Annotated in this window: 51 protein-coding genes, 1 pseudogene and 1 riboswitch (1 of these 53 cut by a window edge); of the genes and pseudogenes, 19 read left to right on the forward strand and 33 right to left on the reverse strand. The window is 62.5% G+C overall.

From position 1 onward, the window contains the following. A protein-coding gene (locus P3T20_RS26185) for an alpha/beta fold hydrolase (RefSeq protein WP_074264025.1) crosses the window boundary here: on the reverse strand, window positions 1–416 show its beginning. Its footprint begins 439 nt before the window's first position; the window shows 416 of its 855 coding nt (coding positions 1–416); the start codon lies at window positions 414–416; its stop codon lies beyond the left edge, outside the window. Window positions 417–430: 14 nt separating this feature from the next. Next, window positions 431–1172, reverse strand: a pseudogene (locus P3T20_RS26190) (TetR family transcriptional regulator C-terminal domain-containing protein). Between the two features lie 331 nt (window positions 1173–1503). Here P3T20_RS26190 and P3T20_RS26195 point away from each other — a divergent pair. From P3T20_RS26195 to P3T20_RS26220, 6 genes are all read left to right on the forward strand, one after another. Continuing rightward, the gene (locus P3T20_RS26195) at window positions 1504–2784 is read left to right on the forward strand and encodes a Zn-dependent hydrolase (RefSeq protein WP_429288269.1); all 1281 of its coding nucleotides are present in this window, start codon (window positions 1504–1506) and stop codon (window positions 2782–2784) included. Between the two features lie 159 nt (window positions 2785–2943). Then, the gene (locus P3T20_RS26200; protein ID WP_429288270.1) at window positions 2944–4290 is read left to right on the forward strand and encodes an NAD(P)-dependent oxidoreductase; all 1347 of its coding nucleotides are present in this window, start codon (window positions 2944–2946) and stop codon (window positions 4288–4290) included. A gap of 80 nt (window positions 4291–4370) precedes the next feature. After that, window positions 4371–5690, forward strand: a complete 1320-nt coding sequence (gene preA / locus P3T20_RS26205) for an NAD-dependent dihydropyrimidine dehydrogenase subunit PreA (protein ID WP_074264029.1) — start codon at window positions 4371–4373, stop codon at window positions 5688–5690. Between the two features lie 135 nt (window positions 5691–5825). After that, complete coding sequence (locus P3T20_RS26210) at window positions 5826–7337, forward strand: NCS1 family nucleobase:cation symporter-1 (protein ID WP_074264030.1); 1512 nt, start codon at window positions 5826–5828, stop codon at window positions 7335–7337. A 99-nt stretch (window positions 7338–7436) separates the two neighbouring features. Then, the gene (gene hydA / locus P3T20_RS26215) at window positions 7437–8888 is read left to right on the forward strand and encodes a dihydropyrimidinase (RefSeq protein WP_429288271.1); all 1452 of its coding nucleotides are present in this window, start codon (window positions 7437–7439) and stop codon (window positions 8886–8888) included. Between the two features lie 216 nt (window positions 8889–9104). Further along, window positions 9105–10514 carry a dienelactone hydrolase family protein gene (locus P3T20_RS26220; protein WP_074264032.1) on the forward strand — a complete coding sequence of 470 codons (1410 nt, stop codon included), beginning with the start codon at window positions 9105–9107 and terminating at the stop codon, window positions 10512–10514. 38 nt (window positions 10515–10552) lie between these two features. On the opposite strand, the gene P3T20_RS26225 is transcribed toward P3T20_RS26220, so the two are convergent. The 16 genes from P3T20_RS26225 to urtA all read right to left on the reverse strand — a co-directional run bounded on the left by P3T20_RS26225 (window position 10553) and on the right by urtA (window position 25766). Continuing rightward, window positions 10553–11749, reverse strand: a complete 1197-nt coding sequence (locus P3T20_RS26225) for a mechanosensitive ion channel family protein (protein WP_429288272.1) — start codon at window positions 11747–11749, stop codon at window positions 10553–10555. 120 nt (window positions 11750–11869) lie between these two features. Further along, on the reverse strand, window positions 11870–13663 hold the full coding sequence (locus P3T20_RS26230) for a nitric oxide reductase activation protein NorD (protein ID WP_429288273.1): 1794 nt from the start codon (window positions 13661–13663) through the stop codon (window positions 11870–11872). Beyond that, complete coding sequence (locus P3T20_RS26235) at window positions 13660–14490, reverse strand: CbbQ/NirQ/NorQ/GpvN family protein (RefSeq protein ID WP_074264034.1); 831 nt, start codon at window positions 14488–14490, stop codon at window positions 13660–13662. Before P3T20_RS26235 ends, P3T20_RS26230 begins: the two co-directional genes overlap by 4 nt. Next, window positions 14487–14627, reverse strand: coding sequence for a hypothetical protein (locus tag P3T20_RS26240; protein WP_429288274.1), 141 nt, complete (start codon window positions 14625–14627; stop codon window positions 14487–14489). Before P3T20_RS26240 ends, P3T20_RS26235 begins: the two co-directional genes overlap by 4 nt. Before the next feature lie 10 nt (window positions 14628–14637). Further along, on the reverse strand, window positions 14638–15564 hold the full coding sequence (locus P3T20_RS26245; RefSeq protein ID WP_429288275.1) for an urease accessory protein UreD: 927 nt from the start codon (window positions 15562–15564) through the stop codon (window positions 14638–14640). After that, window positions 15554–16249, reverse strand: a complete 696-nt coding sequence (gene ureG, locus P3T20_RS26250; RefSeq protein ID WP_074264036.1) for an urease accessory protein UreG — start codon at window positions 16247–16249, stop codon at window positions 15554–15556. The genes P3T20_RS26245 and ureG overlap by 11 nt, the downstream gene beginning before the upstream one ends. A 30-nt stretch (window positions 16250–16279) precedes the next feature. Beyond that, window positions 16280–17983, reverse strand: coding sequence for an urease subunit alpha (gene ureC / locus P3T20_RS26255; RefSeq protein ID WP_302050857.1), 1704 nt, complete (start codon window positions 17981–17983; stop codon window positions 16280–16282). 9 nt (window positions 17984–17992) lie between these two features. Continuing rightward, complete coding sequence (gene ureB, locus P3T20_RS26260; RefSeq protein WP_074264038.1) at window positions 17993–18691, reverse strand: urease subunit beta; 699 nt, start codon at window positions 18689–18691, stop codon at window positions 17993–17995. 17 nt (window positions 18692–18708) lie between these two features. After that, window positions 18709–19428, reverse strand: coding sequence for an urease accessory protein UreF (locus P3T20_RS26265; RefSeq protein ID WP_074264039.1), 720 nt, complete (start codon window positions 19426–19428; stop codon window positions 18709–18711). Then, on the reverse strand, window positions 19421–19897 hold the full coding sequence (gene ureE / locus P3T20_RS26270) for an urease accessory protein UreE (protein WP_074264040.1): 477 nt from the start codon (window positions 19895–19897) through the stop codon (window positions 19421–19423). Before ureE ends, P3T20_RS26265 begins: the two co-directional genes overlap by 8 nt. Window positions 19898–19921: 24 nt before the next feature. Beyond that, the gene (locus P3T20_RS26275) at window positions 19922–20962 is read right to left on the reverse strand and encodes an aliphatic amidase (protein ID WP_074264041.1); all 1041 of its coding nucleotides are present in this window, start codon (window positions 20960–20962) and stop codon (window positions 19922–19924) included. Window positions 20963–21012: 50 nt separating this feature from the next. Next, on the reverse strand, window positions 21013–21702 hold the full coding sequence (gene urtE, locus P3T20_RS26280) for an urea ABC transporter ATP-binding subunit UrtE (protein WP_074264042.1): 690 nt from the start codon (window positions 21700–21702) through the stop codon (window positions 21013–21015). A 2-nt stretch (window positions 21703–21704) separates the two neighbouring features. Beyond that, window positions 21705–22442: an urea ABC transporter ATP-binding protein UrtD gene (urtD, locus tag P3T20_RS26285; protein WP_074264043.1), complete on the reverse strand. Its 738-nt coding sequence runs from the start codon at window positions 22440–22442 to the stop codon at window positions 21705–21707. Then, complete coding sequence (urtC, locus tag P3T20_RS26290; protein ID WP_074264044.1) at window positions 22439–23578, reverse strand: urea ABC transporter permease subunit UrtC; 1140 nt, start codon at window positions 23576–23578, stop codon at window positions 22439–22441. Before urtC ends, urtD begins: the two co-directional genes overlap by 4 nt. 1 nt (window position 23579) lies before the next feature. Beyond that, window positions 23580–24482 carry an urea ABC transporter permease subunit UrtB gene (gene urtB, locus P3T20_RS26295; RefSeq protein WP_429288276.1) on the reverse strand — a complete coding sequence of 301 codons (903 nt, stop codon included), beginning with the start codon at window positions 24480–24482 and terminating at the stop codon, window positions 23580–23582. Between the two features lie 90 nt (window positions 24483–24572). Continuing rightward, complete coding sequence (gene urtA / locus P3T20_RS26300) at window positions 24573–25766, reverse strand: urea ABC transporter substrate-binding protein (RefSeq protein WP_074264046.1); 1194 nt, start codon at window positions 25764–25766, stop codon at window positions 24573–24575. Between the two features lie 429 nt (window positions 25767–26195). Between urtA and P3T20_RS26305 the strand changes: the two genes are divergently transcribed. The 7 genes from P3T20_RS26305 to P3T20_RS26335 all read left to right on the forward strand — a co-directional run bounded on the left by P3T20_RS26305 (window position 26196) and on the right by P3T20_RS26335 (window position 33395). Then, the gene (locus P3T20_RS26305) at window positions 26196–27362 is read left to right on the forward strand and encodes a transporter substrate-binding domain-containing protein (RefSeq protein WP_429288277.1); all 1167 of its coding nucleotides are present in this window, start codon (window positions 26196–26198) and stop codon (window positions 27360–27362) included. Then, entirely contained in the window at window positions 27359–27967 is a 609-nt protein-coding gene (locus tag P3T20_RS26310; protein WP_074264048.1) for an ANTAR domain-containing response regulator, read from the forward strand. Before P3T20_RS26305 ends, P3T20_RS26310 begins: the two co-directional genes overlap by 4 nt. Window positions 27968–28142: 175 nt before the next feature. After that, the gene (locus P3T20_RS26315; protein WP_074264049.1) at window positions 28143–28922 is read left to right on the forward strand and encodes an amino acid ABC transporter substrate-binding protein; all 780 of its coding nucleotides are present in this window, start codon (window positions 28143–28145) and stop codon (window positions 28920–28922) included. A 20-nt stretch (window positions 28923–28942) separates the two neighbouring features. Continuing rightward, window positions 28943–29623 carry an ABC transporter permease subunit gene (locus tag P3T20_RS26320; protein WP_074264050.1) on the forward strand — a complete coding sequence of 227 codons (681 nt, stop codon included), beginning with the start codon at window positions 28943–28945 and terminating at the stop codon, window positions 29621–29623. After that, a complete protein-coding gene (locus P3T20_RS26325) occupies window positions 29620–30387 on the forward strand; it encodes an amino acid ABC transporter ATP-binding protein (RefSeq protein WP_074264051.1) in 768 nt (255 codons plus the stop codon). The genes P3T20_RS26320 and P3T20_RS26325 overlap by 4 nt, the downstream gene beginning before the upstream one ends. Window positions 30388–30693: 306 nt before the next feature. Next, window positions 30694–32067, forward strand: coding sequence for an MmgE/PrpD family protein (locus P3T20_RS26330; RefSeq protein ID WP_074264052.1), 1374 nt, complete (start codon window positions 30694–30696; stop codon window positions 32065–32067). Beyond that, a complete protein-coding gene (locus P3T20_RS26335; protein WP_074264053.1) occupies window positions 32064–33395 on the forward strand; it encodes an LLM class flavin-dependent oxidoreductase in 1332 nt (443 codons plus the stop codon). Before P3T20_RS26330 ends, P3T20_RS26335 begins: the two co-directional genes overlap by 4 nt. 89 nt (window positions 33396–33484) lie before the next feature. Here P3T20_RS26335 and P3T20_RS26340 read toward each other — a convergent pair whose 3' ends face one another. From P3T20_RS26340 to P3T20_RS26375, 8 genes are all read right to left on the reverse strand, one after another. Then, window positions 33485–34345 (reverse strand): amino acid ABC transporter ATP-binding protein, encoded by an 861-nt coding sequence (locus P3T20_RS26340; protein ID WP_074264054.1) that lies wholly within the window; start codon window positions 34343–34345, stop codon window positions 33485–33487. After that, a complete protein-coding gene (locus P3T20_RS26345) occupies window positions 34332–35138 on the reverse strand; it encodes an amino acid ABC transporter permease (RefSeq protein WP_074264055.1) in 807 nt (268 codons plus the stop codon). Before P3T20_RS26345 ends, P3T20_RS26340 begins: the two co-directional genes overlap by 14 nt. Continuing rightward, window positions 35128–35871, reverse strand: coding sequence for an amino acid ABC transporter permease (locus P3T20_RS26350; protein WP_074264056.1), 744 nt, complete (start codon window positions 35869–35871; stop codon window positions 35128–35130). Before P3T20_RS26350 ends, P3T20_RS26345 begins: the two co-directional genes overlap by 11 nt. Further along, complete coding sequence (locus tag P3T20_RS26355) at window positions 35868–36731, reverse strand: transporter substrate-binding domain-containing protein (RefSeq protein ID WP_074264057.1); 864 nt, start codon at window positions 36729–36731, stop codon at window positions 35868–35870. The genes P3T20_RS26350 and P3T20_RS26355 overlap by 4 nt, the downstream gene beginning before the upstream one ends. A gap of 92 nt (window positions 36732–36823) precedes the next feature. After that, the gene (locus P3T20_RS26360; RefSeq protein ID WP_074264058.1) at window positions 36824–37573 is read right to left on the reverse strand and encodes an ABC transporter ATP-binding protein; all 750 of its coding nucleotides are present in this window, start codon (window positions 37571–37573) and stop codon (window positions 36824–36826) included. Beyond that, complete coding sequence (locus P3T20_RS26365) at window positions 37570–38505, reverse strand: ABC transporter permease (RefSeq protein WP_083611379.1); 936 nt, start codon at window positions 38503–38505, stop codon at window positions 37570–37572. Before P3T20_RS26365 ends, P3T20_RS26360 begins: the two co-directional genes overlap by 4 nt. Window positions 38506–38513: 8 nt before the next feature. Further along, a complete protein-coding gene (locus P3T20_RS26370) occupies window positions 38514–39518 on the reverse strand; it encodes an aliphatic sulfonate ABC transporter substrate-binding protein (RefSeq protein WP_074264059.1) in 1005 nt (334 codons plus the stop codon). Window positions 39519–39786: 268 nt separating this feature from the next. Continuing rightward, a complete protein-coding gene (locus P3T20_RS26375; protein ID WP_429288278.1) occupies window positions 39787–40635 on the reverse strand; it encodes a class I SAM-dependent methyltransferase in 849 nt (282 codons plus the stop codon). A 158-nt stretch (window positions 40636–40793) separates the two neighbouring features. Between P3T20_RS26375 and P3T20_RS26380 the strand changes: the two genes are divergently transcribed. From P3T20_RS26380 to P3T20_RS26390, 3 genes are all read left to right on the forward strand, one after another. After that, window positions 40794–42134, forward strand: coding sequence for an LLM class flavin-dependent oxidoreductase (locus P3T20_RS26380; protein ID WP_074264061.1), 1341 nt, complete (start codon window positions 40794–40796; stop codon window positions 42132–42134). Between the two features lie 294 nt (window positions 42135–42428). Next, window positions 42429–42743: a hypothetical protein gene (locus P3T20_RS26385; RefSeq protein ID WP_074264062.1), complete on the forward strand. Its 315-nt coding sequence runs from the start codon at window positions 42429–42431 to the stop codon at window positions 42741–42743. A 104-nt stretch (window positions 42744–42847) separates the two neighbouring features. Next, complete coding sequence (locus P3T20_RS26390; protein ID WP_074264063.1) at window positions 42848–43465, forward strand: hypothetical protein; 618 nt, start codon at window positions 42848–42850, stop codon at window positions 43463–43465. Between the two features lie 96 nt (window positions 43466–43561). Here the strand turns inward: P3T20_RS26390 and P3T20_RS26395 are convergent, their stop codons facing one another. The 3 genes from P3T20_RS26395 to P3T20_RS26405 all read right to left on the reverse strand — a co-directional run bounded on the left by P3T20_RS26395 (window position 43562) and on the right by P3T20_RS26405 (window position 47423). Beyond that, window positions 43562–45469, reverse strand: a complete 1908-nt coding sequence (locus P3T20_RS26395; RefSeq protein WP_074264064.1) for a glycosyl transferase family 1 — start codon at window positions 45467–45469, stop codon at window positions 43562–43564. A 233-nt stretch (window positions 45470–45702) separates the two neighbouring features. Next, on the reverse strand, window positions 45703–46965 hold the full coding sequence (locus tag P3T20_RS26400) for a DUF3443 domain-containing protein (protein WP_074264065.1): 1263 nt from the start codon (window positions 46963–46965) through the stop codon (window positions 45703–45705). Window positions 46966–46976: 11 nt separating this feature from the next. After that, the gene (locus tag P3T20_RS26405; protein WP_074264066.1) at window positions 46977–47423 is read right to left on the reverse strand and encodes a DUF2844 domain-containing protein; all 447 of its coding nucleotides are present in this window, start codon (window positions 47421–47423) and stop codon (window positions 46977–46979) included. A gap of 470 nt (window positions 47424–47893) precedes the next feature. Here P3T20_RS26405 and bamC point away from each other — a divergent pair, with 470 nt between their 5' ends. Together bamC and P3T20_RS26415 are read left to right on the forward strand one after the other, a co-directional pair. Continuing rightward, window positions 47894–49135 (forward strand): outer membrane protein assembly factor BamC, encoded by a 1242-nt coding sequence (bamC, locus tag P3T20_RS26410; RefSeq protein WP_074264067.1) that lies wholly within the window; start codon window positions 47894–47896, stop codon window positions 49133–49135. 152 nt (window positions 49136–49287) lie between these two features. Next, a complete protein-coding gene (locus P3T20_RS26415) occupies window positions 49288–49437 on the forward strand; it encodes a hypothetical protein (RefSeq protein ID WP_167379382.1) in 150 nt (49 codons plus the stop codon). Window positions 49438–49845: 408 nt separating this feature from the next. Here P3T20_RS26415 and P3T20_RS26420 read toward each other — a convergent pair whose 3' ends face one another. The 4 genes from P3T20_RS26420 to thiC all read right to left on the reverse strand — a co-directional run bounded on the left by P3T20_RS26420 (window position 49846) and on the right by thiC (window position 55723). Then, entirely contained in the window at window positions 49846–50781 is a 936-nt protein-coding gene (locus P3T20_RS26420; protein ID WP_074265998.1) for a DMT family transporter, read from the reverse strand. A gap of 262 nt (window positions 50782–51043) precedes the next feature. Then, entirely contained in the window at window positions 51044–52645 is a 1602-nt protein-coding gene (locus P3T20_RS26425) for an L-lactate permease (RefSeq protein ID WP_074264068.1), read from the reverse strand. Window positions 52646–52981: 336 nt separating this feature from the next. Next, window positions 52982–53506: a hypothetical protein gene (locus tag P3T20_RS26430; protein WP_074265999.1), complete on the reverse strand. Its 525-nt coding sequence runs from the start codon at window positions 53504–53506 to the stop codon at window positions 52982–52984. Window positions 53507–53791: 285 nt separating this feature from the next. Further along, window positions 53792–55723 carry a phosphomethylpyrimidine synthase ThiC gene (gene thiC, locus P3T20_RS26435; RefSeq protein ID WP_074264069.1) on the reverse strand — a complete coding sequence of 644 codons (1932 nt, stop codon included), beginning with the start codon at window positions 55721–55723 and terminating at the stop codon, window positions 53792–53794. Between the two features lie 92 nt (window positions 55724–55815). After that, window positions 55816–55934: riboswitch (TPP riboswitch) on the reverse strand. A gap of 296 nt (window positions 55935–56230) precedes the next feature. On the opposite strand from thiC, the gene P3T20_RS26440 reads away from it, so the two are divergent. After that, window positions 56231–57076, forward strand: coding sequence for a DUF1223 domain-containing protein (locus P3T20_RS26440; protein WP_429288327.1), 846 nt, complete (start codon window positions 56231–56233; stop codon window positions 57074–57076). Window positions 57077–57121 lie beyond the last annotated feature (45 nt).

A 57121-nucleotide genomic window follows, 5' to 3' on the forward strand; every position in this document is an offset into this window, starting at 1 on the left:
GCGTATAGCAGCGCGATCGAAGCGCCGTCGCTATGGCCGATCACCCACATGCGTGCGCGTTCTTCGGGCCCGATACGCAATGCTTCCAGCAACGCCGGCAAAACGTCGCGTGCCTGAATGCTCAGATAATCGACCGGCCAGACGGTATCGCGTGGTCGCGGCGTCGAGTGGCCATAGCCGGGACGCGAATAGACGAGACCACGCATGCCGAGCTGGTCGCAGAGCTGTTGCGGCCAGCCGCGCCACATGGCAATCGAGCCGAGTCCTTCATGTAGAAACAACGCGATCGGCGCCGCGCGCAATTCGGCATTGATCCACTGGTATTCGATTCGCAGCGCCTCGCGTGCGGAGGTGGCCGGCAAGATGGCGAATTCGCTTGCGGTTGCTGTGCCGTCCGTTGCGGCCTGGATTTGCATGCGTGACAACGTCGTTACAGTTGAGTCCGGTTCGCAACAGGCGATACCGCACCGCATGCACGAATCACCAGTTGCACCACTTCCTCGGTGGAGGCTTCGAACGCCTTCTGCGTCAGCGCACGTTTGCCGCCGAGTGCCAGAATCTGCGCGTCGAAGTCGGCGTAGTGCTGAGTGGTCGCCCAGATCATGTACATGAGGGTTTGCGCGCTCACGGGTGCGAGCAGACCGCGTGCGATCCAGTCGTCGATCACTTTCACGCGGCTCTCGAGCCAGGGCTTCACACGTTGCGTGAGAATATCCTGCATATGCTCCGCACCGTGGATGATTTCGTTGGCCCACACTTTCGAGCCCAGTGGCCGCCGCCGCGACAACTCCATCTTCACCCGCACGTAGCCGCTGATCGCTTCGACTGGATCGTCGCTGCCCTCGAACGTATCCGCGGCACGATGCCAGTCTTCGAACAGATCTTCGAGCACCCTGCGATACAACGCCAGCTTCGTAGGGAAGTAGTAATGCAGGTTAGCTTTCGGTAAGCCCGCACGTTCTGCAATCATCGCCGTGCTGGCGCCTTCCAGTCCCCGCTCGGCGAATACCGCTTCCGCACAGGCCAGCAGATGGGCCTCGTTCGATTCGCGGATGTGCGCCTTGCGCCGCCGCAAAGGTGTGGGGGTGTCGTCGTTTCCCGCGATGTCGGCTGCCACTTCGTCGTGTCTCATTGTTGGCCTCGCGCGGCTCGTATGCCGCGTCGCGCTTCATTCTAGTCGTTCGCAAGATTTTGGACACGCTCATTCGCTGCGCGCCAATGCAGCATGCTGCATCGCAATGGCACGCTTTTCGCTCTATATGCCCACGTACGAAAAGCATTGATTTGGCGGCGTTAATCGTCTACAACCTGTCCAATCGGACAGGATTGGATGAGCGGGCGATACCCCAGGGTTAGCCCTTTGCCGGGTGCGGGTGAGAAGGCGATCCACGTGCACCGCAGCCGTGCGAAAACGCCCTAAAATCAGCCGTAAATGCACCAGTTTTATTTGGCGCGATGTGTGATCGCAGCAGAAAGGTCGGTTCATCGAAAGGAGCGAGACGAATGAACGCGGTATCCGAGGCGTTAAAGCATGCTGAACCCGATACGTCGATCAAGGTCGACGGCAAGCGTCTGTGGGACAGCCTGATGACGATGGCGAAAATCGGCGGGACACCTAAAGGCGGCGTCTGCCGCCTGGCGCTAACCGATCTCGACAAGCAGGGGCGTGACCTGATCGTAAGCTGGGCCAAAGAGGCGGGCTGCACGGTCACGGTGGATCAGATGGGCAATGTCTTCATGCGGCGTGCCGGGCGCAACCCGAACGCGCTGCCGGTCATGACCGGCTCGCATGCGGATTCGCAACCCACCGGCGGGCGTTTCGACGGCATCTATGGTGTGCTGGGCGGACTTGAAGTGATTCGCAGTCTGAACGATCACAGCATTGAAACCGAACATCCGATCGAAGTGGTGATCTGGACCAATGAGGAAGGCTCGCGCTTCGCTCCGGCGATGGTCGCTTCTGGTGTGTTTGCCGGCGTGTTTACGCTCGAATACGGCTTGTCGCGCAAGGACGTGGATGGCAAGACGATCGGCGAGGAACTCAAGCGCATCGGCTATGCAGGCGATGTGCCGTGCGGCGGCCGGCCCTTGCATGCGGCGTTCGAACTCCATATCGAACAAGGGCCGATTCTCGAAGCGGAACATAAGACGATCGGCGTCGTGACCGATGCGCAAGGGCAGCGCTGGTACGAAATCACGCTGACCGGCCAGGAAGCGCACGCGGGCCCGACGCCAATGCCGCGCCGTCGCGACGCGTTGCTCGGCGCAGCACGGGTAGTCGATCTCGTCAATCGCATCGGGCTCGACAACGCGCCGTTCGGTTGTGCGACCGTCGGCATGATGCAGGTGCACCCGAACTCGCGCAATGTGATTCCGGGCCGCGTGTTTTTCACCGTGGACTTTCGTCATCCTGACGATGCCGTGCTGGCGAAGATGGATGCCGCGCTACGCGAAGGCGTCGAAAAGATCGCGAGTGGCATTGGCGTCGAAACCGAGCTCGAGCAGATTTTCTATTACAAGCCCGTCGCTTTCGACGCGGCCTGCGTGAAGTCGGTGCGCGCCGCCGCGCAGCGCTTCGGCTATCCGCATCGCGACATGGTGTCCGGTGCGGGACACGACGCCTGTTATCTGTCGCAGGTCGCGCCGACCTCCATGGTGTTTGTGCCATGCGTCGACGGTATCAGTCACAACGAGATCGAGGACGCCACGCTCGAATGGATCGAAGCAGGCGCCAATGTGCTGCTGCACGCCATGCTGGAGCGTGCCTGCGAACCGGCTTCATGAGCTTGGAAGGATGAAGGGGGCGCCGCGCTGCGTATTTCAACCGGGCGTTGGCGCCTTTAGAAAGGCCTGACCGCATCACCCATAAAACAAGCCGTCCCGACTGCGCTCGCGTGCAGCCGGCGGGTACGGCTACGTCCTCACATTCAAGAAGGAACGTGTATGGCCATCAAGCAAACCGGCGACATTGCCCCGCATCGGCTGTCGCCCGAGCAGCTTTCATGCGAATTCGCCGATATCTCGCCCTTGCTCGATCCGGCCGCCGCAGCGGTGGCGGCGAGCCGCTGCCATTACTGCTACGACGCTCCATGCATTCAGGCGTGTCCGACGCAGATCGATATTCCCAGTTTTATCCGCAAGATCGGCAACGGCAATCTGAAAGGCGCGGCCCTCGATATTCTCTCGGCGAATCCGTTGGGCGGCATGTGCGCGCGGGTCTGTCCGACCGAGATCCTGTGCGAAGGGGCATGCGTGCGCAATCATCAGGACGAGAAACCGGTGGCGATCGGCGCGCTGCAACGTCACGCGACCGATTGGGCGATGGCGCGCGGCGAGGTGCTATTCAGGCGCGCGGCCGACACCGGGCGTCATGTGGCCGTCGTCGGCGCGGGTCCGGCGGGGCTGGCCTGTGCGCATCGGCTGGCGGTGGCGGGGCATCGCGTGACGATTTACGACGCGCATGAAAAGCCTGGTGGTCTTAACGAATACGGCATCGCTGCTTACAAGACGGTCGACGATTTCGCCCAGCGCGAAGTGGCCTGGCTGTGCTCGGTAGGCGGCATCGAAATCAAAAACGGTGTGACGCTTGGGCGCGACCTGAGTCTCGATGCGCTGCGCAAGCAACATGACGCGGTGTTTCTGGCGATCGGCCTGACCGGCGTGCGCGAGTTGGCGTTGGAAGGCGAAGCGCTCGGCGGTGTGCTTGACGCAGTCGATTTCATTGAGCAGGTGCGTCAGGCGAGCGATCTTGCAACGGTGCCGGTGGGCCGCCGCGTCGTCGTGATCGGCGGTGGCAATACGGCGGTGGATGCCGCGGTGCAAAGCCGCAAGCTGGGTGCCACGACGGTGACGATGGTGTACCGGCGCGGCGTGGAGACGATGAGCGCGACGTGGGCCGAACGCGAGTTTGCGCAGAGCCAGGGGGTGACGCTTACCACGCATGCGAAGCCGGTTCGTCTGATCGGCGGTGACGGCAACGTGACGGGTGTGGAGTTCGAGCGTAACTCGGCGGAGGGCAGCGAGCGCTTCGTTGTGGAGGCGGACATGGTGTTAAAGGCAATCGGTCAGACGCTGGTGGCGGTGGGCGTGGAGCGTGACCTGCTGACACTCGATGGCAGCCGGATCGCCGTCGACGCGAACGGGCAGACCTCATTGCCCGATGTGTGGGCTGGTGGCGATTGCGCCGCGACGGGCGGCGTCGATCTGACTGTGCAGGCGGTGCAGGACGGCAAGCTTGCCGCCGCCGCCATCGATGCGCACTTCGCCCGCACGGCGGTCAAGGCCGCCTAGCGATCCGCAAGCGAGCGCACTGCGCCTGGCAAAGCCACTCACCCGACCTCACGATAAAACAAAGTCCCAAGGAGCCGAACATGGCCGATCTGCGTTGTACGATTGCCGGCATCACTTCGCCGAACCCCTTCTGGCTCGCCTCCGCGCCGCCGACCGACAAAGCCTATAACGTCAACCGCGCCTTCGAAGCAGGCTGGGGCGGCGTGGTCTGGAAAACGCTCGGCCTCGATCCGCATGTGGTCAACGTCAGCTCGCGCTATGGCGCAGTGCAATGGAACGGCCAACGTATCGCAGGCCTGAACAATATTGAACTGATCACGGACCGTCCGCTCGACGTCAATTTGCGCGAGATCGCCCAGGTCAAGCGCGACTGGCCGGACCGCGCGCTGATCGTCTCGCTGATGGTGCCGTGCAACGAAAGCGACTGGAAATGGATCCTGCCGCTGGTCGAAGACACCGGCGCCGATGCCGTCGAACTGAATTTCGGCTGCCCGCACGGCATGAGCGAGCGCGGCATGGGCTCGGCAGTGGGGCAGGTGCCCGAATACGTGGAGATGGTCACGCGCTGGGTCAAGGAAGGCACGAAGCTGCCGTGCCTCGTCAAGCTGACGCCGAACATCAGCGACATCCGCATGGGTTCGCGCGCGGCCTACAAGGGCGGCGCGGACGGCGTCTCGCTGATCAATACGATCAACTCGATCGTGGGCGTGGATCTCGACGTGATGGCGCCGATGCCGATTGTCGACGGCAAGGGCACGCACGGCGGCTATTGCGGCCCGGCGGTCAAACCGATTGCGCTGAACATGGTGGCCGAAATCGCGCGCGATGCCGAAACCCCTGATCTGCCGATCTCCGGTATCGGCGGCATTTCGACATGGCGCGACGCGGCGGAATTTATCGTGCTGGGCGCAGGCAGCGTGCAGGTTTGCACGGCGGCAATGCACTACGGCTTCCGAATTGTCTCCGACCTCGCCGACGGCCTGTCGAACTGGATGGACGAAAAAGGTTACGCCACGCTCGACGACATTCGCGGCCGCGCGGTGCCCAACGTGACCGACTGGAAGTACCTGAATCTCAAGTACGACATCAAGGCGCGCATCGATCAGGACAAGTGCATCCAGTGCGGGCTGTGCCATATCGCCTGCGAAGACACCGCGCATCAGGCCATCATGCGCGAAAAGGATGGCATACGGCATTTTGAAGTGGTGGACTCCGAGTGTGTTGGGTGTAACTTATGCATGCACGTCTGCCCGGTTGACGAGTGCATCACGATGGAACGCGTCGACGCCGGTGAGTACGCCAACTGGACCACACATCCGAACAACCCGGCGAGCGCGAATGCGCCGGCGCAGCAGGCAGCACCGCAGGTCGGGCAGCAGGCCGCCGTGAAGGCAGCCTGACGTAGTAACGCATAACAAGGAAGAACCCGTAACAAACGAGGCGCTCGTACTGAACCTGGTTCCCATCCGGCCTGACGTCTCCTGAAGCATCGCGAGAAGAGGCGCAGGCCACAACGACGAAGTGGAGATACTTCAATGAAGCAGACAGCGCAAACCGTCGATCCGCAGCTAGCGGCCGGCGCGCAAGCCAGCAGCCTTTACAACGACGACCTGGCTCCAACCGGCGTCGCGCAGCGCACATGGAAGTGGTATCACTTCGCCGCGCTGTGGGTGGGGATGGTGATGAATATCGCTTCGTACATGCTCGCCGCCGGCTTGACGGAGCAGGGCATGTCGCCGTGGCAGGCGGTTGTTACCGTGCTGCTCGGCAACCTGATCGTGCTCGTGCCGATGCTGCTGATCGGGCATGCCGGGGCGAAACACGGCATTCCGTATGCGGTGCTGGTGCGTTCGTCGTTCGGCACGCAAGGGGCGAAATTGCCGGCCATGCTGCGTGCGATTGTCGCTTGCGGCTGGTACGGGATTCAAACGTGGCTTGGCGGCAGCGCGATCTATACGCTGCTCAATATCCTGACCGGCAATGCACTGCATGGCGATGCGCTGCCGTTCCTCGATATTTCGCTTGGGCAGCTGGCGTGTTTCCTTGTGTTCTGGGCCCTGCAGATCTACTTCATTGTGCATGGCACCGACTCGATCCGCTGGCTGGAAAGCTGGTCGGCGCCGATCAAGGTGGTGATGTGTATTGCGCTCGTGTGGTGGGCGACCTCGAAAGCCGGCGGAATCGGTTCGATGCTCTCGGCGCCGTCGCAGTTCGTAGCTGGCGGGAAGAAGGAAGGCCTGTTCTGGGCGACGTTCTGGCCGGGGCTTACCGCGATGGTGGGCTTCTGGGCCACGCTTGCGCTGAACATTCCTGACTTCACGCGCTTTGCCCGCTCGCAGCGCGATCAGATCATCGGCCAGTCGATCGGCTTGCCCGCGCCGATGGCGTTGCTCTCGGTCATTTCCGTGGTGGTGACCTCGGCTACCGTGGTGATCTACGGCAAAGCGATCTGGGATCCTATCGATCTCACGAGCCGCATGACCGGCATTGGCGTAGGCGTTGCGCTCGTGATCCTGACGCTCGATACGATGTGCTGCAACCTCGCGGCCAACCTGGTCGGGCCCGCGTATGATTTTTCGAGCCTGTGGCCCAAAGGTATTTCGTATCGCGTGGGCGGCATGATTACCGCGACCATCGCGATCGTGATGATGCCGTGGAAGATTCTGGCGACGACGCAGGGCTATATTTTCACGTGGCTGGTGGGCTATTCGGCCTTGCTCGGACCGGTGGCCGGCATCCTCATGGTGGATTACTTTCTGATTCGCGGTACAGAGCTCGATCAGCGCGAACTGTTCGACGAGAACGGCGAGTACAGTTACACCGGTGGCTGGAATATCGGCGCCGTGGTGGCGCTACTGGTGGGGGTCTTGCCGAATCTGCCGGGTTTTCTGCATACCGCGTTTCCGGCGACGTTCCCTAACGTGCCGGCGTTCTTCAATACGCTCTACACGTATGCGTGGTTCGTGGGTCTTGCACTCGCGTCCATCGTCTACACCGCGTGGATGAAATTCAGCAAAGGGCCGAGTGCGCGGGTTGCCAGCGCATGAGGCAGGCATGGAAGAGGCGCGGATGTTGATACCACCCGTGCCTTTCCGATGCAGCAGCAAGGGCAATGAATACGTAGCAGTCAATGAGGAGGCAGCAAGATGACGATCCTGATTCGCGGGGGCACGGTAATCGACGCGGACCGTAGCTGGCGGGCAGACGTGTTGTGCGCGGACCCGCAGGACGGCGGCACGATCCTGCAGGTTGGCCCGGAACTGGAGGCGCCTGCGGGTGCGTCGATTGTGGACGCGCATGGACAGTATGTGATGCCGGGGGGCGTCGACCCGCATACGCACATGGAATTGCCCTTCATGGGCACCACTGCAAGCGACGACTTCTATACGGGCACGGCAGCAGGTTTGTCGGGCGGCACCACGAGCATCATCGACTTCGTGATTCCGAGTCCGCGCCAGTCGCTGATGGAGGCGTTTCATGCGTGGCGCGGCTGGGCCGAGAAAGCCTCGGCCGATTACGGCTTTCACGTAGCGGTGACCTGGTGGGACGAATCCGTGCATCGCGACATGGGCACGCTCGTGCATGAGCATGGGGTGTCGAGTTTCAAGCACTTCATGGCCTACAAGAACGCCATCATGGCCGACGACGAAGTGCTGGTGAACAGCTTCGCGCGTTCGCTCGAACTTGGCGCACTGCCCACCGTCCATGCGGAAAACGGCGAACTGGTGTTCCAGTTGCAGCGTCAGTTGCTCGCGCGTGGTATCACCGGGCCGGAAGCGCATCCGCTTTCGCGGCCGCCTGAAGTGGAAGGCGAGGCCGCTAACCGGGCGATTCGTATTGCGCAGGTGCTGGGGGTGCCGGTGTATATCGTCCACGTGTCGTCGAAAGATGCGGCCGACGCAATTGCGCGGGCGCGCAGCGAAGGCCTGCGGGTATTCGGCGAAGTCTTGCCGGGGCATCTCGTGATCGACGAGGCCGTCTATCGCGATCCGGACTGGACGCGTGCCGCGGCGCACGTGATGAGCCCGCCGTTCCGTTCTGCCGAGCATCGCGAGGCGCTATGGAGCGGACTGCAAGCGGGGCAGTTGCACACTACCGCTACCGATCACTGCGTGTTCTGCGCCTCGCAAAAGGCCATGGGGCGCGAAGACTTCACGAAGATACCAAACGGCTGCGGCGGGGTGGAAGACCGCATGTCGGTGCTCTGGCATCACGGCGTGAATTCGGGGCGTCTCACGCCTAACGAGTTCGTGCGCATTACCTCGACCAATGCGGCGCAGATTTTCAACCTGTATCCGCGCAAGGGGGCGGTGCAAGTGGGCGCGGATGCAGATCTGGTGGTTTGGGATCCAACCGCCAGCAAGACGATTTCGGTCAAGACGCATCACCAGAAGGTCGATTTCAACGTGTTCGAAGGTATGACGGTGCAGGGCGTCGCGACACACACGCTGACGCGCGGCGCGTTGGCGTGGACCGATGGCGACCTGCGGGCCGTACGCGGCGCGGGCCAGTATCTGAAGCGTCCGCCTAATGCGGCTTACTTCGATGCGATCCGCGTGGCCAACAAGCTCAAGGAGCCTCACGCGGTGGAGCGGTAGTCGTCGGTGCGGGCGAGCGCGCAGGTTTTGTATGAATGTCGCTGCGCGCTCGCCGGGTTGAGGTTGTTAGCGTTAAGAGAGGGTCGGGCGCTCGCCCTGAGCGCTCGCGGCTATTCAGTTTTGCCGGGGCTTGCCGTTAAACGGGAGCAGGCAGGTACTGCCTTGGTCTCAACCTGATTCAAGCCTCCTCGCGCTAACAACTAAAACCAGCCGCGTATGTTGCGTTCGATTTCGTCATTCGTTTTGTTGCTATGTGTGCTGTTTGCGGCGTCGACGCGGCCAGGGTTCGCCGCGACGTCCGTCACGATCGAGCCCGATAGCGCGCCACGCGCGCCGCTCAATGAACAGTTGCTGAGCGTGCCGGTCGAATCGTCGCCGCCGCTGCATCTGCAGGTGACGCTGTTCATGCCGTCGCACGGCGGCCCGTTTCCGCTCGTGATCGTGAATCATGGCGCGTCGCACGATCTGCGCAACACGCCGCGCGTCGCCGATAACTTTATTCCCTACTATTTCCTTTCACGCGGCTATGCGGTTGCGCTGCCGATGATGCGTGGCTATGCCGGTTCCGAGGGCTATCCGAGGCCGCATGGCTGCGACGTCGCGGCGCTCGGACTCGATTCGGCGCGCGATATTCGCAACGTGCTCGACTATGTGAAGCAGCTACCCGGTATCGATACTTCGCATATCGTGGTGGCCGGCAAGAGCATGGGCGGATGGAATACGCTTGCGTTCGGCTCGCTCAATCCACCTGACGTCAAGGGACTTATCAGCTTCGCTGGAGGCGTGAAGGAGTCCGACTGCAAAAGCCCGGATGCGAGCCTGATTAGCGCTGCACAGCAGTTCGGCGCGCAGACGAAATTACCTTCGATCTGGTTCTTCGGCGAGAACGACCAGATCTTCGCCACGCCCACGTGGCAGGCAATGTTCAAACAGTACACCGCAGCGGGTGCCCATGCGGAACTGGTCGACTACGGTGTGTTCCAGAAGGACGCCCATGCGATGACCGCCTCCGGGGCCGGGCTGCCGTTGTGGGTGCAGAAGGCCGACTCGTTTCTTGCAAGCATCGGCATGCCGAGCCAGGAAGTCGACCCCGAGTACTTGCCGGATCGAGCGCGTGCAGCCAGCGCATATGCCGACATCAACGACCTTGACGCGGTGCCGTTTCTGACCGAAAAGCAACGCGACGATGTGTATCGCCACTTTCTCGCCGCACCACTCCCACGCGCCATCGCAATCGGTTCGACGAGTGCGGTTTACATATCGGGCGGTTTCGATCCCAGCCTGAGTGCAATGGACAGGTGCTGGAAGCTCACGCGCTATTGCCAGCTCTATGCGGTGGACAACATGGTGGTCTGGCCGCGGCTCGAGTCGGAACCGCCCAGCACGAAATTCGCCGCACTAGCGGACGTCTCCGCCGTGCCTTATCTGAGCGAACGCGGTCGCCGGATGTACACGAAGTTTCTGAGCCTGCGCACTCCGCGTGCTTTTGCGATCGCGCCGGACGGCGCCTGGGGCTACGCATGGGGGATCGATCCGATCAACGACGCACTGGCTTACTGCGCAAACGGACACGCCGGGTGCCGGTTGTATGCGGTAAATCGCGATGTGGTGTGGACCGGCAAATAATGTGGCTGCGAAGCGGGACCGCAGCTAGCTGTTAGCCGCTAGCGCTTCTGCCAGACGCGTAAGCCGAACAGCGGCACAATCCCGTAGACGTGGTCGAGCATATCCGACTGGATGCGTTCATAAGAATGCCAGTCGGTGTCGTTGACGAACAGGAATACCTCCAGCGGTACGCCGAATTCCGTCGCCTGCAGGAGCCTGACGATGAGCGGCATATCGGTTCGAACCGCGGGATGCTGGCGGAAATATCCGACCAGATAGTGGCGAAACAGGCCGAGATTGGTGAGGCGCGGGCCCTCGTTCGTGAGGCTCAGGGGCGCCATCAGATCAGTACTTGCGCTCAGCTTTGCGAGCATTTCATCGTCGCAAAACCGGATGCTGTCGACGTCCATGTGAATCGGATGCTTGAGACGCCGTCCTCCCGATTCGACCATGCCGCGCCAGTTCTTGACGCCATTGGTTAGCAATACATAGCTTGGTATCGTCACGATGGAATTGTCGAAGTTCTGCACCTTGATCGTATTCAGGGCAATGTCGATAACCGTGCCGTCCGCGACGAAGCCTGGCACTTCGATCCAGTCGCCTACGCGCAACATGTCATAGGCAGCCAGCTGGATACTTGCCACGAAACCCAGCAGCGAATCGCGAAAGATGATGATCAGAAGCGCGGTCATCGCGCTCACACCGGTGAGGAAATAGGCTGGCGAGCGATGCAGCAGCAGGGAGATGAGCGCGATCAGTGCTGCGATGTACAGGGCAATCGTGGTGACCTGCAGGAAGCTCTTGATGGGCCGCTCGGCTGCGTGCGGGTAGTGGCTATAGCGGTCTTCAATACTGGCGAGGAATGCGAACGCGGCGCGCAGCGTCGTCAGAACCATGTAGCACGCGGAGAGCGTTTCGAGCGGTGCGCCCAGCAGGTAGACCACTGGAAACGACAGACCCGATAGCAGCGGGGCGGACAGATAGAGGAGGTACGCCGGCACGAGCGGCGCGAGTCGGTCGAATACCTTGTGTTTCTCGGCAGAACGTAGCCACATGCGGCGTTCGCCGCGCGCAAGGCGGGCGACGATCCGCAGCATGATGAAGCGTGTGACGTAGTAACCGAGCGTGCTGACGATGGCGATCAACAACAGCAGCGCTATGACGAGAAGCGTGGCGACGAAGGCGCTGTCGGTATAGACATAGAAATGACGGTGTCCGTCCCGATCCGTCACGATGTGGAAGATGCCGTCGAACATAGATCCTCTCAGTCGTGAGCAGGCCGTTCTCCGCCGCGGTTCCGCATGCACTTAATACGCACGCTGCGAACTGTCTGCCGGCCTTGGCGTATCAAGCGGTATTGTAGTGTTGCCGGATCATCAAGTGGCAGATATAAGCGCGCCCAGCGCCGACGGCAAACCATGCAGGTCGTTGAGAGGTGCAACCCGGCGTCGGCCGAATAGCGCTTTGGCGTCATCGAGTGTCTGCGGATCGAGGGCAAGACATCCGCACCGGATGCCCCGCACCGCAAGCTCGTTCAATGCACGCCGCGTGTCCTCACGCAGATAGCGTGAATCGAAGACATCGATATCGAACGGCATGCCGTCGGACACCGTCAACAGGCTGGCTCTGGAGAAGCCCATGCGCGCGGCCTCCTGGCTAACCTTTGCACCGGTATGCCGCAGTGCCGCGCCGAAGCGCGTGGACAGGCCTGGACGAATCCGCGCGAGGTAGGCCTCGGTCGACGCGCTCCACATCTCGTCGAAGTCTTTGAACACGTGAAAGCGCACGCGATGCCGCCCATCGGAATGAAAGCCGTACATCGCATAAGGCCGGTCACCCGTGTTTAGCGCTTGTCCAAGTATGCGAGCGACGTCGAGCACGGTATCGATGCGCCCGTCGAACGCATTCGACGCCGAGAGGTCCAGCAGGATCGCAAGCGGCGCACCGCGCGCTTGCAGTCGGGGCACGACGAAGCCCTTGAAACGGTCCCGCTCGCCGCGCATCGCATCAATGCGCCCAGCGATGCATGCATCGAGATCGAGCAGATCGCCTTCGAACTCGCGAGTCCTGCCGGTGACGGCGCGCTCCCGTGTCGAATTGAGCATCGCCCTGATGCGCTGTGCCGATGTTGTGCGATCGTCAAGGACCGGACGCTCTGGCATGGCGGCGTCGAGACGCAATGATTCGACGCTGCACCAGTTGCCGCGATAGCGCCGGATCACGTAGTCCCACTCAGGGTAGCGATGCAAGGATACGATGCGCGTGGCCAGTTCCTCATCGTGTGCAGCAGCGGCTGTTGGTGTGTCGCCGGGGGTATTCGCAATCCGTTTGGGCGGCGTTGGTTCTTTGGGTGGAACTTCGCCGGTTCCTTCGCTTTCCTGTGGCGCGACATTGCGCTCGGGTGTTGCATCGCCGGATGCCGGCGCGATGGGTGTCGGGGGCAAGTCCCATAGCAGGCTGTTGTCATCGCGATAGACGGCTTCCGGGGCATACGTCTTCGCGTTGAACTGGATGCGCATCTGGCCGAGATCGTTGCCCAGCAGGTTGCCGAGATGGCGCGAGATGGTGGGGTCCGTTCCATCTGTTCTCCTGAACGCCTCTTCGAACAAGGCGCGGCCATTCGTGACCCAGCCGTCTCGATCGACGTATCCCGGGTCCAGCAGAGCGCGCGCAAGTCTTGCGATCAGAGCAGCCGCGGTGCCCGCGCTCTCCGGACCCGTTCTATGAAATGGCAGCCACCAGCGCCGCAAGCCTGGATAGCGCGCCATTGCGAGCCGCTCGACCCGTGCGTCTTCGATCACGCCAACCAGCGTCAACTGCAACGGCCGCAGTTTGGCGGGATCGAAGCGCACGGTCGAATAGGTGAGGTGGGCTGCTGCATGGGCGGCACATGCCAGGTAGAAATGGCGCGCGTCGTCCAGACTCTCGGCCTCATGTTCACGCGGCAGCATCAGTGCGGTGTCGGTGACAATCGGGCAGGGTTGTGCAACTGCTTCTTCATTGCGCACGAGTGCCTGCACAGGAGCGTTCAGCTGCCATGCGGCGCGCAGATACAAACCGAGCGTCCGCTCGAAGCGGTTGAGCGAAATGGCCTCACGCGTAGTGATCGTGCTGGGCGTCTTGGCGATGCCCTGGCGCGTCGCCGTCGCCATTGCCGCGCCGGCGTTCATCCGAACACGCCACTGGCTGTTGCCATCAGCGCGGCACACAGATCGGCGTCGTCGCCAAGTGGCTGGATGATGCCGATCCGGCACGCGGCCAACGCATCCATGCCATGCGCGATCAACGTCGCCGCGTAGATCAGCATGCGTGTCGAAGCGCCTTCGGGCAACGCGGGATCGTCAAGCATGCGGGTGCGCGTTGCAATCGTCACGAGCTTTTCGGCCACTGCGTGGGGCACACCGCCCTCATGCGCAACGATCGCGGCTTCGGTCTGCGCATCCGGCCAGCTGAGGTCGAGCGCAACAAAGCGCTGACGCGTCGACGGCTTCAGGTTCTTCGACACATGCTGATAGTGCGGATTGAACGAGATCACCAGGGTGAAATCCGGATGCGCGGTGATCAGCTCGCCGCACTTGTCGATCGGCAGAATTCGACGCGAATCGGTCAGCGGATGAATGACCACAGTCGTGTCCTGCCGCGCTTCGACCACTTCATCGAGGTAACAGATCGCCCCATGCCTGACGGCTTGAGTAAGCGGTCCGTCTTGCCAGTAGGTGCCGTTTCCGTCGAGCAGGTAGCGGCCAACAAGATCGCCGGCATTCATGTCTTCGTGACAGGCAATCGTCACGAGCGGGCGCTTGAGCCGCCAGGCCATGTGTTCGACCAGCCGCGTCTTGCCGCAGCCGGTCGGACCTTTGAGCATGATCGGCAATCGCGCATGGTAAGCGGCTTCGAACCATGCCAGTTCGTGATCGACCGGCTGATACCAGGGCTCCTGCGCGACACGCCACGCGTCCAGCGGCGCGCCGGCCGGCGTAAGTGGCGCTCTCGTCATGCGCCTCCCTGCTCGTACGCGTGCGCGGCTCGCCGGACGGGTTCGGAATACTGGTCGAGTTCGACTTCGGTCAGAGACAGATGACGGGCCTGGCTGATATCGATCAGATCGGCCCTGGACGGACGGCGAAGTGTCACGGCATACCTCTCAGTTGCGGTTCTGGGACGCGTGGGACGCGCGTGGCGCCCCTTCGTGGAAACTGTCGAGCGTCAGATGGACGGCCTCGACAGCCGTGGAAAAGATCGCGCGCAAGGCGATGCTGTCGGCGGCCAGCATCCTGACGAACGTGCCGCATGCGCCTGGCAGCACACCTGCTGCGGCATAAGCGGTCGTGAGTGGCATGTCGAGCTTCTGGAGTGCTGCATTGATGGCGCATGCCAGTGCTTCGTTGCCTGCGTCGCTGTCGTCGCGTCTGAGCACGAGCAGGCCACCGTGCGCACCATACGTCTGCCGCACCCCGGTAAGCGAGCCGCGCGCAGCGCCGGGCTCGAGGCGAAATCGGTCGCGCGCCAACAGTTGCGAGTCGGCGTTGCGGACGTTGAGGGTTGCATCCAGGACTCCGAAGCGCGCAGCTTGGTGCGTGGGGTCGTGCGTGAGCCACGTATCGGCGATGAGAACCGTTGCAGCCCGGTGCAACACGACGTCGATGGTGCTCAGAAGGCAGGCAGCGGGAAACAGGATGGTCGGTTGCGGCAGATAGTCGAAACGCGATTCCGGATGGGCTTCGATGGCGACCCGCGAATGTGCGATGCCGTGTGTCATCGTGTGGACGATGGTTGCCGCTGCTGTGCGAACGGTGGCCCGCGCGCGCGGCATTGCTACGAAGCGCTGGAACACGCGGTCGTTTTCGAACAGGCCTCCCGACGAGGATTGCACGATTACTTCCGCGTTGGCATGGGAGCGACATGAAGAAGAGGCGATTCGCCGGGTTAGCGGCAAGACACGCCCGACATGAAACGGATAACCGCCGCGCTGCCGTGATAGCCAGGTCTTGCCGGACGCCGCACGCTCGAAACACAGATCGAGTTGCGCTGGTTCCGCGTCGACGTACCCCGGTAGCGTCTCAGAGCGCATCGAAGAGCACGTTTTCGACGATGGCATCGGCGACCGCATCCACTCCAGCGCCTGTCGCACAGTTAGTCAACAGCACGGGCCGTCCGCTGCGCACCTCGCGCGCCTCGCCGACCATCCGTTCCAGATCCACGCCCACGTACGGCGCGAGGTCGAACTTGTTGATCACCAGCAGATCGCAGGACAGCACGCCGAGTCCGCGTTTGCGCGGGATATCGTCACCGGCTGCGACGTCGATGACGAAGATCCAGTAGTCCACCAGATCGAGCGAGAACGATGACGCGAGATTGTCGCCGCCCGATTCGATCAGAACCAGCCGCAAGCCGGCATAACGTGCGTCGAGTTCGTCCGCGGCCTGCAGGTTGAGGGTTGGGTCTTCGCGGATCGCAGTATGGGGGCACGCACCCGTTTCGACAGCGAGCACGCGTGCCGGATCGATCAGACCGCTACGGCGTACCCGGTCGGCGTCTTCGCGCGTGACGAGATCGTTGGTGATGATCGCGAGGTCGACACCGCGTGCCGCGAAGCGCGGAATCAACCGTTCGAGCAGGCGCGTTTTACCCGATCCCACAGGGCCGCCTATGCCGACGCGGGCCGCGCGTGCAGCATGGCCAGTGGACTGCGCGGCGTTATCAAACGGCGTTGTTGCAAACGGCTCGCCGCTGGAGAAATTAAACTCGGTGCTCATCGAAACACTCCTGTATGCCCTGCGATGCGTCTAACGCAACATGTACCGTCGGCTAAGCGGGACTTCGCGCGCCGGGTCGCAGCGGATCACCTGGCCGTCCACGGACACTTCGAACGTCTGCGCATTGACGGAGATGGAAGGGCACGCGTCGTTGTGCAGCATGTCGCGCTTGCTCAGGTTTCGTGTGCCGTGCGCACCGACCAGCTTGCGCGTGATGCCTAAGTGGCCGTGCAGATCCGCCTCGAGCGCCAGCCGGTTCACGAAGTTGACAGCAAGCGAGGCGGGTGCGCGTCCGAACGCTCCCCATTGCGGCCGCATGGCGAGCGGCTCGCAGGTCATCAGCGAAGCGGCGGAATCACCCATCGCTCCCCACGCAATAAAGCCGCCCTTGATGACGACCTCAGGCTTGATGCCAAAGAATGCGGGCCGCCACAGCACAATATCGGCGAGCTTGCCGTCCTCGAGCGAGCCGACCGTGTCGGCAATGCCGAAAGTGCGCGCCGCGTTGATCGTGTACTTGGCGATGTACCGTTTGATCCGCTCGTTGTCGCCGCGTGCAGTGCGTTCGCTGGAAAGACGTCCGCGCTGGTCCTTCATTTTCGAGGCCAGTTGCCACGTCCGGCAGATCACTTCGTTGATACGCCCCATTCCCTGGCTGTCCGAACCGAGCATCGAGATCGCGCCGAGATCGTGCAGGACGTCCTCGGCCGAAATCGTCTGCGCGCGGATGCGCGATTCGGCGAACGCGACATCTTCCGGTACCGCTGGGTTCAGGTGATGACACACCATGATCATGTCGAGGTGCTCATCGAAGGTGTTCACGGTGTATGGATTGGTCGGATTGGTCGACGAGGGCAGGCAGTTCAACCGTCCCGCCACCGCGATGATGTCGGGCGCGTGGCCGCCGCCCGCTCCTTCGGTGTGGTACATATGGATCGTGCGGTCCTTCATTGCAGCTACTGTGTCTTCGAGAAAGCCGGACTCGTTTAGTGTGTCGCTATGCAACTGCACCTGAAAGTCGTATTCGTCGGCGACCGTCAGACATGTGTTGATTACCGCGGGCATCGCGCCCCAGTCCTCGTGGATCTTCAGCCCGAGGCAGCCGCCACGTAGCTGACCGAGCAACGAACCCGGTTTGCTCGAGTTGCCGCGCCCGAGAAAGCCGAAGTTGAGCGGCCACTGCTCGGAGGCCTGCATCATGCGTCCCACGTTCCACTCGCCGCCGCAATCGATGCCCACCGTGATCGGCCCGAGCGAGCCGCCAATCAGCGTGGTGAGGCCGGAGGCAAGCGCGTGTTCGCAGAGTTGCGCCGAGTCGAAATGCACGTGGACGTCGATACCGCCTGGGGTGGCGATAAGTCCTTCGGCATCCTTGACAGTCGTCGAGACGCCGCATACGAGGCGCGGGTCGACACCATCCATCACTTGCGGATTGCCAGCCTTGCCGATCGCCACGATCCTGCCGTCCTTGATACCGATATCGCCTTTCACGATGCCAAGCACCGGATCGATGATCGTCGCGTTGCAGATCAGCATGTCGAGTGCACCGTCTGCGCTATCATGCCCGGCTTTCAGGCCCATGCCGTCGCGCAGTGTCTTGCCGCCGCCGTGCAGGCATTCGTCGCCCGGCACCGCATAGTCATGTTCGATCTCGGCGAAGAGCGACGTGTCTCCTAGGCGTACTGCGTCGCCCGTGGTCGGCCCGAACATCTCGGCGTAGGCCTGGCGTGTCATCGTAACCATTCAGGCTCCTTCGAAGCCGCGCTGGGCGGCGCGTGCGAGGGCGGCCTCGCGTAGGCCGGTGTCGGCGAGCGCGCCGTCCGTCAGACCGTTGAGGCCGAAAATTTCCTGCGTGCCGCCGAAGGCGACCAGCGTCACGTCCTTGGCGTCGCCGGGTTCGAACCGCACGGCCGTGCCTGCCGGGATGTCGAGCCGCATGCCGAACGCGGCGGCGCGGTCGAAGCGCAGTGCGCGATTGACTTCGAAGAAATGGAAATGGCTGCCCACCTGAATCGGCCGGTCGCCCGTGTTGACGGCACGCACGGTGGTGCGAACGCGGCCGGCGTTCAGTTCAATGTCCCCTTCCATTGCCAGAATTTCACCGGGTACTACGGTGTCGGCAGCGGGTGTCTGCGTGCCGGGCCGGATCGGCTGATGCACGGTCACGAGCTTGGTGCCATCGGGAAACGAGCCTTCGACCTGCAGCATCGGCACGAGGTCGGCGACGCCGGGCAGCACGTCGTCCTCGGATAGCAGCGTCGACCCGTAGGCGATCAGGTCCGCCACGCTGCGGCCTTCGCGCGCGCCCTCGAGAATTTCGTCCGCAATCAGTGCGACGGCTTCCGGATGATTGAGTTTTAGACCCTTGTCGCGATGACGGCGGGCCAGTTGTGCGGCGGTGAAAAGCGTCAGGCGCTCGTATTCGGTCGGGGTCAGCAGCATCGCGGTCTTCCTTCCTGTTAGTTGGCAAAGAGCCGCGCGTCGTGCGTCTGGCTGCGCAGCGCGGCAATGTCGGCTGCGAAGGTGGCGGCGTGCAGGTCGTCGAGCGGTGGCGCCGGCTGTGCGAGGACACGTGCGAGCGGCGCGCGCAGCAGCGTTAGAACGCGCTGCGCGTCGAGATGACCGACGATGCCCAGACGCACGGCCGAACTCACTGAGCCCGTGCAGGTCATGTGCGCGGAGATGGCACGCGCCTCTTCCTCCGCGATACCAAGGCTGCGCCACACCGCGCCTTGGACGGTGACGAGATGGCCCGGTGTGCGGCCAGCCGCGATGGCGTTGCGAATCCGGTTCGCCGTTTCCGAACCGAGCCGCGCATGCACATCGGCCAACGTGCGGCCGAGACGGCGCGAGCCGTTGCGCAGAGCCGGGGGCAAGCTCATGGCCTCGGCCAGCGCATCAACTTCATGCCACACGTCAAATGCGTCCCCGGCGCGCCACGCGCCACACATCAGCCCTTGATCCAGACTCGCCCAGCGTGATAAGGCCTGCGATTCGACGAACGCAAACAGCGTTGTCGCGTCAGTCACGAGCGCATCACGCATGAGGCCTTCGAGACCCCACGAGAACGCCATCGCGCCGCCGGGGAAAAAGCTGTCCGACTGCTGCAGGCTGGCAAGCAGGCTAATGGGCCCGTTTGCGATTGCCTCAGGTGGGCGAGTGGGGGACGTCTCAGGCATGGTGATGCTTTCCCCCCGCGAGTCCTTCGGTTGCGAGGCGAATGCGTTGATCCGCGAGCATCGGGGTGAGCCGTTGCAGATAATCGTCAAGCGCGCCCTTGACCGCGATTTCCAGTGCGTTCCGATCGAAGCGCACCTTCCAGTGCATGTTGCCGGCGAAGTAGCCTAGCTCGAGCGCCGCGGCCGCATCGCGTGGTTCGAGTCGCAGCCAACGGGTGTCTTCAGTACGCACGACCAGCGCCGCATCGCGGTCGAGCCGCAGCACCGCGCCGTCGAAGAGATGGGCATCGCGGTCGAGTGCGATGCCGCATTCGTCGCCGCGCTGAGTACGCGTGCGCAGGCGGTGCCGCCGGATATCGTCGGCGGCGAGCGTCACATAATCGACTAGCCCCTGATGCTCGAGCGAGTGCAGCAGATCGGCAATGCGCGGTTCGGACGCACTGCCTATGATCGACGTGTAGGTAATCATCGCGTGTCGCTCCCGCCGGGCCGTTTAGCGATGTGCCAGATCGGACGGATTCGGAATCCCTGGGATCGGGCATTCGTCGGTGCCTGGCGTGCTGCGCGTGAGCGCCTCGACCATCTTGCGGGTGCCTTCCGGATCGGTGATCCACTTCGAGTAGAAGTCGTACGGGCAGTCGGCCACGCCGTCGGCTTCCTCGCGGGAGTTGATCTTGCCGGTGTAGCCGCGATGCAGCAGCTTGTACAGGTGGTTTTCCGACTGCATGTTCTTGCGGGCATCGCGGATCAGGCTCTTGGATAGCGCGCCGTACTGGATGCCGAATTCTTCCTCGCCGCATTCGCCGAGCGTGCGCCCGTCGAAACCGATGATCGCCGAGTGGCCGAAGTACGAGTAGACGCCGTCGAAGCCGGCGGCATTGGCGACTGCTACGTAGACGTTGTTCGCCCACGCCATCGACTTGGCCATCAGCACCTGCTGCTCCTTGGCGGGGTACATGTAGCCCTGGCAGCGTACGATCAGCTCCGCGCCTTTCATCGCGCAGTCACGCCAGATTTCCGGATAGTTGCCGTCGTCGCAGATGATCAGGCTGATTTTCAGTCCCTTCGGGCCTTCCGACACATACGTGCAGTTCCCGGGATACCAGCCTTCGATCGGCACCCATGGCATGATCTTGCGGTACTTCTGCACGATCTCGCCCTTGTCGTTCATCAGGATCAGCGTGTTATACGGCGCCTTGTTCGGATGCTCCTCGTGACGCTCTCCGGTGAGCGAGAACACGCCCCACACCTTGGCGCTGCGGCACGCTTCAGCGAAGATTTCGGTCTCCTCGCCGGGCACCGCGGCTGCGGTGTCGTACATCTCCTGCTGGTCGTACATGATGCCGTGCGTGCTGTACTCCGGAAAAATCACGAGGTCCATGCCGGGCAGGCCGATTTTCATACCCTTGAGCATCTCGGCGATCTTGCGCGCGTTGGCGAGCACTTCGGCCTTGGTGTGAAGACGCGGCATCTTGTAGTTGACCACTGCCACACCAACCGTGTCGAGACTGCTTGAAATGTCACCGTGTAACATAAGGACTCCTTTTTGGTAAGGGTGCACTCCCGCAGGGGAGTGTCGTGAATTCAGATGGTCAGATAGCGCATGATCCGTTCTGCGTCGACGTTCTCACGCCGGTCGCTGTGCACGAAGCGACCCTTCTCGATGATGAGAAAGCGATCAGCAATCTCGAGCGTGAAGTTCAGCACCTGCTCGGAGACGATCAAGGCGAAATTGCGTTCCTTCTTCAGGCGATTGAGCGCGCGGGCGATGTCCTTGATGATCGACGGCTGGATGCCTTCTGTGGGCTCGTCGAGAATCAGCACTTTGGGCTCGGAAACGAGGGCGCGGGCGATCGCAAGCTGCTGTTGCTGGCCGCCGGAGAGATTGCCGCCGCGCCGGGCGCGCATTTCCCAAAGCACGGGGAACGACTCATAGATGTACTCTGGAATCTTCGGCTTACGGACCCGGTCCATGCCGGTGAGGATATTTTCTTCCACGCTTAGGTACGGAAAGATCATCCGGCCTTGCGGCACATACCCGAAGCCCGCGGCAACCCGCTCGTAACTTTTCGTTCCTGCCAGATTGCGTCCGCCCAGGTTGATTTCGCCGCTGCGCGAAGGGATCATACCGATCAGCGACTTCAGCAGGGTGGTCTTGCCCATGCCGTTGCGGCCCATCACAGCAATGGTTTCGCCGGACATCAGCTCGAAACTGAGGTCGTGAAGAATATGGCTTTCGCCGTAGAACACGTTGAGATTCTGGATCGCGAGCATATTCAATGTCCCAGATAGACTTCAATCACACGGGGGTCGTTTTGCACCTGGTCCATCGTGCCTTCGGCAAGCTTCTTGCCCTGGTGCAGAACCGTCACCTTGTGAGCGACCGATTTCACGAATTCCATGTCGTGTTCGATAACCACCACCGAGCGTCCCTTGGCAATCTCGCGCAGCAGCGCGCCCGTTTGCTCGCGCTCCTTCGCGCTCATGCCGGCAACGGGCTCGTCGAGCAGCAGCAGTTCTGGGTTCTGCATCAGCAGCATGCCGATTTCGAGCCATTGCTTCTGGCCGTGGGATAACTGCGCGGCCTTGCGGTCGAGCTGGTCGGCGAGGAAGATCATGTGCGCGATGCGGTCGATTTCATCGCGCACGGTCTCATCACGGTGAAAGAACAGACAGCCGATCACGTCGCGCTTCTTCGGGTAAGAGATTTCCAGATTCTCGGCCACGGTCAGATCTTCGTAGACGAGCGGATTCTGGAATTTGCGACCTACACCCGCACGGGTGATTTGATATTCGAGCATGCGCTCGAGGTTCAAACCTTTGAAGGCGATCGTTCCGTAGGTCGGTTTCGTCTTGCCGCAGATCATGTCGAGCAGCGTGGTCTTGCCGGCGCCGTTGGGGCCGATCACGACGTGCAGTTCGTTTTCTTCGACGTAGAAGTTGAGATCGTCGACCGCCTTGAAGCCGTCGAACGACACCGTCAGGTTCTCGACCGAAAGAATCATCTGGGTCATTGGGCGGCTCCCTGACGTTCGCGCAGCCATTCGATGACACCGGCGAGCCCCTTGGGCAGGAACATCGGCACGAAGATAAAGAGGCCGCCGATCAGGTACAGCCAGAAGCCAACAAAGTTTTCGGAGAGAAAGCTCTTGGCCGCGCCGACCAGGATCGCGCCATATACTGCGCCCACCAGCGACAATCGTCCGCCCACCGCCGCGTAGATCACCATCTCGATCGAAGGCACGATGCCGCACACCGACGGTGAGGCGAAGCCGACCTGCAGCGTGAACATCGCGCCGCCGATGGCCGAGAACAACGCTGCCACGGCGAAGATGAAGCCCTTGAATAGGGCGGGGTCGTAGCCCGAGAAACGGATGCGGTCCTCACGGTCGCGAATTGCGATCAGTACCTTGCCGAGACGGCTCTTCAGAATAAAGCGGCCGGCGAGGATCGCCGCCAGCAACAGGCATGCGCTCACGTAGTAGAGCAGGTAGACAGCAGTGTCGCTTTGCACGCTGTAACCCATGAAGGTGGGCAGATTCGTGATGCCGTTGATGCCGCCGGTGTAACCCTGTTGACCGATGATCACGATCGACATGATCGACGCCAGCGCGAGCGTCACGATCGAAAAGTACACGCCGCCCACTCGCTTGCGGAAGTTCGCGTATGCGAGGATAAAGGCGAGCAGCGTCGGCAGGATCACGATGGCGGGCAGGGCAAACCACGCGTGCTCAAAGGGCGCCCACCACCAGGGCAGCTTGTCGATGCTGTTCCACGTCATGAAGTCAGGCACGGGCGGTCCACCGTTGCCGAAGACTGCGGCGGCAGGATCGGCTGAGGTTGCCTCGAGCTTCATGTACATCGCCATCATGTAGCTGCCGAGACCGAAGAAAATGCCTTGTCCCAGACTCAGAATGCCGCCGTAACCCCAGGTGAGCACGAGCCCGGCTGCGCAGAACGCGAAGCTCAGATACTTCGCGAACAGGCCGAGGCGGAAGGAGCCGGACACCGCAGGAATGGCAACCAGCAGGAGCAGCGCGAGAATCACGACGGAATAGCGTTCGAGCAGCAGCGTCGCACGCAAACCGGGGCTGAGTGCCGCTGCCGGCGGATTCGATGTGCGCGGCGATGAAATCGGAAGGTCTTTCATGTTAGCGGCGAGCCTTGAGTGCGAAGAGCCCGTTGGGCCGGAAATACAGTGCGACGATCACCAGCAGCAGAATGGCCGCTTTCGCCATCGAACCGCTCAGGACCAGTTCGAACATCGATTGCAACTGTCCGATCGAGAACGCCGAGAGGAAGGTGCCGACAAGGCTCTCGACGCCGCCGAACACCACCACGATGAAGGTGTCCACAATGTATTGCTGCCCGGTGACCGGACCGGTCGAGGCGAGCATCGTGAGGGCGCTGCCAGCAATGCCAGCGAGGCCGCAGCCCACCGCGAAGGTGACGGCGTCCACGCGTTCGGTGTTGATGCCGGCGGCGCCTGCCATCGCGCGGTTCTGCATCACGGAGCGGATCCGCAGGCCCCAGCGGCTGCGAAACAGAAACAGGTACACCGCGAGCGCCACCGCCAGCGTGAGACCGATGATAAAGATGCGCGAGAGCGGAATCGCCATACCGGGTGTCGGATTCCATGCGCCCTGCAGCCACGTCACGGTGGGCACGCTCACATCGATGGGGCCGAATACCTGCCGGTAGAGTTGCTGCAGTACCAGCGACAAGCCCCAGGTGGCCAGCATGGTGTCGAGCGGCCGGTGGTAGAGAAAGCGGATCATCGCGCGTTCCAGCACAAAGCCGACCGCGCCCGTCACCACGAACGCCACCACGATCCCGACCAGAAAATAAGCGCCCATCAGCGAAGGCAGATAGCGGGCGAACACGATCGAAGTCAGATAGGTCATGTACGCACCGAGCGCCATCAGCTCGCCGTGCGCCATGTTGATGACGCCCATCAGGCCGAACACGATCGCAAGACCGATTGCCATCAGTGCCAGCACGGTGAAGAGCGACAGGCCGTTGAAGACCTGGGTTAGAAAAGTATCGAGAGTCATCGCAGTTCTTTTGCCGGAAAGGATGCCTGGAAGACAAGGCGCGATGGGTTAGCATGCCCATCGTCGCCCGGGTAACGCACGAGCCTTTCCTTAGCCCAGTTTCGGGAATGGGTTCGGCTCGATCAGCGGCGACTCGTACAGAATGTCGACCTGTCCGTCGGGTTTGAAGGCGCCGATTCGTGCGTGCTTCCACAGGTGATGATTGCTGACGTGGAAATGGATCTGTCCTTCCGGTGCATCCCAGCCGAGATTCGACGACGCCGCGACCACCTTTTCCACGTCGAAGCTTTTGGCCTTTTCCGCCGCGAGCTTCCACAGGTACACGGAGGTATAGGCGGCTTCCATCGTGTCGCCGATCACGCGGTCCGCGCCGTACTTCGCCTTGAACGCCGGGACGAACTTCGCGTTCACCGGGTTCTGCACGCTCTGGAAGTAGCCCATGCACGAGAGCACGCCGGTCAGGTTGTCGCGGCCGATACCGATGGCTTCTTCTTCGGTCACGGCGAGCGCCATGATCGGCTGGTTCTGGCCGGTGATGCCGACCGAGTTCAGCTGCTTGTAGAACGCCACATTCGAGCCGCCGACGATCGTCGAGAGAATCACGTCGGGCTTGGCGGCCTTGATCTTGTTGATAACCGACGAGAACTCGACCGTGCCGAGGGGGAAGTAGTCTTCGCCCACGACGGTGCCGCCTGCCTTCGCAATGGTCGGATGCGCGATACGGTTGGTGGTGCGCGGCCAGATGTAGTCCGAACCGATCAGGTAAAACTTTTTGCCCTTGTTTTTGGCGAGCCAGTTGACGGCCGGTATCACCGATTGCGTGGCCTCCTGACCCGTGTACATGATGTTCTTCGACATCTCGAGTCCTTCGTAGTACGTCGGATAGTAGAGCAGACCGTTATAGCGTTCGAACACGGGCAACACGGCCTTGCGCGAGGCCGATGTGTAGCAGCCGAACACGGCGGCGACCTTGTCGCTTTCCACCAGCTTTTGAGCCTTCTCGGCGAAGGTCGGCCAATCGCTGGCGCCGTCTTCGACGATGGGCTGGATCGGGCGGCCTAGCACGCCGCCCGCGGCGTTGATTTCGTCGATCGCGAGTTTCTCGGCATCGACCACGTGTGCTTCGGCAATCGCGACTGTCCCCGTCAACGAATGCAGGATGCCGACCTTCACCGGGTCTGCCGCCGAGGCAGCACGCGAGGCCAGCATCAGCGAACCCGGGATGGCGCCGGCAGCGGCAGTGGCGATCGCGGTCTTCAAAAAGTCACGTCTATTGTTCTTCATGGCGCCCTTCACAAAAGTTGAAGACAAAAAAAAGCCCGAAACCAGCGGTTAGCTGGTTTTCGGGCTTTTTTGGCCGGTGTCATGCAAGACGCCTTTGTCTCGCACAACGAAACTCGTTAGGATCGAGGGTGCAGGTCTCGGCTCCACACTCGATCACGAGCAGCGATAACGCAAAAGCTGTGCCATCGGTGTTGTGTGCGCAAATTTGCAGGCGTCCTCAAGCACGCAATTCACGCGCAACGCCTTTTGGTTCGGTACATTACCGTCAGCTCGCAGGCAGCGATCGTCTTTCCGGCTTCATCGTTTTGCCGTGCCGCGTGTTCCCCAAGCTGGTGTGAACGCGCACAATGCCCGTGCATGGAACCGGAGTCGTGCACAACGCTGCGCGCTGGTGGGCCGCTCAACCTGCCGTCACTTTCTGGCTGAAATATGACCTCATCATCCAATGGGCCGATCAAGGTCGGCGTGCTGTTCTCCTCGTCCGGCGTGACCGCTCCGATCGAGTTGTCGCAGCAGCGCGCAACGATTCTGGCGGCCGAGGAAATCAACCTTGCCGGCGGCATCAATGGCCGTGAGTTGCAACTGGTGTTTCGCGATCCCGCTTCGACGCCGGCCCGTTATGCCGCGCTTATCCAGCAGTTGATCGTCGAGGAACAGATTCGCGTCGTGGTGGGTTGCTATATGTCGAGCACGCGCAAGGCGGTGATTCCAATCGTCGAGCGGCACAATGCCTTGCTGTTCTACCCGACACTCTATGAAGGATTCGAGTACAGCCGCAATGTGATTTACACCGGCGCCGCACCGAACCAGAACAGTCTGCCGCTCGCGGACTATATGCTCGGGCAATTCGGATCTCGTGTGTTCATGGTCGGCTCGGATTACATTTACCCTTACGAGTCGAATCGCATCATGAGCGATCTCGTGTTCGAGCGCGGCGGCGAGAAGCTCGAAGAAATCTATCTGCCTCTCGATGCCGGCTGGTCCAGCTATCTGAGCGTAGCGAAGAAGATCGCGGCGCAGGCGCCCGACTTCGTCTTTTCGACCGTGGTGGGCAGCGGGATCTCGCACATGTATCGCGCGTTTGCGGAGGCGGGTCTCGATCCTTACAAGACCCCGATTGCGAGCCTGACAACCAGTGAAACGGAAGTGGCGGCGATGGGCGCCGCGCTTGGCGAAGGGCACATCACTGCGGCGACCTACTTTCAATCGGTGAGCGATCCGGTCAATCAGCGTTGCCTCGCCAACTATCACCGGCGCTTCGGCGATGGCGTCGTCACCGACATGTGCTGGGAGGCCGCTTACTTTCAGATGCACGTGCTCGCCAACGCGATGCGCATTACCGGTGGCGACGACACCAACGCCTTGCTCAAGACGTTGCCGGGGCTCGAGCTGAATGCGCCGCAGGGGCGTATCCGGATCGACGAACACAATCACCACACCTATCTGCATCCTCGAATCGGGCGCCTGAACCGGCATGGCCAGTTCGATATCCTGAGCGATTCGCCGGGGTGGACGCGCGCGGACCCGTTTGTCATTTCGCACTCGCTGGTCGATGAGGCAGCCCCACATGGTGGCCCCGACGAGGTGCGGTCATGAAGCAGCGCTCGTCTTCCCGTACCCCTCAGGCGCTTCGCGATATCCGCTCGCTCAGCGTGCTGGCCATTCATCCTCAGGATCAGGACGGCGAAGAGCTGCTTGGACAACTGTGCCGCATCGGCTGCAAGGTTCAGATGATCTGGCCCGCGGTCGACACGTTGCCCGATGCTACCGACGTCGTGTTTCTCGCCGTCCGTCCGGAGACACTCTCGGTCAGCCTGCCGTGGATGAACGCGAAGAACGCGCCGCCGGTGATTCCCGTCGTCAGTTACGAGAATCCGATCATCATCGAGGCGGTCATGCAATTGGGCGCGTATTGCGTGGTGCCGTCGCCGGTGCGTTCGTTCGGCCTGCTGACGGCGATTGCCGTCACGCTGAACCAGCACCGCAATCGCCTGCAAATGGAGCGCTATATACAGCGCGTCGAGGACAAGCTTGCCGAGCAACGGCAGATCCAGCGCGCCAAGACCATCCTGATGGAAACCCGTAATCTCTCCGAGCAGGAGGCCTACGACCTGTTGCGCTCGCAAGCCATGGTCAAGCGCGAGCACATCGAAACGATCGCCGAAGCGATCATCAAGGCCGATGAGGTGCTGCGCTTCTGACATGCGCCAAACCCCCGCAGCGCGCGGCTGTGCGGCTTATCACCATGGCGCATATTCTTCGGAAACTTGATGCTTTGTAGAAATGGAGACGCTTTGCTACAGTCCGCCCACTCTGCCGGGGCGGCTAGCCGGGCAGCACTGAATCTCCATACCAATACCTACGGAGCACCTTCTCATGAAATCGATTCGTTCCATTCTGCTGATTGCACTGCTGCAGGCCGTGAGCGTCACGTCTGCGTTCGCTGCGGACGAACTCGCCCAGATCAAGTCGGCCGGTGTATTCAAGGTCGGCACGGAAGGCACCTACGCGCCCTTCACGTACCACGACGAATCGGGCAAGCTGACGGGCTTCGACGTGGATATCGCGACTGCAATCGCACAACGTCTCGGCGTCAAGCCGGAGTTTGTCGAAGGCAAGTGGGACGGTCTGATTGCCGGCCTCGACGTGAACCGCTACGACGCGGTGATCAACGAAGTCTCGGTGACGGATGCACGCAAGGCCAAATACGATTTCTCGACGCCGTACATTACGACCCGCGCGGTGCTGATCGTGCGCACGGACAATACGACGATCAAGACATTCGATGACCTGAAGGGTAAAAAATCGGCCAACACATTAACCAGTAATTTCGGCAAGATCGCCAAGGATCATGGCGCCGATGTGGTGCCCGTGCAGGGCTTTAACGAATCGATCGATCTGCTGACCTCCGGCCGCGTCGACGCGACCGTCAACGATTCGCTGTCGTTCCTCGACTTCAAGAAGCACAAGCCGGATGCGCAGGTGAAGGTCGTTGCCACGGACAACTCGAGCGACGCGGACCAGTCGGCCGTGCTGCTGCGCAAGGGCGACCCGGCACTGGTGGCCGCCATCGACAAGGCGCTGGCCGACATCAAGGCGGACGGCACGTACGCGAAGATCTCGGCGAAGTATTTCGGCAAGGGCGTCTCCCAGTAAGCGCCGGGACGGTCTGAATCATGCCAGCCTGGTTGCATCTGATGGCGCAGTCGCTGTGGCCCCTCGTCTACGCGGGGCTCGTGTTTACTGTGCCGCTCACGCTCGCTTCGTTCGCGCTCGGATTGCTGCTGGCGTTTGCCGCCGCCCTGATCCGCCTGTTCGGGCCACGCTGGGCAGTGTCGATCGTGCGTTTCTATGTCTGGCTGATTCGCGGCTCGCCGTTGCTGGTGCAACTGTTCGTGATCTTTTACGGACTGCCGAATGTCGGGATCGTGCTTGACCCGTTGACGGCGGCCATCATCGGTTTCTCGTTGAATGTGGGTGCGTATAACTCCGAAGTGATTCGCGGAGTGATCGAATCGATTCCGAAAGGGCAGTGGGAAGCCGCCTATTCGATGGGGATGACGCGCGGCGAAGCGCTGCGCCGCGCGATCCTGCCGCAGGCGGCGCGGGTTGCGCTGCCGCCGTTGTCCAATTCGTTTATCTCGCTCGTTAAGGACACTTCGCTTGCGGCCGTGCTGACCGTGCCCGAGGTGTTTCAGGCCGCGCAACGCATCGCGGCGGTTACCTATGAGCCGCTGATTCTGTACTCGGAGGCGGCACTCGTTTATCTGGTGATCAGTTCGGTGTTGTCGTCGGCGCAAGTGAAACTCGAGCAGCGGTTCGGCCGGCATGCATTGTTCCAGGCAGGTAACGGATGATCAAGCTCGAACAGATCGAGAAGTTCTTTGGCGAACACCGCGTGTTGAGCAAGGTCGATCTGACGCTTGCCTCCGGCAACGTCACCGCCTTGATCGGCCCGTCGGGCAGCGGCAAGAGCACGCTATTGCGCTGCGTGAACCTGCTGGAGATCCCCGAGGGTGGTGCACTCGAACTCGGTAACCAGCGGCTCGAATTTAGCCGCGAACAAAAGCCCGCGCGCGACGCCGTGCTGGCGATCCGGCGCCGCACGGGCATGGTGTTTCAGAACTTCCAGTTGTTCCCGCATTTGACGGTCATCCAGAACGTGATGGAAGGACTGCTGACGGTGCAGAAGTGGGACAAGGCACGGGCGCGCGAGCGGGCGCATGAACTATTGACGAAGGTCGGCATTGCGCATAAGGCGGATGCGTGGCCCGCCACGCTGTCGGGCGGGCAGCAGCAGCGTGTCGCGATTGCGCGGGCGCTGGCGCCGTCGCCGGAGGTGTTGTTGTGCGACGAGCCGACCTCCGCACTCGATCCGGGCCTGGCCGCCGAAGTGGTCGAGGTGCTGAGGCAGCTCGCCAGCGAAGGCATGACGATGCTGATGGCGACGCATGATCTGCGTCTGGCGGCATCCATAGCACGGGACGTGGTGTTTCTGAATAACGGCGTCGTGGTGGAGGCGGGCGCATCGCGGCAGATCTTTACGCAGCCTCGCGAGGCGGAGACGGCACGCTTTGTGTCGACGCTGACGCAGCATTTGCCGGATGCCTGGGTGGAGTGAAGCGCGCGTACTGCTCCACCTGGCCGGCGTGACCTGCCCCTCCGACAACGGCACAAGGATTGGCCGAACGGCGCTGCGGACGCCTCCGTTGCAGCATCGCTGTAAACGCGATATCGAAAGCGGGAAATCTTGTTTGTGACAGGCGGCGCCGTTCGCTAGCATCCGACTCATAGCCGTATGCTGGCGATGCGCGTTTGAACGCTCATGCCGCATGCTTCTCGTCGTGCTGCTTGAATCCGGTTGGTCTTCTGGCAACGGAAACTCCGCCGGGTCCGGCGTGCGCTCTGCAGGTCTCCACTGTCCGATATGTCCAGCCTATCCACATTGACCCCTCCTGAATCTGACGGCAACGTAACCCGCCGCCTCGCACTGGCCATTACCAGTACCTCACCCGCTGATTCCACCGAAGCAATCGCTGCCGCGCGGCTCGGTGTGCTCGACTTTCTTGCTGCCGCCTTCGCGGGCGCGGACGATGCCGGTTATCGCAAGCTGCTGGCGGTGATCGGTGCCGGCAGTCGCGGCGAGGCCGCTGTGATCGGCTACCCGGCAAGCGTCAGCACACTCGATGCAGCCTTGCTCAACGGCTATGCGGGCCACGCGCTCGACTACGACGACGTGCACAGCAGCGTGCGTGGCCATCCCAGCACGGTCCTGCTACCGGCGCTGTTTGCGCTGGCGCAGACGCAGCGCAGCAGCGCAAACGAGGTGCTGGCCGCCTACGTGGTAGGCGTCGAGACGATGGCGCGGCTCGGTCTGGCGCTCGGCAGCCGCCACTACGAGCAGGGCTTTCACAACACCGCGACGCTTGGCACGCTAGGCGCCGCGGCGGCTGCGTCGTTCCTGCTGCGGCTGGATGCCGAGGCGATCGAAAACGCATTGGGGCTTGCCGCGACGCAATCGGCTGGCCTGCGTCTGCAATTCGGCAGTGAAGCGAAACCCCTGCACGCGGGACAGGCCGCCCGCGCCGGGCTGCTGGCAGCGCAACTCGCCGCCGCCGGTTTGCACGGCTCGCCCGGTGCTCTGGATGGCCCAACCGGCTTCTTCTCCGTGTTCGGAGCCGGCGCAGCGCAGCCTGCGAGGGTGCTGGAAGGCTGGGGTCCGCCCTGGCAGATTGTCGCGCCGGGGCTCTACTTCAAGCCGTGGCCTTGCTGCACGGCCACGCACTATGCCGTGCATGCAGCCTTGACGCTGCGCGCCGCGCATCGACTGACACCGCGGGATATCGAGCGCGTGGTCGTGACCTTCCCGCCCGGCGGCGATACGCCACTATCAGGCGAGCTACCGTCGACCGGTCTCGAAGCGCGCTTCAGCGTCGAATACGCGGTGGCCGCTGTGTTGACGGATGGCGGGGCGGGTGTCGCCACCTTCGCTGACGTGCCGGTACGCGCCGAATTGACGGCGCTGGCAGCACGCGTGTCGCGTACCCACGACGAGACTGCGCCACGCGCCTCGACCGATCCGTCGACGCGTTTCTCGACCGTCGCGATCACATTGAAGAACGGCACCGTGCTCAGCCATAAAACCGACCGGCTCTATAGCGCCGCAGACCTCCCCGCCAAATTCGCGGATGCGGTCGACCAGCACGCCGGATTCGCCACGCTGCCAGCCGTGGTAGACACGATGCAGAGCGCGGACGAACTCGCCTTCATTTTCGAAACGTTTGCAAAGATCAAAGCATGAGTACCCTTCACACCACAGCCGCAAAGCGCCAGATGCGCCTTGGACTCTTCATCCAGGGCGCAGGTCACCACGTCGCGGGCTGGCGTCATCCCGACGCGCAGGCCGGTAGCGAAAACCTCGCGTTGATGCAGCGGATCACCCAGACCGCGGAACGCGCGAAGTTCGATATGGTGTTTCTCGCCGACGGCCTGACGAGCGGGCCGGATGCGCATCCGTCGATGGCGATGCGCATCGAGCCGCTGTGTCTGCTGTCGGCGCTTGCGATGGGCACGCGGCACATCGGCCTCGCCGCCACCGCGTCGACGACGTATAGCGAGCCATATCACGTGGCGCGTGCCTTTGCCTCGCTCGATCATCTGAGCCAGGGCCGTGCCGCATGGAATGTCGTGACCACCTCGTACGACCGGACCGCCGCGAACTTCACGCGCGGCAATCATCCGGATCACGCGTTGCGGTACGAGATGGCCGGTGAATTCGTCGACGTGGTCAAGGGTCTGTGGGATAGCTGGGACGACGATGCGCTCGTGCGCGACAAGGCAAGCGGCGTCTACTTCGATCCCACCAAGGTGCATACGCTCGCTCACGAGGGCCGCTTCTTCTCGGTGAAAGGCCCGTTGAACGCATCGCGTCCTCCGCAAGGTCACCCCGTGGTGATTCAGGCGGGCTCCTCGGGTCCAGGGCAGGATCTGGCCGCGCGCACCGCGGAGGTAGTGTTCACCGCGCAGCAGACCCTCGACGAAGCACGCATCTTCTATCGCGACCTCAAGGGCAGGCTGGCGAAGTTCGGCCGCGAAGGTGAGCAACTGCATGTGATGCCAGGCGTGTTCCCGGTGATCGGCAGAACCGAGCAGGAAGCGAAGGACAAGTATGCCCAGTTGCAGCAGTGGACCGATACGTCGGGTGCCTTGACGCTGCTGTCCGATCGTCTCGGTCACGATGTCTCGAAGTTTCCGCTCGACGGTCTATTGCCGGAGCTGCCGGAGTCGGAGCAACTGAAAAGCCGTGCGAAGTTGCTAACCGACCTCGCACGCCGCGAAAACCTGACGCTACGTGAGTTGTATCACCTGGTGGCGGGCGCGCGCGGACATCGTATCGTATGGGGCACGCCGACCCAGGTCGCGGATGCGCTGGAAGAATGGTTCGTCGGCGAAGGTGCGGATGGTTTCAACATCATGCCGCCGTATTTCCCGGGTGGCCTCGATGACTTTGTCGAACTGGTGGTGCCGGAGTTGCAGCGGCGTGGCCTGTTCCGCACGGAGTATTCAGGCACGACGCTGCGGGACCATCTGGGACTGACGCGGCCGGCGAGTCGTTACGCGGCGCGCTGATCGTTAGTTCGAGTAACGAGGAATGTGGCCACATGCGTGTGCGCATGAGTTGCCAGATACGCCGCGTCCCCTGCGCGGCCTTCATCACATCAGATAGCGAACTTACGCAGATCGAGCGGGATCGTCTCACGCGCCGCGTCGTAGCGCGCTGCGTTGCGCTGGTCGTTTGCGGCCGTCAGCGAACGCGTCAGGAACGCCCGGGTGCGCGGACTTGCCGGCTCACGGAACAGGCGCTGCGCGGGACCATGTTCGACGATTACGCCGGCCTCCGTGAAGTACACCGCATCGCTGACTTCCTCCGCAAAGCGCATTTCATGCGTCACCAGCACGCAGGTCATGCCGTCCCTCACCAGATCGCGGATCACGGTCAGCACTTCGCCTACCGTCTCGGGATCGAGCGCCGACGTGACTTCGTCGAACAGGATCAGATCCGGTTGCATGGCGAGTGCCCGCGCGATGGCCACCCGCTGTTGCTGGCCGCCCGACAGTTCGCCCGGATAGGCGTGGGCCTTGTCGGCTAGCCGCACCTTCTCGAGCAGATCGTAGGCCGTGCGGGTTGCGTTCGCCTTGTCGCGGCGCAGGATGCGCACGGGTGCCATCACCAGATTGTCCAGCACGCTCAGATGCGGAAACAGGTTGTACTGCTGAAACACAAAACCCACGCGCTTGCGCAGTTCGATTTCGTCGCGCTCCGAATTGAGTTGATCGACGCACGTACCGTCTACCTCGATGCTGCCGCTTTGCGGTTTGAGCAGGCCGGTAATACAGCGCAGGATAGTGGACTTGCCGGAGCCCGACGGGCCGATGATCGAAACGGCCTGGCCTCGGAATACGTCAAGATCGATACCGTTAAGCACCGGATTTGCGCCGAACGCGAGGTGTACGTTGCGCAGGCTGACGAGTGGGCGCGCCGCGGCGCTCGCTGTGGAGGAGGGATCAACGAAAGGCATAGCGTTTTTCGAGGCGTCGCGTGAAGCGCGCAATCGGGTAGCAGTAGACAAAGAAGAGTCCCAGTACGGTGAAGTAGACCAGCACCGTGAAGTCGGCGCGCGCAACCGTATTGCTCGCGACCTGAGCGGTATCGAGCAGATCGTGCACGCCGACCAGCGAGGCGAGGGCAGTGCCCATCGTGATGCTTGCGTACAGGTTCATCCACGGCGGCAGCATGCGTTTGACGCACTGCGGCAGAATGATCCAGCGGAACACCTGGGCGCGGCTGAAGGCGAGCGAACGCGCGGCGTCCCACTGAGCGTGCGGAATCGACTGGATCGCGCCGCGGAAAATCTCGGCCACGTTGGCGCTCGCCGGCAAGGCGAGGCCGAGCGTCACCTTGAACCAGTCGGGAAATGGCAGCGTGTGATGGCCGAGCGCAATCTCGAACGGAAACACATAGGTCGAGAAGTAGATCAGCACCAGCAGCGGCGCGTTGCGAAACACCTGCACGTAGATGCGGGCCGGCACGCGCACGATACGCAGCGGCGACAGCAGCAGTGGCCCGAGCGCAAGTCCCGTCAGGGTGCCGAGCGCGACAGCCAGCAGACTGATTTCGACGTTGACCCACAAGGACTTGATGAGTGCAGGGGCCCACGTGACGAGCGCAGCCAGCGTCACGTTGTGAGTGTGGCCGGCAAGCTCGCGTTCGAGCAGCGCGAGGAGCACGCCCACCACGATAACGGCGACCACCGCGCGCGGCCGGCGCCCGCGTTCACCTCCGGCATCGAGAGCGAACGGCTCAGTGGCCATAGCCGGGCATCCTCAGACGGGTTTCGAGCCAGCGTCCCGCACGGTTGACCACGTGCGTCAGCGCGCCGAAAAACAGCAGGATCAGGATCATGAGTTCAAGCACGTTGTCGCGCTGCGTCCAGATCATGATAGACGCATATGTCACGTCACCGACTGCGATGGCCGAGGCGATGGTGGTCATCTTCACCAGATCGACCATGTTGTTGACGAGAGCCGGCAATGCGAAGCGCACGGCGAGCGGCAACTGCACGTTCCATAGCCGTTGCCTGCGACTGTAGCCGAGCGATTGCGCGGCTTCGAGCGTTGCGCGCGGCACCGCTTCGATGCCGGCGCGTAGCGCTTCCGCGTGAAATGCACCTTTATGCAGTGCGATCACAATGACGCTCCAGATGAACGGCGTCAACGGATTGCCACCTAGTTCACGCAGCGCCTGACTCAGCAACATGTTTAGCACGAGAAACGCGCAAAAGAGTTGCACTAGCGTCGGCGTGTTGCGGGTGACCTCGACGAAGATGCGCGCGGGTCGCGCCAGCGCCGCGCGTGGCGAGATCAGCATGGCAGCCAGCAGCACGCCTGCTATCAGGCTGAAAAAGGCGGTCACCAAGGAAAGTTCGAGCGTTACCAGCATGCCGTGGAGGAACGACGCGCGTTCGTCGGCGGCGAGCAGGAAACTGTAGTCGAGCCCAAACTTGTTGAGTGCGGCTACGGCCTGTTCGGGCAGCCCCTGGCTCATGCCGGTTGTGCCTTGAATTTCGCGTGCAGGTCGAGTACTGCTTGCGACGGCTGCATGCCGTTTTTACGTTCGGTATCGATCAGCCATCCCGAACGATGCCAGTCCTCGACCACTTTCTCGAAGGCGTTCTGCGTATCGGTTTCACCCTTGCGGACCCAGATTACCGAGGGCGAGGGGATCAGATCGCTCGACACGGGGATCGTGTAGTCCTTCCAGTCCGGATTGCGTGCGACCAGCAGGCGCAGGGTCGGCGCGACATGCACTGCGGCTACGCAGTTGTTGCCGCGCAATGCGAGCAGCGATTCGGGCTGGCCGCGGAACGCCTTCACCTGTGCGCCGTACTGCTCGGCGAGCGGTTTCGTGTAGTTGCTGCCTTGCGAAACGCACACGGCCTTGCCGCGCAGGTCGTTCCATGACTTGATGCCGCTGTCTTTGCGAGTGATCAGCGCGCCGCCGATTTCCTCGAACGGTGTGGGCGGATACGCGAGAATCTGCGCGCGCTCCTCAGTCACTTCCATGTTGGCGATCAGCGCGTCGACCTTGCCCTGCTGCAGGAACTGCACACGATTGGATGGTTGGACAGGGATCATTTCGATGTCCACGCCAAGGCGTTTTGCGAGGTTCTCCGCGAGATCGACGTTAAAGCCGAGCGGCTTTTGCGTGGCTGGGTCGAGCGAGCCGAACGGCGGTCCGGACAGGATCACGCCGACCACGATTTTGTGGCGTTCGTGAATGCGGTCTAGCGTGCTGTCGGCGTGAGCGGCGCTCGCGCCGAGGGCGACGGCAAGCAGAAGGGTGGTGCGGATTACGGTGCCCCGTGCGAAGGTGCGAAGCCAGAGCCGATAGGAAGGTTGTTTCATTGCGTGGCAAGTCAGACGGTTAGACATAGGAGTTGGTCTTGTGAATGGCGGCGTGCCTTGCCGCTTCCTGTTTCAAATCGCTTTGGATTGCTTTAGACCGCTTCGAAGGCGTCGAGCCGTTCGAGCAACTGCGCACGCAGATCCGTAAGCACAGGATCGCGCCGGTCGCGCGGCCGCGGTCTTGTGACGCGATATTCGCGGTCGATGCGCCCAGGCGCCGCCGCCATCAGCAGCACGCGGTCGCTTAGATACAGGGCTTCGTCCAGATCGTGCGTGACCAGCAGGGCGGCTGTGCCGTGCGCTCGCACTACGGACAACAGCAAGGCCTGCAGGCGCATGCGCGTCATCGCGTCGACCGCGCTAAACGGTTCGTCGAGCAACAGCAGATCGGGCTGCGAAAACAATCCGCGAGCGATTGCGACGCGCTGCGCCATGCCACCCGAGAGCGCCTTCGGCAACGTGCCCCCTTGACCTGCCAGTCCCACTTCGACGAGCAACTGTCCCACCCGCGGCTCGCGTCCGCCGCCAGAACCTGCCTCGAAGCCGACGTTATCGGCCACCGTCAGCCACGGCAGTAAACGCGGCTCCTGGAAGATCACGCCAATCTGCGACGAAGGTCCGCTCAATGGCACACCGTTCAAACGCACTTCGCCGTGATACTGACGGTCCAGTCCGGCGACGATACGCAGCAACGTACTTTTGCCGCAGCCGCTGGGACCGACCAGGCTCACAATCTCGCCATGTCCGATGCGCAACGACAGATGATCGAGCACCGTCCGGGCGGTGTAGTGCTTGGCTTCGACATGCACGTCCAGCAGGGGCGATTGACTGGATTTACTCATCGTTTCCCTCGCGCGTGTGCCTGATCGCTGTACGCGTCGAAAGCATCGCGCCAGCCAAGCACGCTGTTTTCCAGCCAGCGCATGGCGCCGTCGCTCAGCTTCCCGAGTATGGCGAGCAGGATGATTGCGCCGAATACCAGATCGGGGCGACCGGTTTCACGGCCATCGCTCAACATGTAGCCGAGGCCGCGGGTGGCCGCGATCAGTTCGGCGGCGACCATGAACATCCATGCGAGGCTCAAGCCTGTGCGCAAGCCCGTAAAAATTTGCGGCAGCGCGGCGGGCAGGAGAATCCGTCTGAACAGTGAGGCGGGTGTGAGCCGGTAGATCGCGCCGAGTTCGACGAGCTTGCGATCGACGCCGCGAATGCCCGCCACCACGCTCAGATGCACGGGGAAAAACGCGCCAATTGCAATCAAGGTGATCTTGGGAGCCTCGTCGATGCCCATCCACAGCAGCAACACGGGCACCCATGCCAGCGATGGAATCGAGCGCAGTGCCTGAAAGCATGGCTCGAGCAGGGCTTCGAGGCGGCGGCTGAGGCCCATCGCGGCACCGAGGACTAAAGCTAGCGTGGCGCCGATAGCGAAGCCCGCCAGCACGCGCAGCGTACTGGCCGCAATATGACGCGTGAGGCGCGTAGCACCCATTTGCCACAACGTCTGCGCAATCGTGCTCGGCGCGGGTAGGAGATGATCCGGCACGACGTTCGTGCGCACCAGTATTTCGATCAGCACGAGCAACGCAACGGGTAGTGCGAGACCTGCGATATGCCAGTGGCGCAGGCTGCCATGGAACGGCGGCACGCGTGACTTTGCGTTGTCGTTGCCGGCGTCCGCGCTATTCCCATCGGCCAACGGTAGCGCAGGCTCCGTGAGCCTCTGCGCCGCAGCGACGTCGAACGGTACCGATTCGTTGGAAGCAGACGCCATCGTCAAACTCACTGGGCCCGTGCCGCTGTCACCACCGGCTGCGCGACCTGCGAATCGACCAGTGCATCGATCACCTGCGGCAAATCGGTACCGGGCTTTACCAGGTCCTCCTGAACGAGAATCGGCGCTGCAGCCTTGAGCGCTTCAATCTGCTGTGCGCCCGGAACAGGGTAGCTGAAATCGTTGCGCTGCAACTGCAGCTTTGCGACCGGCAGCGAGACCTTCGATTCGTCTGCAACGATTTGCGCGGCGTCGTCCGGATGCGCGATGATCCACACGCGTGCCTTTTCGTAGACCTTCAGCACGCGCGCAACCGTCTCGGGATATTGCTGAAGAAACGCTTCGCGCGCGTCCAGAAAGCCGTACGTGTTGAAGTCGACGTTGCGATACAGCAGGCGGTCACCGTCGTCGATCTGTGCGGCGGCCATATGCGGATCGAGACCCGCCCATGCATCCACCTGGCCGTTCGCGAGCGCGGTGCGCCCATCCGGATGCTGCAGGTTCACGAGCTCGACGTCGTCGCGCGTCAGCCCCACCGTATGGAGCGCACGCAGCGTGAACAGGAACGGATCGGTGCCCTTGGTGGCGGCGATCTTTTTACCCTTCAGGTCGGCGAGCGTCTTGATCGGCGAGTCCTTGCGCACCACCAGGGCGGTCCATTCGGGTCGCGAGAAGATATAAACGGCCCGGATCGGATTGCCGTTCGCCTTGCCAAGCACGGCCGCAAGGCCTGCTGTCGAGCCAATGTCGATTGCACCGCTGTTCAGGTATTCAAGCGCGCGGTTGCTGCCGAGACTCAACACCCATTTGATCTGCGCATGGTCGGGTTTGAACTCGTCTTCAAGCCAGCCATATCGTTTGATGACGAGACTTTCCGGCGAGTAGTACGCATAGTCGACGCGGATCTCCGGCGGGGTCGCGGCATAGGCCGTCGCCATCGTCACGAGGCCTGAGGCCAGCACAGCCAGCAGCATGGCCAGCCGGGCCGACGAACGATTGAAGAACCGCTTCATTTAGGTCTCCCAGTTTCCAGAGATCGGTGTGAACAGACCGATCAATGTAATGAAAGACGCTGCTTTTACGAACTAACGAAAGATCACAAGGAAACCAGCGGCAGCGATATCGCATGCGTGGCGGAGTGGGGGCGGCGTTTGCCGGCGTTAAAGCGTCGGAACTGGCGTTGCGTTGGTTGGGTGAGATCCGAGGCGAGCACCTCTGTTCGTCGGGCGCGCGTGCCTTTCCGTCTTTGCCACCACGCACCGCCCGGCCTGCTGCGCGTCATCAATTCGGCTTGACGAACCTCAACGTCATGCGATCCGATTCCCCAATCGCGGCAAAGCGCGCCTTATCGACACTGCCGCCCTCGTAGGTCGGCGGCAGCGACCAGACGCCGTGCGGATAGTCCTTGGTGTCGCGCGGATTGCTGTTGATCTCGCTGCTGCCGGCCAGCTTGAACCCGGCGGCCTGCGCATGTTCAATCACGTAGGCTTCGGTGACATAGCCGCTGTCGATCATCTGTTGCAGCGACGTGCCCGGCGCCGCGCGATGCTCTTCGACGCCGAGGATGCCACCCGGCTTCAGCGCGCGGTAGAACGCTTGCAGGTTGGCGTCGATCTGGCCGTCCTTGATCCAGTTGTGGATATTGCGGAACGTGAGAACGCGGTCGACGTTGCCGTTCGCCTCGAAGCCATTGAACTGTCCCGCCTGCAGCGTGCCGACGACGACCTTGCCGTAGAGGGCCGGTGTCGCCGCCAGCTTGCGGGCAAATGCGGCGTCACCTGCCTTCTCTTCTGCCGCGGCGGCCGGCGACGGGCTTTCGTATTCGGCCTCGTAGAGCGTGCCGTGATCGTGCAGGTAGGGCGCGAGAATGTCCGTGTACCAGCCGCCACCCGGCGCAATTTCGAGGACCGTTTGCGTCGGCGCGATCTCGAAGAACTGCAGCGTGCCTTGCGGATGGCGATAGACGTCGCGCGCCTTCGCGGCGTCGCTGCGCTGCGGGCCGGCGACGGCCGAGGCTAGCGAGCTATCGTTCGATGGGACCCACGCGCAGGCCGCAACGAGTAGCGTGGCGGTCAGTCCGGCGAGGGTGTTGCGCAGCGTGCGAAGCATCGGATGGGAGTGGTGAGTCATGGCGCCTGTGATGGGTTCGGGTGGGCCGCAATGCAAACGGCAACAGGCGTAAAGATAAGCGTTTGTGGCGCGCTTTGCACGCGGGCGCGGTTTCAGCAGGTTCCGTGGATTCGGCGTATCGTAACTCGCCAGTTAGCCGATCAACCGGAGAGTCCTGCATGTCTAGCCAGCCACGCCCGCCACGCCAGTTGCGCCTCGGCGCCTTCATGCGCCCTGTGACGATCCATACCGGCGCATGGCGCTATCCGGGCGCCTACCCCGACGCCAACTTCAACTTCTCGCACATGAAGCGCTTCGCACAGACACTCGAGCGTGGACGTTTCGACGCGTTTTTCATGGCCGATCATCTGGCCGTGCTCAACATGCCGGTGGAGGCGCTCAAACGCAGTCACACGGTCACCTCGTTCGAACCGATGACCTTGTTGCCGGCGCTCGCCGCCGTGACCGAGCGTCTCGGCCTGATCGCCACGGGGTCTACGACGTTCGACGCGCCTTATCACGTCGCGCGCCGCTTTGCCTCGCTCGATCACATCAGCGGCGGCCGCGCGGGCTGGAATCTCGTCACCACCTCGAACCCGGACGCCGCGCTCAACTTTGGTCTCGAAGAACATGTTGAGCATGACGAACGATATCGCCGCGCGCGCGAGTTCTTCGATGTCGTCACCGGACTATGGGACAGCTGGGCCGACGATGCGCTGATTCGCGACGTCGAGTCCGGCATCTTCTTCGATCCGGACAAGCTGCATGTGCTCGATCACAAGGGCGAATACTATTCGGTGCGCGGGCCGCTCAACATTGCACGTCCGGTGCAGGGCTGGCCTGTGATCGTCCAGGCCGGTTCGTCCGAAGCGGGGCGGCAGATCGCCGCCGAAACTGCAGAGGCGGTTTTCACTGCGCAGACCACGCTTGCGGACGGTCAACGCTTTTACGCAGATGTCAAAGGCCGCATGGAGAAACTCGGGCGCTCGCGTGACCATATGAAGATTCTGCCGGCCGCTTTCGTGGTGGTAGGCGACACGCTCGATGAAGCGCTGGAAAAGCGCGCACGTCTGGACACATTCGTGCATTACGACAGTGGGATCGCGTCGCTTTCCATCGCACTCGGACACGATGTGTCGGGCTTCGATCCAGATGGTCCGCTGCCGGAAATTCCCGAGAGCAATGCGAGCCGCACGAGCCGATTGCGCGTCGTTGAATGGGCCGAGCGCGACAAGCTCACCATCCGTCAACTGGCGCAGCGCATCGGCGGTTATTCAGGACTGGAAATGGTCGGCACGCCCGCGATGATCGCCGATCAGATGGAGGCGTGGCTGGTCGGCGAAGGCTCGGATGGTTTCAACGTGATGTTCCCGTACCTGCCTGGCGGCCTCGACGATTTCGTCGACAAGGTGATTCCCGAGTTGCAGCGCAGAGGCATCTTCCGGCGTGAATACGAAGGCGCAACGTTACGCGAAAATCTTGGACTGCCGCGGCCGGAGAACCGGTTTTTCCGCACGTGACGACGGGTTGCCGATGGCACCCCTGAAACGGAGGTGAAACGTAAATTGCATACGGCTTTTCAGGCGAAGTGAAGGGGCGAAACACGAAGGCTGAAACCAGCCGTGTGCGGCCCACGTATAAAGGATGCGTACATGGCAGTCCTGCCATGCAAGAGCATCGCGACTCGTCTATGCTGGTACAAGGTCCGGTCGAATTACTGCAGCTAATTTGGCAGATGAGTTTGCAGATATGTTTGCGCGCAATCTTGCGGGCAATGCGGCGTACGCGACCCACTTCACTTTGTCGGAGGCAACATGGAACTAACATCGAAGAAGTTTTGGCAGGCCGTATTGTGTGCGGCAGCGTTGGGCGTCGCGGCTCAAGCAGGCGCGCAGGGGCTTTCTCCGCAGGACGATGTGAATGCCCCTCAGAACGGCAAGCAGTTGATGCCGAACGCGGCGCTGGGCAGCGAATATCCGTCGCACGGCAATCAGCAGGCCGGTGAAATGAACCTCAACCCGGTGGATCCGCGCGCGCAACTGGCCAATGGACTGCCGAACAATGCGGAGGCGGGCGGGTACGGCGCGCCGCTCGCCGGTGTGCGCACCGCTGTGGCCCCGTCGAACTGAGCGTATGTGCGCATGATCCACAGGTGCGGATCATGCGTCCGGCTTTCAGGCGCGCAGCGCGGCCCGTACGCTACAATGCCGACAGCCTGAAAACCGGAATATCAATGAAGATCCGCACTCTATCTATCGCATGCGTAACGACCGCCGCCGTGGTGCTCGCGGGGTGCACGGCCGTCTATAAGAACACCGACGCGTGTGAACAGGCGATGCGCAGCAAGCTGGCTGACGTGTCGCCTGAGCAGATGCCCGAGGCGTCGATCGACAAGCTGTCCGTCGATCACACGGGTACCGGCATCCACGGTTCGCGGGTGGTGGTCGAGGCGTCGCTGTCGCATATGCAGACGGCTTCGGAAGTCGCGGCGGCGTCGGCGCCCAAGGGGGCCTCGGGGGCTGCGGCGGCTTCGGCTGTTTCAGTGGCCTCCGCTAGTCCGCGGGCGTCGCACGGACAGATGGCTTCGGCGGCGGCCGCTGCTGCGGTGGACTCGTCGGACGCGGCGTCGGACGGGGTGAGCACGACGGCCAAGCCAGCCACGGTCGTCGCAGCTGCGTCGGGCGCCTCTGCGGCGGCGGCAAATGCCAAACCGGTCAAGCCCAAGAAGGTGGTCAAGTCTGCCGCTGTCGAATGCAGGTTCGACGGCCTGAATCTGGCGTCGTTCCGTTGGCTGGCGCCCCCGGAACTCGTGAAGACCAACGACACCGCCGCGAGCGATACCCAGGAATAACCGCGTTGCCGTGAGCTGAGCCGCCAAGCCCCGTCTGACCTTGTGGCGGGGCGTGCAGGCCGGCGGCCCGTGACCCGGGCGCGCGTTCTCCAACCCTCAAGCGTGAGCGACGGTGTTAGCACCGGCAGCACCAGCCACCGCCGCTCGCGCATTACGCCTGCGCTCCTCGCGCACGAGACGCAGCACGCGCTCGCCGAATACCTCCGGACATCCCTCGAAGAACCGCTCCACCGCCTTGGTCTCGATCAACTGGCGGCGCAAGGCCTCGCGTTCGTCGTGCCGGGTCACCATTCGCACCGCCGCTTCGACATAAGCCTCGACTGTCTGCGCCGTGGTCCAGGTTGGCATGCCAGCGCGTGCGAACAGCGCGCCGTCGATACGCTCGAACACCTCCGGACCGGTCTTGCACACCCCCGGCAGGCCAAGCGTGAACGCGTCGACGATCCCGTTGGTGTTGCCGAACGGGAAGGGGCTCAGGAACAGATCCGAATCGTCGACGCGCGCCAGGTAGTCGGCGTATTGGTGAAAGCCATGCGTCACGGCGCCCGGCACGGCCGCGCCGATGACGCGGCGCATGTGCTGGAGCGGCAAGCCGTAGCTATTGCCGGTCATGAAGTGGAATTGCACCGGAAGCCCCGCGCGCTCCTGAATCTGCCTGCAGGCATCGAGAAAGGCCGGATTGAGCTTCATCGGACTCGCGGTGATGACGATCTGGACAGTCTCGCGCCGCTGCGGCACGCGTGGAGCGATCTCGGGCAGCGCGAGCGATGCCCGGTACGGCTGGCCGTCCTTGGGCAGTCTTAGCAGGCGTTCGCTGAAACAGGCCGCATCGCCGACGTAATCTTCTTCGACGCTGATGTAATCGATCTTGTCCGAGTGGGTGGTGGCCGGATGGCCCAGGGCTGCTATCTGCAGCGGCGCGATCCGCAGGTTCGACATGAACACCGTCAGGACGAACATGCCGACGCTCGGCATATAGAGCACGTCCGGTTGCTCGGCCACGGCGAAATCGCGGATCGTTTTCAGGCATTCGCCGATGTAGTCCGGCTGCTCGAGTTCGATAAAGCGGTCGAAGACGGCGCGGCCCGCGTCGTCGATCGCGTAGCCGAAACCGAAGCCGACCACTTCGAAATGTTCGCGCGCGGCTTCGATGGTCCGCGAATGCGTGCGGTAGATTGAATGCGCGCCGCCGAACCACTCGACCACCACCAGCATCAACGGTTTCTTGCCGCGCTGCGCGCCGCCGGTGGGGTGCGGCTGTACAGGCGGAGGCAGATCGGTCAGGCCAAGCTGGTCGAGCTTGCGGCGTACCAGCACGTTGATGTCGCGCTTCACCGCGTGACGCCGCGGCGTGTCGGCGTAGCTGCAGAACATATACGCGTTGTGCAATACGGCCGAGGGCAGGTCGTCGAGATCGTCGATCTGCCGCAGCCTGCCGGGCAGCCATTCCAGCAGCGCCTCGCGCTTGCCGTGTGCATTGGCCGAGCCGTGAAAGAGCGGCGCCATCAGGACCAGTGCGAGGCAGGCGGCCATGGTTTTGTCGTGCACCCACAGGGCGGCAAAGTCGAGCTCAAGGTCCGACTCGCTCGAATAGAGCACGCATAGCTTTTCGATGAAACGGTCGCCGGGCATGAATTGCCGGTCGGCGGGCCCGCGCGGATTCAGGTGGCGTACCACGTGATCCGCGTTGCCGAACGCCGTGGATGAAAACAGCACGCTGATCCACTCGTGCAGCGTCAGCATCAGCTGCAAGCATACCGCGTGAGGGCGATACTCCGGGCTGGCGAACAGCGTGGATGCTGCACTCGTCAGACGCGTACAAAAGCGCTCATGCTGCTCGGCAGTTGATAATCCCTCCATGCCCGAAGCACGAAAGCTCTCATCCAGCTGGCCACGCTTCATTTGCAGGAGCGCCAGCGCCGCGACGAACTTGACCGAAGCCTGGTCGTGCGCCTGGCTATATACGAGTTGCTCGAATTCGTCGAGCAAAAATGAGTCTTCCATTGCTTCAATCTTCTATACAGACAACGGGATCTTCGTCGCGCGAGCAGCCATGAAGATCTGCAAGCGAAAGCGTGAACGCCATGGTTTCGATTCTTTAAAGATAGGCATGACTAACAATGTAGACATGTTGTCCGCCAAGAATCGGATTATCGCAGTTGGCCTGTATCAAATAAGCCCGGCCTGGGACTTTGGGAATTTTCTCTGCACGCAGGCCGGGACCCCATCGTCATGTCTCAGAAGGCGTAGTAAGGACCGCTGCCCGCCGAGGTAAGGCGCGACTCGATGGCCGTGTAGATGCGCCGTCCGTAGAAGAATGGCAGGCCCCAGCCGAAGCTGTTGCTGGTGATGCCGGCAAGGTTGTCGAAGGCGTTGTTGGTGCTGTTGAACAGCGTCCTCGAATTGCCCACCGAATAGGCCACCGTCGAACTGGTGCCGTCCGTGCCCCTGATGCTCGCGCTGGCCGATACCGTCGCAGCCGGGCAATACCACAGGCCGCATTCAGGCAACCCCGCGTTGGCGATAAAGAGCGCGTTCGAGCCGCTGTCCAGGTAGCTTTGCGAGTACGTTTGCGCGCCGCTGACCGTGGTCACGTAGCCGCTCTGTGAATTCGCCCGCAGCACGGTGGCGCCGCCGAGCACGTTATTGGCCTGGGTGCCGATCCCGAAAATAAGCGATCCCGCCACCGACGGCGCGCCGCCCGCCGCCACCGCCGGCAGGTCGATCACGACGCCGTTGTTGTCGAGGGGGAACGCGCTCACGGGGTTGGTGACCTGCTGGGCGAGCGGCTGGGCACTCGCCTGACAGGCGCCGCTCGCGGTGCAGCTGTAGTACCAGCGCGGCGCCGCGGAACTGTTGCAGGTGCCGCCGCAATCCGCCGCAAACAGGCCAACGCCGAGAATGCCGTTGCCGCGCAGCGTGGCGACTGTCTGCATGGCGAGGCCTGTACCGGCGCAGTCCGACGGTACGGTGGGCACGACGGGATCGGCGATCAGCTGGATCGGCAGCGACGCGGCGAGCTGGCCGGCCATCCTGACATCCGCGCTGCGCACCGCTCCCCACGTGTAGCCGCCGCCGAACACCGCGCATTCGCCGGCGCTGCCGCTGCCCGATGGCAGGGCCGCCAGTTGCAGGCTGGCCGGCAGCGCCGAGGCGAGGATGCGCAAGCCCTGCGAGCCGGTGTCGACCTGAATGTTGTCGATGGTGGCGCAGTTGCTGGTGCCGGGCGCGCAGATCGTGACGCTGGTGGTGAGCATATTGCGGGTGAGTCCGGGCGCCGCGGTGACTGCGATCGGCTGCACATTCGGCGTGGTGGACTGCCCGACCGCCGCCGGAGCGCTGGCTGGGGTGGTCGGCGTTTTCGTGGAGCCAGACGCCGCCGCCGGCGCGGCGGCACCGCTGGCGGCGCTCAAGTCGCTCCCGCCTCCGCCGCCGCAGGCGGCGAGTACGCTGCAAAGCACGCTGGAAAGGAAAAGAAAGAAGACGAGGTGGGTCCTCATGGCGGGCTCCTTCATGGCAGATCGTCAGGGGTGACGCCGGCAGGCAGCGCGCCCGGCAGCCACGTGCGGCCCACGTAGCTGCGCATCTGACCGCCCGATTCGACGATCACGTCGGGCTGGACCACGCGCGAGTCGTGCAGGTCATGGCTCGCCGCGAGCGCAGCGGCCGCCCCGGCCCGATAGGAGGCGTAGTAGGGGCCGAGCAGCGCCGGCAGGTCGGGCACGGTCGGGCCCTGCCAGGTGTAGGCGAAGATCTGACCGGTGTTCGATGCGTAGGCGTTGATCGTCGTGCCGCCCGCGTCCACGCTCGTGAGGCGCTCCACGGCGCCGTTGAGGATTGGCACCGGCGGGGTTCCCGCGATGCCGGCCAGAGTGCCGCCGAGCGCCGCGTGAGCGGTTGTCACGGGAAGTAATACGGAGATCGCCGCCGATAGCACGACGCCTCTGTAGAAAGGCATTAGGATGTTCCTCGACACTTGCATGGCGGCCCTCTCATTGTTTTTTAATATGACGAATTCAAGATATCACTGAGGTTTCCTGATCAATGTGGGTGGGGCCTGGCGGACTGGCTACAAATCTCAAAAGGAAGCGGGCGCGGAAGTCGGGAATGGTCCGTTAAAACAAGGAGATATTGCTTCTGACAGGACTCTCTGACGTTGCTGTCGGGAGTGTTGTGAATTGTTAAATCGCACTGACGGAGTGGGAGCTAAATCTGCCTCTCGTGTCAGATTTTGGCGCGCGCTCGGCGCGTTTTTCGAGGTGTTATCAACCGCTTCGGCGAGGGGTGGATGCAAGCCCTCAAAACCGTGTTTTCGGTGTCGTCCAGCAGGGGCCAAACCGGCTTTTTGCACAGGTCGGTCCGGGATCGGTAAAATAACGGGTTGATCCACGGAAACTTGCCGTGGCGTAGCGGAAGGATTCCCTGAACATGACTGATCTTCGTCTTACCAAGCGGTATGCAGTATTGCTGGTGGCAGGCGGGCTGGTTGCCGGCGTCGCCGGTTGCGGTACCTCGTCGCCGACCCAGATTGACTACAAGAGCGACTCCAAATCGAAGCAGGTGTCGCTGGCAGTGCCGCCGAACTTGATCGATGAGACGTCCGATCAGCGCTCGCTTCCGCCGCAGGGCGGTCAAACCTCGCTGTCCGCCCTCAACCAGGTGCAGGCGCAGGCGCCGGTTACCAGCCTGGGCGTGCTGCCGCCGGTCAAAGGCATGCATATCCAGCGTGACGGCACCGAAAGCTGGCTCGTCATCGACAACAAGACGCCCGACCAGGCCTGGGCGCAAATCCGCCGTTTCTGGCAGGAACAGGGCTTCCTGCTGGTGGTCGACCAGCGCGACAAGGGCGTGATGGAAACCGACTGGAACGAGACCCACGCGCAGATCAACGACGGCCTGATCCGCGACACGCTGTCGAAGGCGATGGGCAACTCGTACGTGGCTTCCGAGCGTAACAAGTACCGCACCCGCCTCGAAACGGCGCCGAACGGCGGCACCTACGTGTTCATCAGCCAGAAGGGCATGCAGGAAGCTCTGAGCGGCGCGAACAACGAGTCGACCACGTGGCAGCCCAAGCCGAACGATCCCGGCCTCGAAACCGAATACCTGAAGCGCCTGATGGCGTCGCTGGCGCTGGCCGATGCGCGCGGCGCTTCGGGCGATACGCAAAGCACGGCTCTCTCGCCGGCCGGCACGCAGACGGCGCCGGGCGCAGCAACCGCCGGGTCGAGTTCCGCTATTGCGAAGACGGCTGCGCAAAACGTCGCGCTGGCAGCCCAGCAACCCTTCCCGGACCAGAACCAGACGTCGAACACTTCGGCTCAGTTCACCTCCACCGAACTCACGCTGGGCGAGCCGTACGATCGCGCATGGGCGCGCGTGGGTCTTGCGCTCGACCGCAGCAACTTCACGGTCGATACCCGCGACCGTACCCGCGGGCTGTATTCGATCCGCTATGTCGATCCGAAGGACATGCGCTCGGAAGAGCAGGGCTTCTGGAGCCAGGTCATGCACGGCCATACCGAGAAGGTCGCCAAGACGTATCTGGTGAACGTACGGGCCGTTACGCCGGATCAGACCCGTGTAGCCGTGGTTGACGACAAGGGCAATATCGACTCGTCGCAACCGGCCAAAGAGATCATGGCCCTCGTGGTCGATCAGTTGCACTGAGCCCTCGCTGCTTCGTCAAAAGCCCGCCTGGTATGGCTTCCAGGCGGGCTTTTTTATGCCCGTGGCCGGCGCCTTATGGCTGGCCCAGCAACGGATGTGCGCCTCGCATGGAGTTTGCTTGTCTGCCTGAACCAAGACCAAGGAGACCTGCCATGTTCGACGTGATTCCCTACTGGATGTGGGCAGCCAGCCTGCTCATTCTCGCGCTGGTGTGCGGCGCGGCCCTCTCGGCGCATGAGTCGAGGCATGCGCCGACGCGAGTCCGGGGCGTGGCGGCACGCGCCAAATGGCGCGTGCGCTGAACGGCGCACCGCCCGGGCGGGCTCGTGTGCCGAGCGCGCGTAACGTGACGTTACGGCGTAACGCGCCGCAAAAGCCCGCCTCTTTTGCCGACGACGCGAAAAATAAATATAAAAATCAATGACCTGCGTTTTCGTGTCAAAGGTATTTCAGATTGGCACACAAGCTGCTTTATCTACCTCATGAGGCCTGACTGGCCGCACGCAAGCCGCTCACGCGGTGCTGGCGCGCGACGTCGGTTTGCCTCACTACAGCACGATTCAGCGCCGGGCTAACGACCCGGTGCTTTGCCCGATGACGGCCTGCGCGCGGCGCGCGCGGCCCTGGTGGCCCCGTCGCCTATCCTCGTAGGGCGACGGTTTCGCCCGCGCTTCCATGAAGCGCGGGCTATTTTTTTTGCGCTGGCGTTTTTAGGTGTCCGCGCTGCTGGGACGGCGCGGCTTCACCCACGGAATCCGTTTGACCACACCCGTGGCGAGCGCGGTGCCGATCAGAATCACCACACATCCTTCGAGCATCCCCGGCGAGACGCTTTCGCCGAGAAACAGTGCGCCCCACAGGATGCCGAAGATCGGGATCACAAAGGTGACGGTGATGGTTTTTGCAGGACCGATGGCGGCGAGCAGATGAAAGTACAGCATGTACGCGACACCCGTGCAGGCGACGCCCAGTGCGATAACCGCTCCCCACGCGTTCAGCGAGATCGGCGCGGCGGGCCAGTAGATCATCGCCAGCGGCAGCAAAACCACGGTGGCGCCGGTCATCGTGCCGGTGGCGACGGTGAGCGCGTCGACGCCGCTCAGGTGCCGTTTGGCATAGTTGGCGGCAATGCCGTACAGCAGCGTCGCGCCGAGTGCGGCGGCCGCAGCGAGCGCGGTTGTCAATGGCGTCGCGCTGCCGCCGTGGGGCGAGACAATCTGATCCCACACCAGCATCAACACGCCGAGGAAACCGACTACGAGACCGAGGCTGCGCAACGCGCTCAGGCGGTCCTTTAACCAGAGGAAGGCCACGAGCGCGCCCCATAGCGGCGTGCTGGCGTTGATCACCGAGGTGACGCCCGCCGACAGCGTCAACTCCGCATACGCGAACAGGCAGAAAGGCGCCGCCGAATTGAGAATGCCGACTATCACCAGCGGCACGGCCCGGCTGCGCAGCGTGGCGAGCGACTCGCGCAGTGGACGTCGCACGATTAGCACGATCGCGAGAGACAGTGCGCCGATGCCGACCCGCAGGGCCATCAGCGGGGCGACCCCGAAGTCGGTCACGCCGACCCGGATGAAAAGGAACGACGCTCCCCATAGAGCGGCGAGGATGATGAGCTGGAGCAGATTTCTGGAGTTCATTTGAGGCGCGTCTCGCGCGGTTGAGTCGAGACGCGAAGTGATGGTACCCGCGTGAACGCGCGGATATTTCACGCTGGAATGAAACAGCAAGATCTTCTTGCCGACCGGCTTCTTCGACGGGGATAGGGTAGGCGGCGCGCTCGTTTGCGTAAAACGAGCAATTCTCACGGCTATGTGAGGAAAATTGACGGAAAGCCGAGGCAAAAAAAACGGGCACGCCCTCCAAGCGTGCCCGCCGTCATGCCTCCGGCTGTGCGCTCGCTCAGTGCGGGATCATCCACTGCAGATAGTTCTGCTGCAGCCACACGATGATGCCAAGCACGATCGTGAGAATCAGCGAGTGCTTGAACGTCTTGGCGAACACCACACCTTCCTTGCCTTTGAGTTCGGTGGTGGCAACGCCGGTGGAGATGTTTTGCGGCGAGATCATCTTGCCCATCACACCGCCCGACGAGTTCGTCGCTGCCATCAGGATCGGGTTCAGGTTGAGCTGGTTGGCAGCCACCACCTGGAGATTACCGAACAGCGCATTGCCTGACGTGTCGCTGCCCGAGAGGAAGACGGCAACCCAACCGAGGAACGCCGACACCAGCGGGAAGAATGCCCCCACCGACGCGACACCGAGACCGAGCGTGTAGGTGAGCCCCGAGTAGTTCATCAGATAGGCGAGCCCGACGATGGTCGCTACCGTCAGAATGGCGATGCGCGTCTGCACCCAGGTGTCGACGATGGCGCGGCCGAACTCGGCCAGCGAGAGCTTCACCAGCAACGCCGTGATGATCGCGGCAACCAGGATGGCCGTGCCGGTGGCGAGCGGCTGGAAGTCCCAGATGGCCCCATACGCCGTGTGATACAGCGTGATGTAGACCGCCTTGTCGAGACCGGGCCACGGCACCTTGACGTCGCCGATCGTGAAGACCTTGGCGATCGTCCAGACGATCACGACCACTGACACAATGATCCACGGATACCAGCCCTGCGCGCCGCTGATCTTGCTGTCGCGCACTTCGTTGATGCGATCGACGTTGACGGCGAACTTCGGATCCGGGGCAGGCTTCCAGAACTTCAGGAACGACACCGTCACGATCAGCGAAACCAGCGAGGAGAGCACGTCGGTCAGGCTGTAGTTGACGTAGTTCGAGGAGATGAACTGGGTGACGGCGAAGCTGCCGCCGGCCACCAGCAGCACCGGCCAGATGCGCAGCATGTTACGAAAGCCCGCATACACGGCGATCACATAGAACGGCAGCAGGAACGCGAAGAACGGCAACTGGCGGCCGATCATCTGGGCGAGGCTGTTGGCCGGCAGGTGCGTGACCGCGGCGAGCACGGTGACCGGCACGCCGAGCGCGCCGAAGGCGACCGGCGCGGTATCGAAGATCAGCGTGAAGGTCAGGGCTTCGAGTGTCGGGAAGCCGAGCAGGATCAGCAGTGAGCTGGTGATCGCGACCGGTGTGCCGAAGCCGGAGATGCCTTCGAGCAGCGCGCCGAACGAGAAGCCGATCACGACGAGCACGATACGGCGGTCGTTCGGCAGATTGTCGATCATCCACATGCGGAACGCGGCGAAGCGTCCCGAGCGTTGCGCGATGTTGTAGAGCAGGATCGCCGCGACGACGATCCACATGATCGGCCAGAGCGCGAAGACCGCGCCGGCGACGACCGTGTTGATGGCAAGCCCGACCGGAAATTGCCAGCCGAAGATCGCCACCAGCAGCCCGACGATCAGTCCGGCGAGCGACGCCTGCCATGCCGGGCGACGGGCCCAGCCAAGCAGCACGAGGACCACGAGGATAGGTAGTGCAGCGACGATGAACGACGGGAATAGCGAATTGCCAATCGGGGTCAACAGTTGGTGAAACATCACGTCTCCTTCGTTGTTGTTCGAGTCGACGCGACCCGCTGCATGTTATGTGACGCGTCGAATGTGGCAGAACGGATGACGGCATGGCTGCGTGTGGGACAGCACCGTGTTCTCTATTTAAACAGATAATGCATGCGGCAGCATCAGGATAGAGCGCGCGCTGGCGCAGTCAAGACGGGGAAACCAGCGGCGTATGGGCGGCAGCGGGCCTAGATGGCGCGCAGGTGGCTGGCACCTGGCGCAGGCCTGACCTGGCCGTCAGATTGGGTCTGTCACAGGCCATAGAAAGAGGTGATGCTGGGTGTGTGTTCCGACGTGGCTCATCGGTTCATCGGCTCAGTGCCAATGGCCTCCGCCACCGCCATGCCAACCGCCGCCGTGCCAGCCACCGCCGTGCCAGCCACCACCCCAGCAACAGCCTCCGCCCCAGAAGCCGGCAAACCCGACCGATACCGATGGTCCCCAATACGGGTAACCATAACCGTAGCCATATCCGTAGTACGGATAGGCCGGGGCCGCATACGGATAAGCCGCATAGGGATAAGCGGAATAGGCCGGCCCGACATCCGGGGCCGGCGTATAGATCTGCTGGCTAGCCGCGGTCGCCGCCGGTGACGGCACTACATAGCTACCCGAAGCCGTTACCGACGGCGGTGGCGGCGCGGGGATCGGGTTGTGCTGGTTCAGCGCGCCAACGGGCTCGCCGTTCGCATTCACCGCCACGGACGTCTGCGAGGAACCCGTGGTTGGGTAGTAGCCGTTTGCGCCGTAGGGATAGTAGCCGTAGGGGTAGTAACAGCCCGCGAGGGCGAGCGCGGCAGCCGCGGCGCCAAGACGGGTGATAGCCGAAAGTGGACTCATGGCATGCTCCTGATGCAGCTCGATGCCGCGATGGTTAATGTTCGAGAGGTTGCAAACCGGCATCTTCCACTCAGAATACCCCTGAGCGATTCGGGTCAGGTTGCAAACAGGTTACCGCTTATTTCAGTGCCGTGCCGGATGTGTCCTGGGTAAGGGCTTGTCGGGATTGGCGCGCATTCGGGTCGCTTCAAACCGTGCCCGCAAAAGAAAAAGGCCCGCCAGCGGCGAGCCCTTGCGTTTCACGAGAAGCGAGGTGGCGCATCCTGCAGGCGCCACCCATCGGCCTCACTGCCGCTGATAAATCTCGGCGCCCTTTTTCATGAACTCGATCGACTTTACTTCCATGCCTTTCTTCAAGGCTTCGTCGTCGGTCACACCTTGCTGCGCGGCGAACTCGCGCACGTCCTGAGTGATCTTCATCGAACAGAAGTGCGGGCCGCACATCGAGCAAAAGTGCGCGACCTTGGCCGAGTCCTTCGGCAGCGTTTCGTCGTGGAATTCGCGCGCCTTGTCCGGATCAAGACCGAGGTTGAACTGGTCTTCCCAACGGAATTCGAAGCGCGCTTTCGACAGCGCGTTGTCACGCACCTGCGCGCCCGGGTGACCCTTCGCCAGATCCGCCGCATGGGCCGCAAGCTTGTACGTGATGATGCCGGTCTTGACGTCGTCCTTGTTCGGCAGACCCAGGTGTTCCTTCGGCGTGACGTAGCAGAGCATCGCCGTGCCGAACCAGCCGATCATCGCAGCACCGATGCCTGACGTGATGTGGTCGTAGCCAGGGGCGATGTCGGTGGTCAACGGTCCCAGCGTATAGAACGGCGCTTCGTCACACCATTCCAGTTGCAGGTCCATGTTCTCCTTGATCAGCTGCATCGGCACGTGGCCCGGGCCTTCGATCATCGTCTGCACGTCGTGCTTCCACGCGATCTGGGTGAGCTCGCCGAGCGTCTTCAGTTCGCCGAGTTGCGCTTCGTCGTTGGCGTCGTAGATCGAGCCGGGACGCAGGCCGTCGCCGAGCGAGAAGGCCACGTCATAGGCCTTCATGATTTCGCAGATGTCTTCGAAGTGTTCGTACAGGAAGCTTTCCTTGTGATGCGCGAGACACCACTTCGCCATGATCGAGCCGCCACGCGAGACGATACCCGTCATGCGCTTGGCCGTCAGCGGCACGTATTGAAGACGCACGCCGGCGTGGATCGTGAAGTAATCGACGCCTTGCTCCGCCTGCTCGATGAGCGTGTCGCGGAAGATTTCCCACGTCAGGTCTTCGGCCTTGCCGTTGACCTTTTCCAGCGCCTGGTAGATCGGCACCGTGCCGATCGGCACCGGCGAATTGCGGATGATCCACTCGCGCGTTTCGTGGATGTGCTTGCCGGTGGAGAGATCCATCACCGTGTCGCCGCCCCAGCGGATCGCCCACGTCATCTTGTCGACTTCTTCGCCGATCGACGAGGTCACCGCCGAGTTGCCGATGTTCGCGTTGACCTTCACGAGGAAGTTACGGCCGATGATCATCGGCTCGCTTTCGGGGTGATTGATGTTGTTCGGGATGATCGCGCGGCCGCGGGCCACTTCGTCGCGCACGAATTCCGGCGTGATTTCGGTGAGACCGTTCGGACCGAAGGCACTCGCGCCGAATGCCTGGCCCGGATGCTGACGGCCCATCATCGCCGCGAGCTTTTCGCCGTTCGGACCGCTCGTCTTGAGCGACTCAAGATACGCCGCGCGCTGCTGGTTTTCGCGGATCGCGATGTACTCCATTTCCGGCGTGATGATGCCTTTGCGCGCGTAGTGCATCTGCGAAACGTTGGCGCCGGCTTTGGCGCGGCGCGGCGTGCGATGCAGGCCCTGGAAGCGCAGATCGGCGGTGGCCGTATCGGCGGCGCGTTCGCGGCTGAAGTCGCTCGACAGACCGCTCAGCGCTTCGGTGTCGCCGCGTTCTTCGATCCAGCGTTGACGCAAAGCCGGCAGACCCGCGCGGATATCGATCGTGGCATCCGGATCGGAGTAGGGGCCCGACGTGTCGTAGACGAAGACCGGGGGATTCTTCTCGCCGCCGAAGCTGTCCGGTGTATCCGACTGGCTGATTTCGCGCATCGGCACGCGGATATCGTCGCGTGAGCCAGTGACGTAGATCTTGCGGGAATTCGGCAGCGGGGCGACAGCGGCCGCATCGACGTGAGCGTCGGCGGAAAGGAACTTCGGATTGGCGTTCATGCATTTCTCCATGCAAAGCTCTATGTGGGGCCGCTAAGCAGGAGACGAGATGGAAGTTGTCGGAATTCGCCAGAGGATGAGGCGGTGCTGCGCTACGAATTCCGTACGCTTCCCTGCGCTGGCATTATCCAGATCAGGTTCAAAGGGTATTTCTCACCCACGCAACACGGACCTCCAACCTCCGTGCGACGCAGGACCCCCGCGTTAGCAGCGCACACGATACACCGCCGGCGCAGTGCTTGGCAACCGGTCTCGAAATTGACGTGGCCCGAACGGTGACCGGCTTACAGCCTGTCGTGCTTATCTCTATTGGGCCGCGCGGGGTGATGCGCCGCAGCATGAAAGGTGGCGTTGCCCGATCTTTATCGTCAGCCACGCCATGTCCTCCAGTCCCGCAATAAAATTTCAGAGGCGCTGTCATAACGGGCGACGCTCGCCGACTAACGTGCAGATTTCCAGATGGAGCCTGCCATGAATCCCCTTATGCGTTCCCACGCGTATCCGCTTATGCCTGTACGCGTGCGTTCACTCACGCGCCGCTTTGCCGACTCGCCGATGGTGCGTGCCATCGCGCTGTTTGCCGCGCTAGCCACGAGCGGTGCCGCTCAGGCCGCCGATGCGATGTGCAAGGCGCACAGCCCGGCCCACCGTGTCGCGCTGGTCGAGTTGTACAGCAGCGAGGGTTGCAATAGCTGCCCGCCGGCGGATCACTGGCTGGGTCAGTGGAAGGACAGCGGTGCCGCTCGAGGCGTCGTGCCGCTTGCCTTGCATGTCGACTACTGGAACAGCCTTGGCTGGAACGACCGCTTCTCCCAGCATCGTTTCACTGAACGGCAGCAGACGCTGACCGATCTCGCCGGCGGCCACACGATTTACACGCCTGAAATCTTCGTGTCGGGGCGTGAGTTGCGTAGCTGGTCCCGGCCCGAGAGCTTCGATGAGCGTGTTCACGAGGTGACCGCCGAGCCGGCGCAGGCAGACGTTGCGCTTGAACTCGCGCCGCCTGCTCAGGGCACGAACGGTTTCGGCGTCGACGCGCGCTTCACGTCCAAAGCCACGGTCCACGATCCATTGAACGCGTACGTCGCCGTCTATGAAAACGCACTGACGTCGCAAGTGCGCGCCGGCGAAAACAGTGGCGCGACGCTGCATCACGAACGCGTCGTGCGGCAATGGATCGGTCCGGTGCCGCTTGCGGGCGGCAGCGCGCAGATTCGCCGTGAGATCGCGCTCGATGCCACCGATGCCGCCGACCGCCAGGCGCAGCCGGACAGGTTCGGCGTCGTGGCCTTCGTCGAAAACGCATCCACCGGCGAGGTGTTGCAGGTGACGGAACTGGCCGCCTGTCAGTGAGGCCGCCGGCGATCGATTGAGGTCGACGCCTTCGCCATGAGTAAC

The organism is Paraburkholderia sp. GAS206C (assembly GCF_050435645.1).
In the GTDB taxonomy this organism is placed as follows: domain Bacteria; phylum Pseudomonadota; class Gammaproteobacteria; order Burkholderiales; family Burkholderiaceae; genus Paraburkholderia; species Paraburkholderia phenazinium_B.

Bases quoted from the DNA above. Each gene is read 5' to 3' on its own strand.
- P3T20_RS26195 (WP_429288269.1), top strand. From the start codon at position 1,504: ATGAACGCGGTATCCGAGGCGTTAAAGCATGCTGAACCCGATACGTCG.
- P3T20_RS26200 (WP_429288270.1), top strand. From the start codon at position 2,944: ATGGCCATCAAGCAAACCGGCGACATTGCCCCGCATCGGCTGTCGCCC.
- preA (WP_074264029.1), top strand. From the start codon at position 4,371: ATGGCCGATCTGCGTTGTACGATTGCCGGCATCACTTCGCCGAACCCC.
- P3T20_RS26210 (WP_074264030.1), top strand. From the start codon at position 5,826: ATGAAGCAGACAGCGCAAACCGTCGATCCGCAGCTAGCGGCCGGCGCG.
- hydA (WP_429288271.1), top strand. From the start codon at position 7,437: ATGACGATCCTGATTCGCGGGGGCACGGTAATCGACGCGGACCGTAGC.
- P3T20_RS26220 (WP_074264032.1), top strand. From the start codon at position 9,105: ATGTTGCGTTCGATTTCGTCATTCGTTTTGTTGCTATGTGTGCTGTTT.
- P3T20_RS26225 (WP_429288272.1), bottom strand. From the start codon at position 11,749: ATGTTCGACGGCATCTTCCACATCGTGACGGATCGGGACGGACACCGT.
- P3T20_RS26230 (WP_429288273.1), bottom strand. From the start codon at position 13,663: ATGAACGCCGGCGCGGCAATGGCGACGGCGACGCGCCAGGGCATCGCC.
- P3T20_RS26235 (WP_074264034.1), bottom strand. From the start codon at position 14,490: ATGACGAGAGCGCCACTTACGCCGGCCGGCGCGCCGCTGGACGCGTGG.
- P3T20_RS26245 (WP_429288275.1), bottom strand. From the start codon at position 15,564: ATGCGCTCTGAGACGCTACCGGGGTACGTCGACGCGGAACCAGCGCAA.
- ureG (WP_074264036.1), bottom strand. From the start codon at position 16,249: ATGAGCACCGAGTTTAATTTCTCCAGCGGCGAGCCGTTTGCAACAACG.
- ureC (WP_302050857.1), bottom strand. From the start codon at position 17,983: ATGACACGCCAGGCCTACGCCGAGATGTTCGGGCCGACCACGGGCGAC.
- ureB (WP_074264038.1), bottom strand. From the start codon at position 18,691: ATGCTGCTGACCCCGACCGAATACGAGCGCCTGACGCTTTTCACCGCC.
- P3T20_RS26265 (WP_074264039.1), bottom strand. From the start codon at position 19,428: ATGCCTGAGACGTCCCCCACTCGCCCACCTGAGGCAATCGCAAACGGG.
- ureE (WP_074264040.1), bottom strand. From the start codon at position 19,897: ATGATTACCTACACGTCGATCATAGGCAGTGCGTCCGAACCGCGCATT.
- P3T20_RS26275 (WP_074264041.1), bottom strand. From the start codon at position 20,962: ATGTTACACGGTGACATTTCAAGCAGTCTCGACACGGTTGGTGTGGCA.
- urtE (WP_074264042.1), bottom strand. From the start codon at position 21,702: ATGCTCGCGATCCAGAATCTCAACGTGTTCTACGGCGAAAGCCATATT.
- urtD (WP_074264043.1), bottom strand. From the start codon at position 22,442: ATGACCCAGATGATTCTTTCGGTCGAGAACCTGACGGTGTCGTTCGAC.
- urtC (WP_074264044.1), bottom strand. From the start codon at position 23,578: ATGAAAGACCTTCCGATTTCATCGCCGCGCACATCGAATCCGCCGGCA.
- urtB (WP_429288276.1), bottom strand. From the start codon at position 24,482: ATGACTCTCGATACTTTTCTAACCCAGGTCTTCAACGGCCTGTCGCTC.
- urtA (WP_074264046.1), bottom strand. From the start codon at position 25,766: ATGAAGAACAATAGACGTGACTTTTTGAAGACCGCGATCGCCACTGCC.
- P3T20_RS26305 (WP_429288277.1), top strand. From the start codon at position 26,196: ATGACCTCATCATCCAATGGGCCGATCAAGGTCGGCGTGCTGTTCTCC.
- P3T20_RS26310 (WP_074264048.1), top strand. From the start codon at position 27,359: ATGAAGCAGCGCTCGTCTTCCCGTACCCCTCAGGCGCTTCGCGATATC.
- P3T20_RS26315 (WP_074264049.1), top strand. From the start codon at position 28,143: ATGAAATCGATTCGTTCCATTCTGCTGATTGCACTGCTGCAGGCCGTG.
- P3T20_RS26320 (WP_074264050.1), top strand. From the start codon at position 28,943: ATGCCAGCCTGGTTGCATCTGATGGCGCAGTCGCTGTGGCCCCTCGTC.
- P3T20_RS26325 (WP_074264051.1), top strand. From the start codon at position 29,620: ATGATCAAGCTCGAACAGATCGAGAAGTTCTTTGGCGAACACCGCGTG.
- P3T20_RS26330 (WP_074264052.1), top strand. From the start codon at position 30,694: ATGTCCAGCCTATCCACATTGACCCCTCCTGAATCTGACGGCAACGTA.
- P3T20_RS26335 (WP_074264053.1), top strand. From the start codon at position 32,064: ATGAGTACCCTTCACACCACAGCCGCAAAGCGCCAGATGCGCCTTGGA.
- P3T20_RS26340 (WP_074264054.1), bottom strand. From the start codon at position 34,345: ATGCCTTTCGTTGATCCCTCCTCCACAGCGAGCGCCGCGGCGCGCCCA.
- P3T20_RS26345 (WP_074264055.1), bottom strand. From the start codon at position 35,138: ATGGCCACTGAGCCGTTCGCTCTCGATGCCGGAGGTGAACGCGGGCGC.
- P3T20_RS26350 (WP_074264056.1), bottom strand. From the start codon at position 35,871: ATGAGCCAGGGGCTGCCCGAACAGGCCGTAGCCGCACTCAACAAGTTT.
- P3T20_RS26355 (WP_074264057.1), bottom strand. From the start codon at position 36,731: ATGAAACAACCTTCCTATCGGCTCTGGCTTCGCACCTTCGCACGGGGC.
- P3T20_RS26360 (WP_074264058.1), bottom strand. From the start codon at position 37,573: ATGAGTAAATCCAGTCAATCGCCCCTGCTGGACGTGCATGTCGAAGCC.
- P3T20_RS26365 (WP_083611379.1), bottom strand. From the start codon at position 38,505: ATGGCGTCTGCTTCCAACGAATCGGTACCGTTCGACGTCGCTGCGGCG.
- P3T20_RS26370 (WP_074264059.1), bottom strand. From the start codon at position 39,518: ATGAAGCGGTTCTTCAATCGTTCGTCGGCCCGGCTGGCCATGCTGCTG.
- P3T20_RS26375 (WP_429288278.1), bottom strand. From the start codon at position 40,635: ATGACTCACCACTCCCATCCGATGCTTCGCACGCTGCGCAACACCCTC.
- P3T20_RS26380 (WP_074264061.1), top strand. From the start codon at position 40,794: ATGTCTAGCCAGCCACGCCCGCCACGCCAGTTGCGCCTCGGCGCCTTC.
- P3T20_RS26385 (WP_074264062.1), top strand. From the start codon at position 42,429: ATGGAACTAACATCGAAGAAGTTTTGGCAGGCCGTATTGTGTGCGGCA.
- P3T20_RS26390 (WP_074264063.1), top strand. From the start codon at position 42,848: ATGAAGATCCGCACTCTATCTATCGCATGCGTAACGACCGCCGCCGTG.
- P3T20_RS26395 (WP_074264064.1), bottom strand. From the start codon at position 45,469: ATGGAAGACTCATTTTTGCTCGACGAATTCGAGCAACTCGTATATAGC.
- P3T20_RS26400 (WP_074264065.1), bottom strand. From the start codon at position 46,965: ATGAGGACCCACCTCGTCTTCTTTCTTTTCCTTTCCAGCGTGCTTTGC.
- P3T20_RS26405 (WP_074264066.1), bottom strand. From the start codon at position 47,423: ATGCCTTTCTACAGAGGCGTCGTGCTATCGGCGGCGATCTCCGTATTA.
- bamC (WP_074264067.1), top strand. From the start codon at position 47,894: ATGACTGATCTTCGTCTTACCAAGCGGTATGCAGTATTGCTGGTGGCA.
- P3T20_RS26415 (WP_167379382.1), top strand. From the start codon at position 49,288: ATGTTCGACGTGATTCCCTACTGGATGTGGGCAGCCAGCCTGCTCATT.
- P3T20_RS26420 (WP_074265998.1), bottom strand. From the start codon at position 50,781: ATGAACTCCAGAAATCTGCTCCAGCTCATCATCCTCGCCGCTCTATGG.
- P3T20_RS26425 (WP_074264068.1), bottom strand. From the start codon at position 52,645: ATGTTTCACCAACTGTTGACCCCGATTGGCAATTCGCTATTCCCGTCG.
- P3T20_RS26430 (WP_074265999.1), bottom strand. From the start codon at position 53,506: ATGAGTCCACTTTCGGCTATCACCCGTCTTGGCGCCGCGGCTGCCGCG.
- thiC (WP_074264069.1), bottom strand. From the start codon at position 55,723: ATGAACGCCAATCCGAAGTTCCTTTCCGCCGACGCTCACGTCGATGCG.
- P3T20_RS26440 (WP_429288327.1), top strand. From the start codon at position 56,231: ATGCCTGTACGCGTGCGTTCACTCACGCGCCGCTTTGCCGACTCGCCG.